57 protein-coding genes, 1 tRNA gene and 2 pseudogenes (1 of these 60 running past the window's edge) are annotated in these 55897 nt (G+C 61.7%); 14 read left to right on the top strand and 46 right to left on the bottom strand.

Annotated features, from left to right (window positions below):
• Positions 1-141 precede the first annotated feature (141 nt).
• Entirely contained in the window at positions 142-708 is a 567-nt protein-coding gene (locus KI242_RS09600; protein ID WP_077934990.1) for an acyl-homoserine-lactone synthase, read from the top strand.
• Positions 709-756: 48 nt separating this feature from the next.
• Here the strand turns inward: KI242_RS09600 and KI242_RS09595 are convergent, their stop codons facing one another.
• The 3 genes from KI242_RS09595 to KI242_RS09585 form a co-directional block, all read right to left on the bottom strand.
• Positions 757-1455, bottom strand: a complete 699-nt coding sequence (locus tag KI242_RS09595; protein WP_047336117.1) for an HAD-IA family hydrolase — start codon at positions 1453-1455, stop codon at positions 757-759.
• 421 nt (positions 1456-1876) lie between these two features.
• Complete coding sequence (locus KI242_RS09590; protein ID WP_015634733.1) at positions 1877-2242, bottom strand: glycine zipper domain-containing protein; 366 nt, start codon at positions 2240-2242, stop codon at positions 1877-1879.
• A gap of 399 nt (positions 2243-2641) precedes the next feature.
• Positions 2642-3082 (bottom strand): hypothetical protein, encoded by a 441-nt coding sequence (locus KI242_RS09585; protein ID WP_041752039.1) that lies wholly within the window; start codon positions 3080-3082, stop codon positions 2642-2644.
• A 921-nt stretch (positions 3083-4003) separates the two neighbouring features.
• Between KI242_RS09585 and KI242_RS09580 the strand changes: the two genes are divergently transcribed.
• Positions 4004-4273, top strand: coding sequence for a hypothetical protein (locus KI242_RS09580; RefSeq protein ID WP_077933625.1), 270 nt, complete (start codon positions 4004-4006; stop codon positions 4271-4273).
• Positions 4274-4455: 182 nt separating this feature from the next.
• Here KI242_RS09580 and KI242_RS09575 read toward each other — a convergent pair.
• Positions 4456-4545: transfer RNA gene (locus KI242_RS09575), tRNA-Ser, on the bottom strand.
• 318 nt (positions 4546-4863) lie between these two features.
• Here KI242_RS09575 and KI242_RS09570 point away from each other — a divergent pair.
• The 3 genes from KI242_RS09570 to KI242_RS09560 all read left to right on the top strand — a co-directional run bounded on the left by KI242_RS09570 (position 4864) and on the right by KI242_RS09560 (position 7611).
• Positions 4864-5553, top strand: a complete 690-nt coding sequence (locus KI242_RS09570; protein ID WP_011060161.1) for a crotonase/enoyl-CoA hydratase family protein — start codon at positions 4864-4866, stop codon at positions 5551-5553.
• A 218-nt stretch (positions 5554-5771) separates the two neighbouring features.
• Positions 5772-6494 (top strand): 1-acylglycerol-3-phosphate O-acyltransferase, encoded by a 723-nt coding sequence (locus KI242_RS09565; protein ID WP_212806067.1) that lies wholly within the window; start codon positions 5772-5774, stop codon positions 6492-6494.
• Between the two features lie 145 nt (positions 6495-6639).
• A complete protein-coding gene (locus tag KI242_RS09560) occupies positions 6640-7611 on the top strand; it encodes a magnesium and cobalt transport protein CorA (RefSeq protein WP_019093266.1) in 972 nt (323 codons plus the stop codon).
• 43 nt (positions 7612-7654) lie between these two features.
• On the opposite strand, the gene KI242_RS09555 is transcribed toward KI242_RS09560, so the two are convergent.
• The 3 genes and pseudogenes from KI242_RS09555 to KI242_RS09545 form a co-directional block, all read right to left on the bottom strand.
• A complete protein-coding gene (locus KI242_RS09555; protein ID WP_011060158.1) occupies positions 7655-8377 on the bottom strand; it encodes an amidotransferase in 723 nt (240 codons plus the stop codon).
• 105 nt (positions 8378-8482) lie between these two features.
• Positions 8483-10627, bottom strand: a complete 2145-nt coding sequence (locus tag KI242_RS09550) for a 3-hydroxyacyl-CoA dehydrogenase NAD-binding domain-containing protein (protein ID WP_053149894.1) — start codon at positions 10625-10627, stop codon at positions 8483-8485.
• Positions 10628-10652: 25 nt separating this feature from the next.
• A pseudogene (locus KI242_RS09545) lies at positions 10653-11857 on the bottom strand (acetyl-CoA C-acetyltransferase).
• A 609-nt stretch (positions 11858-12466) separates the two neighbouring features.
• On the opposite strand from KI242_RS09545, the gene KI242_RS09540 reads away from it, so the two are divergent.
• Together KI242_RS09540 and KI242_RS09535 are read left to right on the top strand one after the other, a co-directional pair.
• Positions 12467-12916 (top strand): rhodanese-like domain-containing protein, encoded by a 450-nt coding sequence (locus KI242_RS09540; protein WP_011060155.1) that lies wholly within the window; start codon positions 12467-12469, stop codon positions 12914-12916.
• A complete protein-coding gene (locus KI242_RS09535; RefSeq protein WP_065363428.1) occupies positions 12913-13719 on the top strand; it encodes a cytochrome c in 807 nt (268 codons plus the stop codon). Before KI242_RS09540 ends, KI242_RS09535 begins: the two co-directional genes overlap by 4 nt.
• A gap of 68 nt (positions 13720-13787) precedes the next feature.
• Here the strand turns inward: KI242_RS09535 and KI242_RS09530 are convergent, their stop codons facing one another.
• From KI242_RS09530 to KI242_RS09465, 14 genes are all read right to left on the bottom strand, one after another.
• Positions 13788-14561: a transglutaminase family protein gene (locus tag KI242_RS09530; protein WP_053149888.1), complete on the bottom strand. Its 774-nt coding sequence runs from the start codon at positions 14559-14561 to the stop codon at positions 13788-13790.
• Complete coding sequence (locus KI242_RS09525; RefSeq protein ID WP_011060152.1) at positions 14558-15508, bottom strand: alpha-E domain-containing protein; 951 nt, start codon at positions 15506-15508, stop codon at positions 14558-14560. The genes KI242_RS09530 and KI242_RS09525 overlap by 4 nt, the downstream gene beginning before the upstream one ends.
• A gap of 11 nt (positions 15509-15519) precedes the next feature.
• Complete coding sequence (locus tag KI242_RS09520) at positions 15520-16929, bottom strand: circularly permuted type 2 ATP-grasp protein (RefSeq protein ID WP_123473755.1); 1410 nt, start codon at positions 16927-16929, stop codon at positions 15520-15522.
• A 440-nt stretch (positions 16930-17369) separates the two neighbouring features.
• Positions 17370-17711, bottom strand: a complete 342-nt coding sequence (locus tag KI242_RS09515; RefSeq protein ID WP_011060150.1) for a ribonuclease E inhibitor RraB — start codon at positions 17709-17711, stop codon at positions 17370-17372.
• A gap of 212 nt (positions 17712-17923) precedes the next feature.
• On the bottom strand, positions 17924-18157 hold the full coding sequence (locus KI242_RS09510; RefSeq protein ID WP_015634724.1) for a hypothetical protein: 234 nt from the start codon (positions 18155-18157) through the stop codon (positions 17924-17926).
• 143 nt (positions 18158-18300) lie between these two features.
• Positions 18301-18909: an START domain-containing protein gene (locus KI242_RS09505; protein WP_011060148.1), complete on the bottom strand. Its 609-nt coding sequence runs from the start codon at positions 18907-18909 to the stop codon at positions 18301-18303.
• A gap of 43 nt (positions 18910-18952) precedes the next feature.
• Entirely contained in the window at positions 18953-19207 is a 255-nt protein-coding gene (locus KI242_RS09500) for a YkgJ family cysteine cluster protein (RefSeq protein WP_011060147.1), read from the bottom strand.
• 170 nt (positions 19208-19377) lie between these two features.
• Complete coding sequence (locus KI242_RS09495; RefSeq protein ID WP_053150162.1) at positions 19378-19878, bottom strand: hypothetical protein; 501 nt, start codon at positions 19876-19878, stop codon at positions 19378-19380.
• 77 nt (positions 19879-19955) lie between these two features.
• The gene (locus KI242_RS09490) at positions 19956-21395 is read right to left on the bottom strand and encodes a PLP-dependent aminotransferase family protein (protein WP_011060145.1); all 1440 of its coding nucleotides are present in this window, start codon (positions 21393-21395) and stop codon (positions 19956-19958) included.
• A 205-nt stretch (positions 21396-21600) separates the two neighbouring features.
• The gene (locus KI242_RS09485; protein ID WP_011060144.1) at positions 21601-22413 is read right to left on the bottom strand and encodes an OmpA family protein; all 813 of its coding nucleotides are present in this window, start codon (positions 22411-22413) and stop codon (positions 21601-21603) included.
• Positions 22410-22766 carry a DUF4398 domain-containing protein gene (locus KI242_RS09480; protein ID WP_011060143.1) on the bottom strand — a complete coding sequence of 119 codons (357 nt, stop codon included), beginning with the start codon at positions 22764-22766 and terminating at the stop codon, positions 22410-22412. The genes KI242_RS09485 and KI242_RS09480 overlap by 4 nt, the downstream gene beginning before the upstream one ends.
• Before the next feature lie 9 nt (positions 22767-22775).
• A complete protein-coding gene (locus KI242_RS09475; RefSeq protein ID WP_053157134.1) occupies positions 22776-23600 on the bottom strand; it encodes a transporter substrate-binding domain-containing protein in 825 nt (274 codons plus the stop codon).
• Positions 23601-23681: 81 nt separating this feature from the next.
• Positions 23682-24611, bottom strand: coding sequence for an FAD-binding protein (locus tag KI242_RS09470; protein ID WP_011060141.1), 930 nt, complete (start codon positions 24609-24611; stop codon positions 23682-23684).
• A gap of 2 nt (positions 24612-24613) precedes the next feature.
• Positions 24614-25363 (bottom strand): electron transfer flavoprotein subunit beta/FixA family protein, encoded by a 750-nt coding sequence (locus tag KI242_RS09465; protein ID WP_015634720.1) that lies wholly within the window; start codon positions 25361-25363, stop codon positions 24614-24616.
• A 549-nt stretch (positions 25364-25912) separates the two neighbouring features.
• Here KI242_RS09465 and KI242_RS09460 point away from each other — a divergent pair.
• The gene (locus KI242_RS09460; RefSeq protein WP_011060139.1) at positions 25913-27577 is read left to right on the top strand and encodes an electron transfer flavoprotein-ubiquinone oxidoreductase; all 1665 of its coding nucleotides are present in this window, start codon (positions 25913-25915) and stop codon (positions 27575-27577) included.
• Between the two features lie 169 nt (positions 27578-27746).
• Here the strand turns inward: KI242_RS09460 and KI242_RS09455 are convergent, their stop codons facing one another.
• Complete coding sequence (locus KI242_RS09455; RefSeq protein ID WP_011060138.1) at positions 27747-28637, bottom strand: AraC family transcriptional regulator; 891 nt, start codon at positions 28635-28637, stop codon at positions 27747-27749.
• A gap of 180 nt (positions 28638-28817) precedes the next feature.
• Between KI242_RS09455 and KI242_RS09450 the strand changes: the two genes are divergently transcribed.
• Positions 28818-29870, top strand: a complete 1053-nt coding sequence (locus KI242_RS09450) for an NAD(P)-dependent alcohol dehydrogenase (RefSeq protein ID WP_053157034.1) — start codon at positions 28818-28820, stop codon at positions 29868-29870.
• A gap of 92 nt (positions 29871-29962) precedes the next feature.
• On the opposite strand, the gene KI242_RS09445 is transcribed toward KI242_RS09450, so the two are convergent.
• Positions 29963-30442 carry a GNAT family N-acetyltransferase gene (locus KI242_RS09445; protein WP_053157030.1) on the bottom strand — a complete coding sequence of 160 codons (480 nt, stop codon included), beginning with the start codon at positions 30440-30442 and terminating at the stop codon, positions 29963-29965.
• Positions 30443-30653: 211 nt separating this feature from the next.
• Between KI242_RS09445 and KI242_RS09440 the strand changes: the two genes are divergently transcribed.
• The 3 genes from KI242_RS09440 to KI242_RS09430 all read left to right on the top strand — a co-directional run bounded on the left by KI242_RS09440 (position 30654) and on the right by KI242_RS09430 (position 32716).
• Positions 30654-31871, top strand: coding sequence for an MFS transporter (locus KI242_RS09440; protein ID WP_015634718.1), 1218 nt, complete (start codon positions 30654-30656; stop codon positions 31869-31871).
• 84 nt (positions 31872-31955) lie between these two features.
• The gene (locus tag KI242_RS09435; protein WP_011060134.1) at positions 31956-32282 is read left to right on the top strand and encodes a hypothetical protein; all 327 of its coding nucleotides are present in this window, start codon (positions 31956-31958) and stop codon (positions 32280-32282) included.
• A gap of 53 nt (positions 32283-32335) precedes the next feature.
• Positions 32336-32716, top strand: a complete 381-nt coding sequence (locus KI242_RS09430; protein ID WP_015634717.1) for a Rho termination factor N-terminal domain-containing protein — start codon at positions 32336-32338, stop codon at positions 32714-32716.
• Between the two features lie 26 nt (positions 32717-32742).
• Here KI242_RS09430 and KI242_RS09425 read toward each other — a convergent pair whose 3' ends face one another.
• The 20 genes and pseudogenes from KI242_RS09425 to KI242_RS09330 form a co-directional block, all read right to left on the bottom strand.
• Positions 32743-33663, bottom strand: a complete 921-nt coding sequence (locus KI242_RS09425; RefSeq protein WP_015634716.1) for a PfkB family carbohydrate kinase — start codon at positions 33661-33663, stop codon at positions 32743-32745.
• A pseudogene (locus tag KI242_RS09420) lies at positions 33656-35121 on the bottom strand (cytosine permease). The gene KI242_RS09425 and the pseudogene KI242_RS09420 overlap by 8 nt, the downstream one beginning before the upstream one ends.
• Before the next feature lie 141 nt (positions 35122-35262).
• Positions 35263-36261 (bottom strand): ADP-ribosylglycohydrolase family protein, encoded by a 999-nt coding sequence (locus tag KI242_RS09415; protein WP_212806066.1) that lies wholly within the window; start codon positions 36259-36261, stop codon positions 35263-35265.
• Entirely contained in the window at positions 36258-36971 is a 714-nt protein-coding gene (locus tag KI242_RS09410; RefSeq protein WP_041116805.1) for a GntR family transcriptional regulator, read from the bottom strand. The genes KI242_RS09415 and KI242_RS09410 overlap by 4 nt, the downstream gene beginning before the upstream one ends.
• Positions 36972-37041: 70 nt before the next feature.
• Positions 37042-37605 carry a DUF1285 domain-containing protein gene (locus KI242_RS09405; protein ID WP_041116803.1) on the bottom strand — a complete coding sequence of 188 codons (564 nt, stop codon included), beginning with the start codon at positions 37603-37605 and terminating at the stop codon, positions 37042-37044.
• Between the two features lie 22 nt (positions 37606-37627).
• Positions 37628-38230, bottom strand: coding sequence for a DUF4823 domain-containing protein (locus KI242_RS09400; protein ID WP_011060127.1), 603 nt, complete (start codon positions 38228-38230; stop codon positions 37628-37630).
• A gap of 100 nt (positions 38231-38330) precedes the next feature.
• Positions 38331-39299 carry a radical SAM protein gene (locus KI242_RS09395; RefSeq protein WP_011060126.1) on the bottom strand — a complete coding sequence of 323 codons (969 nt, stop codon included), beginning with the start codon at positions 39297-39299 and terminating at the stop codon, positions 38331-38333.
• A 139-nt stretch (positions 39300-39438) separates the two neighbouring features.
• A complete protein-coding gene (locus tag KI242_RS09390) occupies positions 39439-40077 on the bottom strand; it encodes a TetR/AcrR family transcriptional regulator (protein WP_011060125.1) in 639 nt (212 codons plus the stop codon).
• Between the two features lie 811 nt (positions 40078-40888).
• Entirely contained in the window at positions 40889-41674 is a 786-nt protein-coding gene (locus KI242_RS09385) for a TatD family hydrolase (protein WP_011060124.1), read from the bottom strand.
• An 84-nt stretch (positions 41675-41758) separates the two neighbouring features.
• Positions 41759-42745, bottom strand: coding sequence for a DNA polymerase III subunit delta' (locus tag KI242_RS09380; RefSeq protein WP_011060123.1), 987 nt, complete (start codon positions 42743-42745; stop codon positions 41759-41761).
• Entirely contained in the window at positions 42738-43370 is a 633-nt protein-coding gene (gene tmk / locus KI242_RS09375; protein ID WP_077933615.1) for a dTMP kinase, read from the bottom strand. The genes KI242_RS09380 and tmk overlap by 8 nt, the downstream gene beginning before the upstream one ends.
• A 19-nt stretch (positions 43371-43389) precedes the next feature.
• Positions 43390-44589 carry an endolytic transglycosylase MltG gene (gene mltG / locus KI242_RS09370; protein WP_212806065.1) on the bottom strand — a complete coding sequence of 400 codons (1200 nt, stop codon included), beginning with the start codon at positions 44587-44589 and terminating at the stop codon, positions 43390-43392.
• A gap of 3 nt (positions 44590-44592) precedes the next feature.
• Positions 44593-45408, bottom strand: coding sequence for an aminodeoxychorismate lyase (gene pabC / locus KI242_RS09365; protein ID WP_019092971.1), 816 nt, complete (start codon positions 45406-45408; stop codon positions 44593-44595).
• Complete coding sequence (gene fabF / locus KI242_RS09360; protein WP_011060119.1) at positions 45408-46652, bottom strand: beta-ketoacyl-ACP synthase II; 1245 nt, start codon at positions 46650-46652, stop codon at positions 45408-45410. Before fabF ends, pabC begins: the two co-directional genes overlap by 1 nt.
• Positions 46653-46762: 110 nt before the next feature.
• Positions 46763-46999 carry an acyl carrier protein gene (acpP, locus tag KI242_RS09355; RefSeq protein WP_003175607.1) on the bottom strand — a complete coding sequence of 79 codons (237 nt, stop codon included), beginning with the start codon at positions 46997-46999 and terminating at the stop codon, positions 46763-46765.
• 196 nt (positions 47000-47195) lie between these two features.
• Positions 47196-47936, bottom strand: coding sequence for a 3-oxoacyl-ACP reductase FabG (gene fabG / locus KI242_RS09350; protein WP_011060118.1), 741 nt, complete (start codon positions 47934-47936; stop codon positions 47196-47198).
• A 16-nt stretch (positions 47937-47952) separates the two neighbouring features.
• Positions 47953-48891 (bottom strand): ACP S-malonyltransferase, encoded by a 939-nt coding sequence (fabD, locus tag KI242_RS09345; protein ID WP_011060117.1) that lies wholly within the window; start codon positions 48889-48891, stop codon positions 47953-47955.
• 126 nt (positions 48892-49017) lie between these two features.
• Positions 49018-50028: a phosphate acyltransferase PlsX gene (gene plsX / locus KI242_RS09340; protein WP_072451636.1), complete on the bottom strand. Its 1011-nt coding sequence runs from the start codon at positions 50026-50028 to the stop codon at positions 49018-49020.
• Between the two features lie 3 nt (positions 50029-50031).
• Positions 50032-50214, bottom strand: coding sequence for a 50S ribosomal protein L32 (gene rpmF, locus KI242_RS09335; RefSeq protein ID WP_003179396.1), 183 nt, complete (start codon positions 50212-50214; stop codon positions 50032-50034).
• Positions 50215-50227: 13 nt separating this feature from the next.
• Entirely contained in the window at positions 50228-50755 is a 528-nt protein-coding gene (locus KI242_RS09330; protein WP_011060115.1) for a YceD family protein, read from the bottom strand.
• 105 nt (positions 50756-50860) lie between these two features.
• Between KI242_RS09330 and KI242_RS09325 the strand changes: the two genes are divergently transcribed.
• Positions 50861-51439: a nucleoside triphosphate pyrophosphatase gene (locus KI242_RS09325; protein WP_053157011.1), complete on the top strand. Its 579-nt coding sequence runs from the start codon at positions 50861-50863 to the stop codon at positions 51437-51439.
• A 53-nt stretch (positions 51440-51492) separates the two neighbouring features.
• Here KI242_RS09325 and sppA read toward each other — a convergent pair whose 3' ends face one another.
• Genes sppA through rluC form a run of 3 tightly spaced genes read right to left on the bottom strand, consistent with a single transcriptional unit; the run spans position 51493 to position 54112 of the window.
• The gene (gene sppA / locus KI242_RS09320) at positions 51493-52482 is read right to left on the bottom strand and encodes a signal peptide peptidase SppA (RefSeq protein ID WP_011060113.1); all 990 of its coding nucleotides are present in this window, start codon (positions 52480-52482) and stop codon (positions 51493-51495) included.
• A gap of 21 nt (positions 52483-52503) precedes the next feature.
• A complete protein-coding gene (locus KI242_RS09315) occupies positions 52504-53166 on the bottom strand; it encodes an HAD-IA family hydrolase (RefSeq protein ID WP_047284721.1) in 663 nt (220 codons plus the stop codon).
• Positions 53156-54112 (bottom strand): 23S rRNA pseudouridine(955/2504/2580) synthase RluC, encoded by a 957-nt coding sequence (rluC, locus tag KI242_RS09310; protein WP_011060111.1) that lies wholly within the window; start codon positions 54110-54112, stop codon positions 53156-53158. Before rluC ends, KI242_RS09315 begins: the two co-directional genes overlap by 11 nt.
• A gap of 714 nt (positions 54113-54826) precedes the next feature.
• On the opposite strand from rluC, the gene rne reads away from it, so the two are divergent.
• Positions 54827-55897, top strand: partial view of a ribonuclease E gene (rne, locus tag KI242_RS09305; RefSeq protein WP_053157008.1) — the start only. 2148 nt of this gene lie beyond the right edge of the window; the window shows 1071 of its 3219 coding nt (coding positions 1-1071); its start codon is at positions 54827-54829; its stop codon lies beyond the right edge, outside the window.

The raw sequence follows: 55897 nt of genomic DNA, 5'->3' as shown, positions 1-55897 counted from the left end.
ATACCTCCTGTCCGGCGACCAGCACTAATACCGCAAAGCCTTTGCCCGACAAAAAAAGCCACCTACCTACCAATAATGGTAGGTACCCGGCTTTACTGGCTAATTTACGATCACGCTCGACTTGAACGCCGAGGATCTATGATGCGTATTTTTTCCGGAAATGGTAAAGCATTAGGCTCGCAGCTGAAGCAGGACATTGCTTCTTATCGTTATAAGGTATTTGTCGAAAAGCTCGGCTGGCCATTGGATTGCCCCGACCAGTTGGAACTCGACGAGTTTGACCGGGATGACACACTTTACCTCGCGGCCAAAGATGAAACAGGTGCCATTGTGGGTACAGCACGCCTACTACCCACAACCCGCCCTTATCTATTATCGGAAGTATTTCCCGACCTGCTGGGTTCAGATCAGCCGCCCTCTCAAACTCATGTCTGGGAGTTGTCCAGGTTCGCCGCTGTATCGCTCGATAAAGAGACCGATGTTCTGAATGCCTACTCTTCCTCCCACTCAATGTCGCTGCTACTTGAAGCCTTCGAGTACGCCAAGTCTCTGGGGGCACGCAAACTACTGACGGTTTCGCCGAGTGCAATCGCACGCCTGCTGATCAAGAGAAAGTTCAATATTCGGCGCCTCGGCCCCTCCAGGCTCAGTGAGGGGCTGAGCATCATGGCCCTGGAAATCGACCTGTCTGCAGCACGCAGCCATTAAGGTAGAACGGCCCAGGAGCCCCAGCGCAGCGCCTGGGCAGGCACGGGTTTATGCTGGCCAATCCAGCCTGGGCAAGCCACACGCTGCGGGCTGAAAGGCCTTCAACGATCGCAGGATCGCATCTGCATGGGCAAACTTGCTATCGGCCATGGCCGGATCGGGCACTGCGATCACGCTCATGCCAGCGGCCCTGGCCGCGGTCACGCCAAACGGCGAATCCTCGAACACCAGACACTCGGCCGGGGCCACCCCCAGGCGGCGGGCAGCCGTGAGGAAGATATCCGGCGCCGGCTTGGCCGCCGTCACTTCCGGATCGTCGGCGGTGACGATGGTGTCGAACAGCGCGAACCAGTCGCCATGGCGGGTGGTTTTCTCGCCGAACGACATCTGCGACGAACTGGTGCCCACGGCAATGGGGATCCGGTGTTCCTTCAAGTGCCGCACCAACTCTTGGGCCCCGGGCATGGCCTGGGCGCGGGGAAAGCGCTCACGCATCAACGGTTCGCGCATCACCAGGAACTCTTCAGCGCTGATGGGCAGGTCCAGGGCCTGGACCACATAGCGCGCCAGGTCGCCGGCTCCCCGGCCGATGATGTTCTGCTTGATGGTCCAATCGTAGGTGCGGCCATAACGCTCGGCGATCAACTGGGTGATCTCGGTGTAGATGCCCTCGGTGTCCAGGAGCAAGCCGTCCATGTCGAAAATGACGGCCTTGATCGGCCCCAAATCATTCAACTGTGCATTCATCGCATCTGATCCGTTAGCAAAAGTACATTCCAGGGAGCGGCTCAGGTACGGCCAGTTCTTCTTGGCAATTCATCAATTAAAGGATTCAGCAGCATAGCGGCGGGCTTGGGTCGGGAGCAACCGAGGGGGCTGGACGGCGGTTGCTGCGGACCTTAGTCGGCTGCACCAGGCGGGCTCTTGTCGCCTTCCGGCGCCTCTTGCAGAGGTACGCGTGCATCGTCCTGCAATGAACCGGGGTCTTCATTCCCGGGGTCGTTGATCACCTCCGGCTCGTCGGAAGCGGGCTGTGCCTGGCCTGGCGTCTCGCGGGCATGATCGTCTCCTTGAACATCGGGACTCAGAGCCTTGAGTATGGCGAAGCCTGGGGCAAGCCACACAAAAAACCCGGCGCAGGGCCGGGTTTTCTTCAGGCAAGGCAGAATCAGTGACGCTTCTTGTGACCCATGCTGCTACCCAGGGCGCCACCGGCCGCGCCGCCGATACCGGCACCGACGGTCGAGCCGGTGCTACCGCCCAGGCGATTACCGATCAGCGAGCCACCGGCCGAACCCAGGCCACCACCGATGGCCGCCTTGGCCCGGCTGCCTTTGCGCGCCCCGGCCGCACTGCCTGCCGCACCGGCAACACCCGCGCCGATTGCCGCACCGGTACTGCCACCGAGCTTCTGCCCGACCACATTGCCCAACGCGCCGCCAAGCCCGCCACCAATGGCTGCAGTGCCATCGCCGGCCATAGCGCCTTGAGCCAGCAGAAGTCCCACAACCAGGGCAGGTAGAGTTAAACGCATGACTTGAACCTCAAAGAAAGACTGTCGGACTGACAAGAAAGCCCAGTGCCACGCTGGCCAATTCGAGCTATCGCGGCCACACCCGGGTTGCTCCCAAGTGCCTTGGACAGCTGATTTTAAAAGAGTTTTATCCCCGCGCAAAAAAAAGCCCGCTGGGGAACGGGCTAGGGATGCTGCTTTTAACGGATGGTTCGAGCCTACTCAGGCAGATGTGAAGATTATGTGAAAAGAGCCTGTCAGTGGGAGCAACACCAACAGACCTTGAGCTTCACCTATCCCGAGGCATCTTCAGCTCACCTTACCGAAAATGTTCAGACCGGGCCGCTGGCAGGCAACGCCTTGGAACGTTACCAGTGCAACGCCCCGATCTCCGCCACAGAGGCTCGAACGCAGTTGCACTCAACGAATGCTGCGGATGCTGCCTTTATTGCCTTTGACCGTGACCGAGACTTTCTTGAAGACGAAGTAGTTTTCTTCACTCACTTCATAACGCGGAGCAACGATCAGGTCGGCGCCCGAAGATTTGACTGCTTTGAAAGCCGCAGCGGACTTGACCGCACTGACCGGATCGAGGCCCAGGCCACCCAGTGCACCACCGCCGTCACCACCGTAAGCCACACCGTCGGCAAACTGGCTATCGCCACCGAACTTCAGGAAACCAAACAGGATGTTGACCGACGACTGACCGGAAATCGCTTCGCCCACTGCTACATCCGCCTTCAGGTCAGCCTTGACCTGACTGTCGATTGGCGAAGATGGCTGGCTGATGTTGTAGCTGGTGCAACCTGCGGCGGTGGCAACGAGAGTGGACAATGCGAGGAGTTTGAAAATGGCTTTCACGTTTATTTCCTTATCGCGTTTCATATAAAAGGCATCATCGCTGGATGCGCAGCCCCGTTTGAATCGGGATAAGGAACATATCGTCACTTATAACAAATTGAGATAAGAAAATTCCTAAACATATAGAAAAAAATCTTAATAAATAATCCATAAAGCTCCCCACCGAACAATGGGCCCCCGCCAACCTTTCCCCTGAAAAATCTCCAGGCAATAAAAAACCCCGCATAAAGCGGGGCCGCCTGCATCCTGCGTTACCTTCTCTTCGGCAACGCCCTGGGGAAAAACATCTTGTTGCTGGCTACAGGCACCGCCGCCGCCTTTCTCTTGCTGACAACTGTGCCAGAAGACTCAACCTCTGCTTCGAATGCAGCCTGACCGCAATGCACCAAGTTGTTGATTGGGAACTCATCCCCGTTGTCTTCAATATAAGCAAGACTCCTCATACCCAGCTCCCTCCAACAACCGACCAGTACCGGCAAGCTCCTGATTGCCTGGAAAATACTGCTCGTCACGGCATTTCAGACTAGACAGTCATTTGCCGACCCGCCGTTCAAAACAGACAGGCGCCGACGAGTGGCTGCACGCCATGGGCGACGATGGACCGCTCCACCTCCCAAACGCACGTAAAGGCTGAAAATGGGCCGGTTGTCGTCGGGTTACTACAGCTGGCGTTAAAGCTTTGAAGACCAGCCTGGAAGCATGTGCTCAAGCTCTTCATTACTTCACCAGCCGCCACCATCTGAAAAACCCAGTTTTTTATATCTTTGTCAATAGTGCCGTTGAGCGACTGTGCGGGAAATAACGCGGTGCTAGGCTTTCCTGGCGTCACACCATGCGCGCGCCCGATCTGTTCAGGCTATTGATAAAGGCAGGTCAGGCTCAGGTATAAGCCGCTTGTCAGATGACTGAAAGGATTCGCACATGAAAAAGTCCATAACTGCTCTGGCCGTATCCGCGACGATCGCTTTCACCGCCACTGTCGCGAACGCTTCCGTACATCCAACCCCGATCAAAGCTCCGCAGACCGTCAATCAGGTGACAGCTTCTACTGACACCCCTTTCGGAACCCAAAAAGCAGCGGGCGAAATCCAGATGGCCAGCCTGGCCAGAAGCTGCTCCGATAGCCGATATTCCTGGTGGGAATACAGCGGTTGGGAAATCGTCGGCTGTCTCGTAAGCGGCCAGTGGTAACTCTTCAGGCGTAGCTGGTGCGTGGTTTGCCGAATGAGCACGCACCAGAGCCTGCTACAGACTGCCTCGGGTCAACCCAACACAACTCCTCCTACCCGTTCCATCGGTACATTTTTCAGACGCCAAAAACCACAAACCCCCGACTTTCTTTAGGAAAGTCAGGGGTTTGTGTTTGTAGAATGTGGCGGTGAAGGAGAGATTCGAACTCTCGATACAGTTTCCTGTATACACACTTTCCAGGCGTGCTCCTTAAGCCACTCGGACACTTCACCGTATCTCTTCAAACCGATTCAGTCTGTCGAGGCGCGCTAATGTAGTCGATCGCTTTTCAGATGGCAAACTTTTTTTTCAGAATTTTCATGCGCTTAAGCTCGATCCCCGGCCAAGGGCAATGCAGCCCCCCATGCAATAAGGCAAACCGGCCATTCTTCAGCCTTGCCCACAACCCTATAGAAGAAACCATGCGTTACCCGCTGTGTGATGCAGGGCTCTTAGCGGCCTCGGGGCTGACTCACCAGTCAGTCATGGCGCTTTACCGCAGCTACCGTGGTGGGTAACTTCTGCAGCACTTCAATACAAGGAATTGCGTCATGAGTGAGTTGATTTCCTACCATCTCGAAGACGGTATCGCGACCCTGACCTTGAGCAATGGCAAGGTCAATGCCATCTCCCCGGACGTGATTGCGGCCTTTAATGCGGCGCTGGATCAGGCTACCGCCGATCGCGCGGTGGTGATCATCACCGGCCAGCCGGGGATTCTCTCTGGCGGCTACGACCTCAAGGTCATGACAGCCGGCCCCAAGGAGGCCGTGGCTCTGGTAACCCTGGGTTCGACCCTGGCCCGCCGCCTGCTTTCCCACCCCTACCCGGTGATCGTCGCTTGCCCAGGGCACGCGGTGGCCAAGGGCGCGTTCCTGCTGCTGTCGGCGGACTATCGCATCGGTGTCGAAGGCCCCTTCAGCATCGGCCTCAATGAAGTGCAGATCGGCATGACCATGCACCACGCGGGTATCGAGCTGGCCCGTGACCGCCTGCGTCGCTCGGCTTTGCATCGCTCGGTAATCAATGGCGAGATGTTCGACCCGCAAAGCGCGGTAGATGCCGGCTTCCTCGATAAGGTGGTAGCGCCCGATGAACTGCAAGGCGCCGCCCTGGCCGCTGCACGCCAGTTGAAGAAGATCAACATGGTGGCGCACAAGAACACCAAGCTGAAGGTGCGCAAGGCACTGCTGGATGCCCTGGACAACGCGATCATCCAAGACCAGGAGCACCTGGGCTGAAACCCGCGGATTTGCTACCTGAACCAGCCCGGCCTTCGCGCCGGGCTTTTTACTGCATGCCTTGCCAACAAGCCGCGACCGCTCTAGATCACCATCGCCAGCCATTGCTGGAAACATGTACTTAAACATCGCCCATCTCCCGGCTGAGAACGGCAATTGCCGAAAACAGTGCACATCCGTACACTGCGCCACCTTTTGTCCCCGGGTGGGCCGTTTAGATGCTGTATCTGCTTCGTATGTCGTTGATGGGCTTGCACTTTATCCTGGCAGGCAGCCTGGGCCTGCTGCTCGGCCTGTGCCGCCCATTCAACCCGGACAACAGCCGACTGTGCGCCCGTCTCTACGCCTGGCCGGCGATGTGCATCCTGCGCTTGCGGGTCAAGGCCGAGGTCGGCCCGCTGATGGACAAACCCCAGGGCTGCGTGATCATCGCCAACCACCAGTCCAACTACGACCTGTTCGTATTCGGCAACGTGGTGCCGCGAAGGACCGTGTGCATCGGCAAGAAGAGCCTGAAATGGGTGCCGCTGTTCGGCCAGCTGTTCTGGCTGGCAGGCAACGTGCTGATCGACCGTGGCAACCCGCACAAGGCCCGGCGCTCGATGCTCACCACCACCCACACCTTGCAGCACAAGGACACCTCGATCTGGGTCTTCCCGGAAGGCACCCGCAACCTCGGGGAAGAGCTGCTGCCCTTCAAGAAAGGTGCATTCCAGATGGCCATCGCCGCAGGCGTGCCCATAGTCCCGGTGTGCGTCAGCAGCTACATCAAGCACATGCGCCTGGATCGCTGGAACAGCGGCAAAATCCTGATCCGCTCACTGCCCGCCATCCCCACGGCCGGGCTGACCCTAGACGACATGCCCCAGCTGATCGCCCAGTGCCGCGAACAGATGCGCGAATGCATCGCCAGCATGGACCGCCAGCTGCAGGCCGCCTGACCCCGGCGCCACAAAAAGCCCGCCTTGCGCGGGCTTTTATTTGTCCGCGAACTCCCTCGCGGCCAATGACTCTGATGGAGCATTGCAGGCTAAGCTGCACCTGATCTGTCACCGCCCCCTTGATAAGAAGAAGTGAACCGGAACCATGGGTAGAGTTGTTGCTGCCGCCGTCTACAGCGGCGGAAAGAAAGTCACGGATATCAGCCTCGACGAAGGGGCCGCCTGGGCCGCCAAGCCCGGCCACTTCGTCTGGATCGGCCTGGAGGAACCCAACGCCCACGAGCTGGCCAACCTGCAGCGCCAGTTCAACCTGCATGAACTGGCCATCGAGGATGCCCTGGAAAAGCACAGCCGGCCGAAGCTGGAAACCTTCGGCGACGCGCTGTTCATCGTCACCTATTCGCCGGTGCGCGAGCAGGGCAAGCTGGAGTTCATCGAAACCCACATCTTTGCCGGCAACGGCTACATCATCACCGCGCGCAACGGCCACTCGGCCTCCTATGGCTACGTGCGCCAGCGCTGCGAGGCGCGCCCGCTGCTGCTGGAGCACGGTGAAGACTTCGTGCTCTATGCCCTGCTGGACTTCGTTACCGAGAACTACCAGCCGGTCAGCGAAGCCATCCACGCGGAAATCGACGAGCTGGAGCGCAACGTCCTCTGCGACTCGCTGAACGAACGGGACATCCAGCACCTGCACGGCCTGCGCCGCGACGTGCTGCGCCTGCGCCGGCATGTAGCGCCCATGGTGGAGATCAGCGAAGAGCTGCAGAAGCTCAGTTTTCCCTTTATCGACAAGAACATGCGGCCGTACTTCCGGGATGTGCAGATTCACGTCACCCGGCAGATGGAAGACCTCTCGACCCTGCGCGATATCGCCAGCCAGACCATCGAGATCGGCGTACTGCTGGAGGCTTCACGGCAAAGCATCGTGCAACGCAAGTTCGCCGCCTGGGCCGCGATCCTGGCGTTTCCGACGGCGGTGGCGGGAATCTACGGGATGAACTTCCAGAACATGCCGGAGCTGAGTTGGCACTACGGCTACTTTGGCGTCCTGGGTTTTATCAGCGTGGGTTGTGTCGGCCTCTGGGCCAGCTTCAAGCGTTCCGGCTGGCTCTGAAGGAGCGACGGCCCTGCGCCTTGCGGCAGGGCCATGGCCGGGTTCAGGCAGCCTCGGGCTTGTGAGCGACGAAACGCATCATCCACTCCGCCACAGTGGTGCCGTGATGGTCGTGCTCAAGGCTGGCCACGCCCTTCTGGTAGATCTGCTCGCCGAGAAACTCCTGGCGCAGGTCCAGTAAGGCGCGGGAATAGTCGTGGATGAACTCGGGGTGGCCCTGGAAACACAGCACCTGATCATTGATATGGTAGGCCGCGAACGGACAGAAATCGCTGGAGGCGATCACCGTGGCGTTCTCCGGCAAGGCGGTAACCTGGTCCTGATGGCTGATCAGCAGCGTCAGCTCCTCCACCACCGGGCTCATCCACGGCGCCTTGGCCGACAGCTTGTAGCTATGGGTACCGACACCCCAGCCCTGGCTCGCGCGCTCGCTCTTGCCCCCCAGCAGCAATGCCAGCAACTGATGGCCGAAGCAGATGCCCAACAGCTTGTCGCCACGCTCGTAGCGCCCCAGCAGGTAGGTCTTGAGGGTCTGGATCCAGGGATCGGTGCCGAACGAATCGGCCTTGCTGCCTGTCACCAGATAGGCGTCGAATTCCAGGTCATCGCTGGGGTACTCCCCCTGGACCACGTTGTAGACGCTGAATTGGGCAGCGATGGGCTGCTGGGAAAACAGGCGCTGGAACATCTGCCCGTAACCCTGATATTGATCGACCAGTTCGGGACGCAGGATATCGGTTTCAAGAATGCAGATGCGTAGCGACATAAAAAATTCCTGACAAGGCGATGGCAATAATGAACAGTCCAGAGCCTGCCTTGAAATACCACGGCAAGGCAAGCCCCGGATCAGCTCATTGAGCGCCTGTCGGCGTCAGAACAACTGGCCCAGGCGAGCCTTTTCCAGAAGCAGCGTCGGCGGCCGGAAACGTTCGCCATATTGCTCGGCCAGATACTGCGCACGGGCGACGAAATCCTGCACCCCGTACTGATTGATGAACTGCAGGGCGCCCCCGCTCCAGGCGGCAAAGCCGATGCCGAAGATCGAGCCGATGTTGGCGTCCGCCGTGGAGTGCAACACTCCCTCCTCCACACAACGCACGGTCTCGATGGCCTGGACGAACAGCAGGCGATCCCGCACATCCTGGGGCGAGATCTGCCCGTCGGCCTTGTAGAAGCGCGTGCGCAACTGCGGCCACAAATGCTTCTGGGCACCGGCCGGATAATCGTAGAAACCGCCAACGGCCGCCTTGCCCGGGCGCTTGTATTCGTTGAGCAGCAGGTCGATCACGGCAAATGCCGGATGTTCGATGGCCGGCTTGCCCTCGGCCTGCAGGTCCTTGGCGGTCTGCTGGCGGATATGGCTCATCAGGCTCAGGGAAACCTCGTCGGAAATCGCCAGCGGCCCCACCGGCATCCCGGCCTTGCGCGCTTCGGTCTCGATCATCGGCGCCGCGATGCCCTCGCCGAGCATGGCGATGCCTTCGTTGGTGAAAGTGCCGAACACCCGGGAGGTGAAGAAGCCACGGCTGTCATTGACCACGATCGGGGTCTTCTTGATCTGCAAGACAAAGTCGAAGCCGCGGGCCAAGGTTTCATCGCTGGTTTTCGCCCCCTTGATGATTTCCACCAAGGGCATTTTTTCCACCGGGCTGAAGAAATGCAGGCCGATGAACTTGTCCGGGTTCGGCACCGCCGTAGCCAGGCCCGTGATGGGCAGGGTCGAAGTGTTGGAGGCGATCACCGCGTCACCGCCGACCACCTGCTGCGCAGCCCGGGAGACCTTGGCCTTGAGCTCGCGATCCTCGAACACCGCCTCGATGATCAGGTCGCAACCGGCCAGGTCGGCATCCTCGGCGGTGGTGCGGATCCGCGCCAGGGTGGCGTCCCGCTGCTCGCGGCTCAACTGCCCGCGAGCCACCTTTTTCTCCAGCAGCGCCGCCGAGTGGGCCTTGCCCTTCTCGGCCGCCTCGGGGCTGATGTCCTTGAGCACCACCTCGATACCCGCCACCGCACTGACATAGGCAATGCCCGCGCCCATCATGCCGGCGCCAAGCACCCCGAGCTTTTTCGTGACCTGCGGCGGCACGCCCTGTGGCCGTGAGCTGCCGGCATTGATCTGGTTGAGCTGGAACCAGAAGGTGCCGATCATGTTCTTCGCCACCTGGCCTGTGGTCAGCTCGGTGAAGTAACGGGTCTCGATCAGTTGCGCGGTGTCGAAATCCACCTGGGCGCCTTCGACCGCAGCGCAGAGGATCTTTTCCGGCGCGGGGAAGCAACCCTGGGTCTTGGTCCGCAGAATCGATGGGGCGATGGCCAGCATCTGCGCAACCTTCGGGTTCGACGGCGAGCCACCAGGGATCTGGTAGCCGCGCACATCCCAGGGCTGCTGCGCGCCCGGGTTGGCGAGGATCCAGGCCCGAGCCTTGGCCAGCAGGTCGTCGCGGTCCGTCGCCAGGGCATCGATCAGGCCTGCTTGCAACGCCTGCTGCGGGCGCACTTTCTTGCCTTCCAGCAGATAGGGCAGAGCCTTTTCCAGGCCCAGCATGCGCACCATGCGCACTACCCCGCCGCCGCCGGGCAACAGGCCCAGGGTGACTTCCGGCAGGCCGACCTGTACCGATTTATCGTCCAGTGCAACGCGATGATGGCAGGCCAGGCAGATTTCCCAGCCGCCGCCCAGGGCCGCGCCATTGATTGCAGCGACCACCGGTTTGCCCAGGGTTTCCAGGGCTCGCAGCTGGCCCTTGAGGGCCAGCACCATGTCGTAGAAAGCCTTGGCCTCGGGCCTGCCGACCTTGATCAGCTCATTGAGGTCACCGCCGGCGAAGAAGGTCTTTTTCGCCGAGGTGATGATCACCCCGGCAATCGATTCCTGCTCGGCCTGCAAGCGCGCTACGGCACCGGCCATGGCGTCGCGGTACAGGGCATTCATGGTGTTGGCGCTCTGGCCCGGCATATCGATGGTCAGGACGACGATCTGGTCCTGGCCTTTTTCGTAACGGATGGCATCGGTCATGAAAAGGATTCCTTGAAGTCGGGGCTCAGAGGCGTTCGATGATGGTGGCGATACCCATGCCGCCGCCGACACAGAGGGTCGCCAGGCCATAGCGCTGGCGCCGGGTTTCCAGCTCATCGAGCAAGGTGCCGAGGATCGCGCAGCCGGTGGCCCCCAGCGGGTGGCCCATGGCGATGGAGCCGCCGTTGACATTGACCTTGGCCGGGTCGATGGCCATGTCCTTGATGAACTTGAGCACCACCGAGGCGAAGGCTTCATTGACTTCGAACAGGTCGATGTCCTCGACCCGCAGCCCGGCCTTGGCCAGGGCCTTGCGGGTGGCCGGCGCCGGGCCGGTGAGCATGATGGTGGGGTCGGTGCTGGTGACCGCCGTGGCCACGATCCGCGCCCGGGGCTTGAGCCCCAGCTCGCGGCCCTTGGCTTCGGAGCCGATCAGCATCAGCGCCGCGCCGTCGACGATGCCCGAGCTGTTGCCAGGGGTGTGCACATGGTCGATCCGCTCCACATGGCTGTAGACCCGTAGCGCCGTGGCATCGAAGCCCATCTGCCCCATCATCTCGAAACTCGGCTTGAGCTTGCCCAGGCCCTCCAGGGTCGAATCGGCGCGAATGAACTCGTCATGGTCCAGCAGCACGATGCCGTTCTGGTCCTGCACCGGCACCAGGGATTTGGCAAAGGCCCCGCCAGCCCGGGCGCGGGCGGCCTTCTGCTGGGAGTGCAGGGCAAAGCGGTCGACGTCCTCCCGGGAGAAGCCTTCCAGGGTCGCGATCAGGTCGGCGCCAATCCCCTGGGGGTGAAATGGCTGTGCAGGTTGGTCTCCGGGTCCAGCACCCAGGCCCCGCCGTCGCTGCCCATGGGCACCCGCGACATGGACTCGACGCCGCCAACCACCACCAGTTCCTCGAACCCGGAACGCACCTTCATCGCCCCCAGGTTGACTGCCTCCAACCCGGAAGCGCAGAAGCGATTGATCTGCACCCCGGCCACGCTTACATCCCAATCCGCAGCCTGGACCGCGGTCTTGGCGATATCGGCGCCCTGATCACCGATCGGCGTCACACAGCCCAGGACCACATCGTCCACCTGGCTGGTGTCCAGTTCGCAGCGCTGCTGCAGGGCGCGCAACAGGCCCGCGGCCAGGTTCACCGGTTTCACGCTGTGCAAGGCGCCATCGGCCTTGCCTTTGCCGCGGGGCGTGCGTAACGCATCGAATATCAAAGCTTGGGTCATGACGTCCTCGAACCGCTGTGCAGGGGAAAATGTCGAGCTCCCACCTTAGGCGCGGCAGCGTCGGATTCAATGACCGATGCGCTCAGCCGCCTTGACGCCGACGCTCAGACGAACGGTAGGCAGCTAAGGGCTCTGCCGATGAAGGGTCGCGAGCTGTCTAGCCAGAGGGCGGCCAAGGCACGCCCGGGCCGATATATAGCCTTTTAATAAATCAGAAATATAAATTCATACGAATTGGATCTAAGCCAGAGGATTCAAGGCCCCTAAGGTAGAAACTGTAGGAAGTTCCAGACGGATTCTGCACTGGGGCAAGTAAGAAAAAGGACACATAGCCGGTTCATAGTGACTCGTAATGGAGTTCACCCACCGGCATGCATTGACGCTCAGGAATAACAACAAAAGGCATTCAGCCATGTTCAAGCATTCGAAAGTACGTCAGGCGGGGCTCATTCTTTTCGCAACCACACTGCTGTTGATCTTGCCGAATCTCACCAAAGTGATCGGCTGATCTGTGGCTGCTCGATCAACAAGACGGAAAATTGTCCCCGGTTCCTACCGGGGCACGGACTTGTGTGCCAGTCTTCCTGAGGAACACCAAGGGGAAGACTCATGCGCCATTGGATTGCACTCGCCACACTCCTGAGCGCCTTTCACGCTCACGCCGGAATCATCGACGTCAACCGCGCGGTGGACGAAATCAATGATGGGGCGTTGATCCTCGATCTGCGCAACGAGAGCGACTTTGCCGCCGGCAATGTGCACAACTCGCTGCAGGTCAATCTCGAACTGGAGGACGGCACCGGCATCAGCGCCGAGGGCCTGGCCTACCAGTTGCGCAAAGTGGTGCTGGACCCCAACGCCACCGTGGTGATCTACAGCGACACCAACCAGCACGCCCTTGAAGCCGAAGACACGCTGGTCAAGCACGGCTATTTCGGTATCGTGAACGGCGGCAACTACGAAGAGCTCCGGGACGCCCTGTTCGACCATGTGTCGCGACCGGACGACGTGCTTCCCGGCGACGAACCCACTGACGACGACCCGACGGCCATCAATTGAAAGTATTCCTCCTTGGCGCTGCCCTGCTGCTGAGCAGCCCGCTGCACGCCGCGCAACTGCTGATCGACCTGGGCTCCGCCAGCCACACCTGGCAGACCGAAGAACTGCTAAGGCACCCCCAGGCCCAGACCATTACCATCAAGGACGATGTGTCCTACAAGCGCGACATGCAGTACCGCGCCGTGCCCATGGCGACCCTGCTCAAGGGCCTGAAGGCCGAAGACCATCTTCAAGCCGTGGCCCTGGACGGCTTTGCCGCGGAGCTCAGCGCCGCGCCGCTGCTTGAACGCCAGGGCGCCCAGGCCTGGCTGGCCGTGGAGGACCCGAGCCGGCCCTGGCCTGCGCTGGCTGCCGACAAACCCAGCGCCGGGCCTTTCTATCTGGTGTGGACCGACCCTGCCGCCGGGCATATCAGCCCGGAGCAATGGCCGTTCCAGGTGGCGCGCATCCAGCGCCTGGAGCCAGTGGCGCAGCGCTTCCCGACCCTGCTTCCGGATCCGCAGTTGGCGGCCACTGATCCGATCAACCAGGGCTTTGCCCTGTTCCAGAAAAACTGCCTGGCCTGCCACCGGCTCAACGGTGCCGGCGATTCACAGTTCGGTCCGGACCTGAATATCCCCTACAGCCCTACCGAGTATTTCAGCGGCGATTTCCTCAAGCGCTATATCCGCGATCCGCAAAGCATGAGGCGCTGGCCCCAGGCGAAGATGCCCGGGTTCAACAACAACGTGCTGCCGGATCAGGAGCTGGACCTGCTGCTGGGGTATCTCAGGCACATGGCGGGGCGCAAGCAGGTTCCCTGAGCCTTGCGACATCGCCTTTGCCACCTCTGGCGCCTTCGCCGGCAGCCGGCGCCTAGCGAAAACGCGTGTTACTGCTGGAGCACCCTGGCGTGCATCTGCTCACCGGCGGCGCCCCGGCGCATGCCGCGCACCGGGCAGGCATCCAGGTAGTCCAGGCCCACCGCCAGCTTGAGGTGGCGCTCGGGCCGCGCCAGTTGGTGGGTCACATCGAAGCTGTACCAGGCGCCTTCCAGCCAGGCTTCGGCCCAGGCGTGGCCAAGTAATTGCCCGCTGTCCTCGCGGTACAGATAACCGGAAACAAAACGTGACGGAACGCCCAGGCTACGGGCACAGGCAAGGAAGGCGTGGGTGTGGTCCTGGCAGACCCCGGCGCGCCCGGCGAAAGCCTGCGCCGCGCTGGTGGTCACGCCCGTTGCCCCAGGCGTGTAGGCCATGAGCTGGTGCAGCCCATGCATCAGGTCGATCAACCCTGTGCGATCACGCCGCCTTGCGCATTGCCGGCCGGCGAACTCGCGCAGTTGCGCATCCGCCTCGGTCAGGCTGGTGAAACGCAGGAACGGCAAGGGCGACTGGCATTCATGCTCGGCCTCGCGCAGCTCATCGATATCCACTTGGCCACGGGCGCCGATGATCACTGCTTCGTGGGGCTCGTCCAGGGTCAGTACGTGCAGGATGTTGCCGAAGGGGTCCCGCTGCGCACGCACCGGTCGTGGCAGATCCAGCTGCCAGCAGAGCACTTGCTGGCGCTCGCTGTCGTGGGGTGTCAGGCGCAGGTACTGGATGCTGGCGCCTACCGGATCGGCGTAGCGATAGGTGGTTTCATGGCTCACGGACAGTCTCATGCCGCCTCCAGATAAGAGCGGTGAATCGCGTTGCCCAACTGGCGCACCAGGGGGATGAAGTCGGTCAGCCAGGCGTGCAGGCCTTCGTCGAGAATCTGATCGATACCGATGTAGCGCAGGCGTGCATCCATCTGCGCAGCCAGACGCTGGGCCGGGCGCCCGTTGTCGCCGGGCAGGCTGGCGAGGATCTGGTCGATCTCCTCGGTACAGGCCCGCAGCGAGCGCGGCACGTCGGCGCGCAACAACAGCAGCTCGGCCACATGCCGGGCACCGGGCGCCTCGCGATAGACCTCGGTGTAGGCCTCGAAGGAAGACAAGGCCCGCAGCAACGCACTCCACTGGTAATAGGCATGGGCGGTGCCGTCGCACACCGCATCGGCCTGGTCGCCGGCCATCTCGTAGCGTGCGTCCAGCAGGCGCAGGGTGTTGTCGGCGCGCTCGATGAAGGTTCCCAGGCGGATAAAGCGAAAGGCGTCGTTGCGCATGATGGTGCCGTAGGAGGCGCCACGAAACAGATGGGAGCGCTCCTTGATCCATTCGCAGAAGCGGTTCATGCCATAGGCACTGAGGCCCTGGCTGGCGATCTGGTGGATGTCCAGCCAGGTGGCATTGACGTTTTCCCACATGTCGGCGGTGATCCGCCCGCGCACGGCATGGGCACAGGCCCGGGCCGATCCCAGGCAACTGTAGATACTGGCGGGGTTGGCCGGGTCCAGGGCGAAGAACTGCAATAGCTGCTCGGCGTGCAAGGCCTGGTGGCGGGCGTGGTAATCCTCCAGGGTGCCGGTGATCAGCAGTGGCATGGCCAGCTCGTGCAGGCCATCGCCGCGCCCGTCCTGGGGCATCAGCGACAGGGAATAGCTGACATCGAGCATCCGCGCCAGGTTTTCCGCGCGCTCCAGGTAGCGTGACATCCAGTACAGGTCCGAAGCGGTTCGACTCAACATGGCAGGCTTCCTTAATCCTCGACCACCCAAGTGTCCTTGGTCCCGCCGCCCTGTGAGGAATTCACCACCAACGAACCTTCACGCAGGGCCACACGGGTAAGACCACCGGGCACCACACGGGTTTCACCACCAGAAAGGACAAAGGGCCGCAGATCGATATGCCGCGGGGCGACGCCGCTTTCGACAAAGGTCGGGCAGGTGGACAGCGCCAGGGTCGGTTGGGCGATGTACGCCTCGGGCCGGGCCTTGATCCGTACGCGGAACTCCTCGATCTGCGCCGCCGTGGCCGCCGGCCCCACCAGCATGCCGTAGCCGCCGGAACCCTGGGTTTCCTTGACCACCAGTTGCGCCAGGTTGGCCAGCACATGGGACAGCTCGGCGGGCCGGCGGCACTGCCAGGTCGGCACGTTCTGCAGAATCGGCTCTTCGTCCAGGTAGAAACGGATCATCTCGGTGACATAGGGGTACACCGACTTGTCATCGGCCACCCCGGTGCCGATGGCGTTGGCCAGTACCACAGTGCCCGAGCGGTAGGCTGCCAACAGGCCGGGCACGCCGAGCAGGGAATCGGGGTTGAACGCCAGGGGGTCGAGGAAGGCATCGTCGAGGCGACGGTAGATCACATCCACCGCCTGCGGGCCGGCGGTGGTGCGCATGAACACCCGGTCGTCACGCACGAACAGGTCGGCACCTTCCACCAGCTCCACTCCCATCTCCCGCGCCAGGAACGCATGCTCGAAAAATGCGCTGTTGAAGCGCCCCGGGGTCAGTACCACCACCGTCGGATTGTCCAGGGGGCTGGAGCTTTTCAGGGTATCGAGCAACAGGTTCGGATAATGGTCGATGGGCGCGATGCGCTGGGCGGCGAACAGCTCGGGAAACAGGCGCATCATCATCTTGCGGTCTTCGAGCATGTAGCTGACGCCGCTGGGGGTGCGCAGGTTGTCCTCGAGCACGCAGTAGCGGCCGTCGCCGTCGCGTACCAGATCAACTCCGCAGACATGGGCATAGACATCACCGTGCAGGTCCAGGCCCTGCATGGCCAGCTGGTACTGCTGATTGGCCAGGACCTGCTCGGCGGGAATGATCCCGGCGCGGATGATTCGTTGCTGGTGGTAGAGATCGGCCAGAAACAGGTTCAGCGCCCGTACCCGCTGGATGCACCCTTGTTCGATGATCCGCCATTCCCGTGCCGGGATGATGCGGGGAATGGTGTCGAAGGGAATCAGCCGCTCGGTGCCCTGCTCGTCGCCATACAGGGTGAAGGTGATGCCGGCACGGTGGAACAGCAGGTCGGCCTCGCGACGGCGGCGGGCCAGGAGTTCGTCGGGGGTATTGGCCAGCCAGCGGGCGAACTCGCGGTAATGCTCGCGAACCTGGCCGTCGGCCCCATGCATTTCATCAACAGCGCTGTGGTTCATGCCGTACTCCCTGTCACCTGCACACCCGGGCTTCGCCAGCCCTGTGCCTTCGGCACAAGCGCCCCAAAATCAGTCCGTTGCAGCCCAAGGCCGATGCCCGCATAACCGATGCATGCGGACCGCCCCTGCCCCGGCCATGGCTGGCATCGGTCTTGGCTATCACCAGCATAGTCAGAGTTGATTTCACTGCCCGCTGGCCGCTGGGGATAATCGCGTCCATCGAGCAAACACTTCGCCAAGCCTGATGAAGTCGCTGCTGCAACCTTGATGACGCCGATGACAACCGGGTCCGGGCTCTCCCGACCGGTTCCCTCTCCTGACCGGTCTTCCCTTTTAGCCACCCTCTCGGGTGGCTTTTTTTTATCTTGTGCGGGCCCCGAAAACACAATTGGCCGGCCCAGGGGCCAGCCAATTGTCTGTCTCGGTATATCTAGCGCAGGCTATACCAGCCGTCCACGGATCTCCTGTTTCACTCCCCAGCCCTCAATGATGCCGCCCAGGGGCTCGACCACCGCCTCGAAGTCCTGTTCAAAATCCCCGATGCCGCCATAGGTGGCGTACATCACCTTGCTCAGTTCCAGGTACCAGGCGCCGTCGTCACGCACGCTGACCTGGGCATTCAAGGATTCACCGCGAAAATGTCCTGCCGCCCTGCGTGCCCGCTCCTCATCCGGAAAAATGGCGTAGAACTCGATGGGATGGAATCGTGAAAAGTCGAAACCGCCTTCTTTCATGCGGCGCAGCACACTGCTGCTGATGTCTTCTTGAACGGCTGTGCTCATGAAACGTCCTCCTCAAACCGATGGATAGACTTTCCGTGTTTCCCGAACCGCAGGCCAAAGGGACCAGCATCACGACCCGGGGCGGGTCGTCAGGAAACAAGCATGGAGCTGACAAGATCAGAGCCTAGCGAAGAATTCGCTGATCTCGTTTGCAGATTAGCGCCTTGCTCTGGACGTCGCCAGAAATTGCTGCGAAGCGCGCTCTACCCTCTCTAGATCGGCGTGATACTGAGAATCTGAATGCTGTTCTGCTCTTTCAGGCTCTTGAGGGTGGGATCCTCGGTGCGCCCGTCCAGATCGTTCAGGTCCAGTTCGGCACTCACTGGCAACAACTTGGCCCGCACCAGTTGGGCGGCGCGTTCCATCGTCGGTTGCTGGTCGCAGTCGAAATGCTCGACGGACTGGACACCATGATCGTCAACGAAAGTGACTTGCCACTTTTGCATCAGTGCCTCCTCGATAGCCCCATGAGTGGGCTGACAACATCTCGACCCTGAGCAACGGGCAATCGTTCCACCGCGCTGCCGGAACACATCAATGACAAGGCCGCCCGAAGGCGGCCCTGGTAATGCTGGCAAAACTCAGCCGATCAAGGCTTTTCGGCGCGAGCCTTGAGTGCCTTCAGGGTGTTGAACGGCGCATCCACCACGAACTTGTTGGCCAGCCAGGACGGCACGCTACCACCCGGCTCGGTGTGCACCTGGTAAGTCACTTCCACCTGGTCGGCGCCTTTGGGTACGAACTTCCAGTAGCCCTCGACCTGGGCCACCCGCACGAAGCCTTTCTCTTCAGGGATGTAGGTGGGCACGCCCTCCAGTTTGCGGGTCAGGCTGCCGTCGGCCGCTTCGCTGGTAGTGATGTGCAATACCGAGTCACGGGCAGTGACTGGCCACGGGGTGTTGAACTGGGTGTAGGTCCAGCTTTGATCGCCCTCGTGCTTGAGCAGTTTCTGGGTCTTGCACTCGTGGATCCAGGAGCAGGCGCCCGCCACGTCTTCCTGCAGCGCGCGGAGCTTGGCGATGGAGGTCTTCATGGTGGTCACACCACGGTAGGCCTTGTATTTGGAGCCGGCCACTTCACTCAAGGAGACCTTGATGCCGTCTTCATCCTTGGCGGTTTGCCAGTCTTCGGCGTGGGCCGTTGCCGACAACAGCACGGTTAAACCACAGAGCACAGCCATTCGTTGCAGCGAACCCATTGTCTTATTCCTTATTGTTGAAGTTCCGTTCATTGAGAACACTCTATGCCGCGGTCACTTGTTCCCACCAGCCAATCAGGCGGATGGCTTCTTCGCGGCTTTCGCCACACACCTCGGGATCCGCCAGGAACGCCCCACACACCGCCGGCCGCTCCGGCAGGCCGAACAGCCCGCACAGGTGTTCGACAGAAAGATGCAGGCAACGTTCTCCCGCCGGTTTGCCCTGGGGCATTCCGGGAATCGGGGTGCTGATGGAAGGGGCGATGCAGCAGGCGCCACAACCTTCACGGCAGTTCATGAGGAAAAGCTCCTTGCGACAAGCAGAGTGTTGAATGACGCCCGCCAAGAGTAACCGCTAAAACAGCCGTTTAAAATTACTCAAAGAACGGATTTGACGCACAACCGTGCGTGACTGATCAGTCTCCGACAAAGTGTCGAGCCAACCCGTCACAGAAGAGGATGAAGAATTTACTGCTTGAACTCGAAATCCAGGGCCGCGCCTTCGATATCCCGACGTTCCTCGTTGCGCAGCTGCAATTGCATTTCATTGCTGAGCAAGCGGCCGTTGAGCTGGAACGGGCTGCTTTCCTTGGGCTTCTCGCCAAACATCTGCGGCAGCAGCGGCTCGCGCTTGGGTAGCGGCACACTGCCCACCGGCTGCAGGTGCTTGACCATTTCCGGCGGCAGGCTCAAGTCCACCTTGGCACTGGGCAACGGCGTCTTGATGTCCTGATAGGCCCATTTGGACTTGGGTTTGGCGGGCGCCTTCTTGGCCGCGGACTTGCTCTTGCTGGCACTGGCCGAAGGCTTGGCCTTGCTGGCCGGAGCCTTCTTGGCAGGGGCCGCCTTAGTGGCGTGGGCCGCCCCCGCAGCCGGCTTGTCCTGGGAGGAAGCCGCCTGGACAGGAGCCATGAAGGCGGTTCCCAACAGACAGACACTTAACCAGAGGGCAGGTAGAAAGGCTTTCATGAAAGACAGGTAGATCGACAAAAGGTCCTCTATGCTCGCTTGTTGCAGGCCCCATGACAAGCACAGGGCCACACTGATTAAAATCCGCCCGCCGCCTCCTGGCACAACTGGCTGGCAAGCATTCCCAAAGTCATCAGGGCCCGCTCGGCCTCGCGATTCCAGGGCGTACCGCAGTTGAGCCGCACACAGTGGTTGAACTGCTCGGTGTTGCTGAAGATCAGCCCCGGGGCGATGCTGATGCCCTGCTGCAAGGCTCGCACATGAAGCTCCTGGGTGTTGACCCGCCCCGGCAGGCTGACCCAGAGAATGAAGCCCCCGTTGGGCCGGGTGATCTGCGTGCCCTCAGGGAAGTACTGCTGCACCGCCAGCTGAAAGGCGCTGAGATTCTTCCGGTATTCCTGGCGGATGTACCGTAAATGCCGGTCATAACCGCCGTTTTCCAGGTAGGCCGCAACCCCCATCTGGGTCACGCTGCACGCAGAATGGGTGCTGAAGGTCTGCAGGCGCTGGATCTCCTGCTGGTACTTGCCGGCAATCATCCAGCCGATGCGCACGCCGGGAGACAGGGTCTTGGAGAAGCTCGAACAGTAGATCACCCGATCCAGGCGGTCATAGGCCTTGAGGGCCTTGGTACGCCCCACCTCGAACATCAACTCGCCATAGATATCGTCCTCGACCACCTGGATATCGAAATCCGATGCCAGGCGCAGCAACTGCTTCTGCCGCTCCTCGGGCATGGTGCCGCCCAGGGGATTGCTCAGGCGTGTGGTCAGCACCAGGGCCTTGATCGACCATTGGTTGGCCGCCAGTTGCAGGGCTTCCAGGCTCATGCCGGTGGACGGATCACTGGGAATCTCGATGACCTTGAGCCCCAGCAAGTCCGCCAGTTGCAGCAGGCCGTAGTAGGTCGGCGACTCCGCAGCAATCAGGTCCCCGGGCCGGGTCAGTACCCGCAATGACATCTGCAGGGCATCGACGCAGCCGTGGGTGATCACCACTTCCGACGGGTCGACCACCACCCCGGCATCGCGCATGCGAATGGCCACCTGACGCCGCAGTGGCTCGAAGCCCGGGCTGAACATGTAACTGAATGCCCGGGGGCTGTGGAACCGGGTGACCTTGGCCAACTGCTGGTGCAGCGCCCGCACTGGCAGATAGTCAACGCTGGGCACTGCGGCCCCCAACGGAAACACACCTTCGCGACGGGACTCCACCAGCACCTGCTGAATGATGCTGCTGCGGGTCACCAGCCCAGGGCGCTCGACCCGGGCGATATCCGGCGTGGGCGCGGTCAGCGCCGGCGTCTGGTGCACGTAGTAGCCCGACTGCGGGCGCGCGCGAATCAGCCCCTGGTCTTCGAGGTTGGCGTAGGCCTGGAGTACCGTGGCGTGGCTGACATTGAGCTGCGAGCTCATCTTGCGTACCGACGGTACGCGCTCCCCCGGCTGGTAGACACCACGGCGAATATCCTCAGCCAGTTGCTGAGCGATACGTTGATAGAGCAAGAGATTGGTCATGGCGCAGCACTCGATTTCACGGTGTTTTATTCTTGTGTGAAACAATACCGGCACAGTTTAGAAGTGTACTGGGACAGTTTCTACAATAGTCGAGGACACAGGGCAGTGAAAAGCATAACTGTAGGGTTTTTGTGAACCTCTTGGCAGGCATAAAAAAACCCGACGCGGGCAAGGCGTCGGGTTTTTCCGTGGCACTGGCGCAGCTTCAGCGAGAAGCGCCCAACTGGCCTTTTTCGTCGGAGAACACGATCTCTACCCGACGGTTCTGCGCCCTTCCCCGCTCGGAAGCATTGGCCTCCACCGGGTAGTCGTCGCCATAGCCTTCGACCTGGATGCGTTTTTCATCGATACCCAGGTCCACCAGCACATCCGCCACGGCTTGGGCGCGGTCCTTGGACAGCTGCAGATTGCTCTGGCGCTCGCCGGTGTTGTCGGTGTAACCCTCGATGCGCACCACGCGCTTGGGGTTCAACTGGAGGAACTGCACCACCTTGAGCACAGTGCGGTTCGCCGAGTTCTTCAGTTCCGCTTCGCCGGTATCGAACAGCACATCCCCCAGAGTCATCACCAGACCGCGATCGGTCTGGGTGGTGGCCAGGCTGATGATCTGTTCTTCCAGCCATTTGCCCTGCTGCTGCACGCTGAGCAACTTGGCTTCGCGCAGGGCCAGTTGCAGGCGCTGGCGCTCCAGCTCGAGCTTGGCCGCACGCTCGTTGTTGAGTGCCTGTTCGGTATGCTCACGGGCGATTTCGCTGTAGCGCCGACTCAGGTAGGCGTAATGCTCCACATCGCCACCGCTGCCCCAATAGGTGGAGAGGCGATCGGCACGTGCAAGGGACTCCCCGGCACGGATCACGTCCTTGGGCGCGATACGCAGCACGTTGGAGTCTTCCTTGACCTTCTGGAAGTCGTTACTGGCCTGCTGCAGGGCTTCTTCGCTGTGCTGGCCAGCGCAGCCATAGAGTCCGGCGCATGCCAGGAGCACTGCACTGCCGATGATCCGGGTAGACAGATTCATTGGGCATCTCCCAGTTGCTTGCGCAGGCGAGTGATGCGGGTATTGAGTGCATTCACCTGTTCCTGGCTCTTGCGGGTCAGGACCTTGGCTTCGGCCAGGCGCGCATCCAGTTCGGCCTGTTCTGCGCGCATCCGCGCTTTCTTGTAGGACTCATCCTGCATGTTGCCCTGTGCCCGGGAGAACTTGTCTTCGGCCAGTTTCAACTCGGGCATGTCCTCGGCAGAAGCCCCCACGGCCTTGGCCTGCTCCAGCGTCTGCGCGGTGAGGCGCATCTGCTCGATGGGCGCCGGATCGGTTGCACAACCCGCCAGGGCGAGAACAGCCATGGCGGCGAAAAGAGGTCGAATAGTCACACAAGATTCCTACTGTTTTGGGCTGCTGACGGGTTGCTGCAACTGGGCCTTCCAGCGCTCCAGATTGCGCTGCAGCAAGGTCTCCGTCAGACCGGACGCGGGCAATTCTGTCATCTTTTTGGCCAACTGTCCGCGCAACCATGGGTCATTGCAGGCGGAGTTATGGGACAGCGCAAGGAACAGCCCCGGTTTGTCGATGGGCTGGGGAAACGCCGCCAGATCCGCCGTCATGCCCAGGGTCTGGGCCATGGCCATGCCTGCGTAGCGAGGCGCCAGCACATAGTCCACCTCCCCCAGGAGCAAGGTCTGGAAGACCTGGGTCAGATTCGGCAGGCGCTTGAGTTGCAGATGCTCCTTGGCCATGGCGACAAAGGGCTGAGTCAGCCGGGCCTTTTCCGACACGGCGCCGGGATGGCCTGCCAGGTCTCCCGGCTGGGTGTAGCTGAGGGTCGAATCCTTGCGGGTCCAGACCAGATAGTCGTTCTGCACCAGCGCCGGGTGGATGTAGTCCAGCGATTCCAGCTCATTGAAGGTCAGCGGTGCATCGGCGAGCAGGTCCATGCGCCCGGTGCGTACCTCGTCCAGCGCCTCGGAGCGCTTGCCGGCATACAGCACCTCGACCTTCAGCCCCAGCTCCCCGGCCACCTGCTGCAGCAGGTCGGCGCTGGCACCCATCAGGTGCTTGGGGTCCTGAGGGTCACGCCACAGGTAAGGCGGTGCATCGGGGCTGCCAGTGACCACCAGACGCTCGCACTTGCCCGCCGCCATCGACAACGATGGCAACAACGTCAGGCCCAACAGCACTGGCCAGCCACTCATGCGGCGCAGATCCATGGCGAAACCCTCCCCCGACAAAAAACACACATAAAAAAACCCGGCCAAAAGGCCGGGCTCTTTATAAGTGAAGACGCCGGATTAGACCAGCTTCTCCAACTCAGGTACGGCTTCGAACAAGTCCGCTACCAGGCCGTAGTCGGCTACCTGGAAGATTGGCGCTTCTTCGTCCTTGTTGATCGCGACGATCACTTTGGAGTCCTTCATGCCCGCCAGGTGCTGGATCGCGCCGGAGATACCGACGGCGATGTACAGCTGTGGCGCAACGATCTTGCCGGTCTGGCCGACCTGCATGTCGTTGGGCACAAAACCTGCGTCCACCGCAGCGCGGGACGCGCCGACAGCAGCGCCCAGCTTGTCGGCCAGGGCATACAGGTGCTTGAAGTTGTCGCCGTTCTGCATGCCGCGGCCGCCGGAAACGACGATCTTGGCTGCGGTCAGTTCAGGGCGATCGGACTTGGCCAGCTCTTCGCCAACGAAGCTCGACTTGCCGGCATCGTGAGCGGCGCCGACGGTTTCGACTGCAGCCGAACCACCTTCAGCGGCAACGGCGTCGAAGCCGGTGGCACGCACGGTGATGACTTTTACGGCAGCCGAGGACTGCACGGTAGCGATGGCGTTACCGGCATAGATCGGACGCTTGAAGGTATCAGCGCTTTCTACCGAGATGATTTCGGAGATCTGGTCTACGTCCAGCTGAGCGGCAACCCGCGGCAGGATGTTTTTGCCGTTGGAAGTAGCGGCTGCCAGGATGTGGCTGTAGCCAGCGCCCAGTTCGGCCACCAGCGGCGCAACGTTTTCCGGCAGTTGGTGAGCGTAGGCGGCGTTGTCGGCCACCAGCACTTTGGCCACGCCAGCGATCTTGGCCGCGGCTTCAGCCACGGCGCCAACGCCCTGGCCGGCTACCAGTACATGCACGTCACCACCGATTTTGGCGGCGGCGGCAACGGTGTTCAGGGTGGCCGGAGCCAGCGCCTTGTTATCGTGTTCGGCGATTACCAAGATAGTCATGATCAGATTACCTTCGCTTCGTTTTTCAGTTTCTCGACCAGTTCAGCCACCGACTTGACCTTGATGCCCGCGCTGCGTGCAGCCGGCGCTTCGACTTTCAGGGTCTTGTTGGTGGAGGCGGTGGAAACGCCCAAAGCATCAGGAGTCAGCGTTTCAAGCGGCTTCTTCTTGGCTTTCATGATGTTTGGCAGAGACGCGTAGCGCGGCTCGTTCAAACGCAGGTCGGTGGTGACGATGGCTGGCAGGTTCAGCGCAACGGTCTGCAGGCCGCCGTCGATTTCACGGGTGACGTTGACCTTGTCGCCGGACACTTCGACCTTGGAGGCGAAGGTGCCTTGAGCGTAGCCGCTCAGGGCTGCCAGCATCTGGCCGGTCTGGTTGTTGTCGCTATCGATGGCCTGTTTGCCGAGGATCACCAGCTGTGGCTGTTCCTTGTCGACCACGGCCTTGAGCAGCTTGGCCACGGCCAGGGAGTTCAACTCTTCAGCGGACTCGACGAGGATCGCGCGATCGGCACCCAGTGCCAGGGCGGTACGCAGTTGCTCTTGAGCAGTAGCAGGACCGATGGAGACGACGACGATTTCAGTCGCTACACCTTTCTCTTTCAGGCGTACGGCTTCTTCCACTGCGATTTCGCAGAAAGGGTTCATCGACATCTTGACGTTGGCGAGGTCGACGCCGGAGTTGTCCGCTTTGACGCGAACCTTGACGTTATAGTCGACCACTCGTTTGACAGCTACAAGAACCTTCATGGATTCCTCGTTACTCTCCGGTGAAAAGAAAGTCGCCTAGGCGAGAACCTGGCGGTTGATGCTCATCGGCACAAGGGCACCTCCAAAAACGCTGGCGCACAAAAAGGTTGACCTTGCTCACGGGGTGATGACCGTTCGTCAGTGGTGACCGACGAGTCATTCATTATCGCGGCGTGTAGACTGCGCACTTTCAAGCTGCGCGCGCGTCACCTTTACTGCCTTTGCCCTGTCTTTAGAGGTGCTCTTGAAACCAACAGTCAGCCTACGGCGAGCGCAAAACCGACCGTATCTTGACCGGAACGCCTTTTCCGGTCAATACGGCAAAATAGCCGTTTATAAGCCGCGCTTCTTTGATTTATCTGGGCTGCGGCAAATTCAAACAAACGTTTGTATTGGACGCTGAGAGTGGTGTAGATATAATGCGCCGCCCAGAGAGAAAGGTCGGCCGTCCTCCCCTTCTCCCCCCCATGCGCGATGGGAGAAAGCGGGGATGCAACGCCAAACCTCCAATTAGAAAAAACCGTTGAGCCTTGAGTAGGAGATAGCCTAGTGGAACGCGAATACATGGAATTCGACGTGGTCATCGTCGGTGCCGGCCCCGCAGGCTTGTCCGCCGCTTGCCGCCTTAAGCAGAAGGCCGCTGAAGCCGGGAAGGAAATCAGCGTCTGCGTGGTTGAAAAAGGCTCCGAAGTCGGTGCTCACATCCTTTCCGGTGCCGTGTTCGAACCACGGGCCCTGAATGAATTGTTCCCGGACTGGAAGGAACTGGGCGCCCCGCTCAATACCCCGGTCACCCGCGACGACATCTATGTCCTGCGCAGCGGCGAAACCTCCACCAAGGTTCCAGACTTCTTTGTGCCCAAGACCATGCACAACGAAGGCAACTACATCATTTCCCTGGGCAATCTGTGCCGCTGGCTGGCCCAGCAGGCCGAGAACCTGGGCGTGGAAATCTACCCGGGCTTTGCCGCCCAGGAAGCCCTGATCGACGAAAACGGCGTAGTCCGCGGGATTCTTACCGGCGACATGGGTGTCGACCGTGAAGGCCAGCCGAAAGAGGGCATGTACACCCCCGGCATGGAACTGCGCGGCAAATACACCCTGTTCGCCGAAGGCTGCCGTGGCCATATCGGCAAGCAACTGATCAAGCAGTTCAACCTGGACAGCGACGCCGACGCCCAGCACTACGGCATCGGCCTCAAGGAAATCTGGGAAATCGACCCGGCCAAGCACCAGCCTGGCCTGGTGGTGCACACCGCCGGCTGGCCGCTGGATATCATGAGCAACGAGAACACTGGCGGCTCCTTCCTCTATCACCTGGAAAACAACCAGGTAGTAGTGGGCCTGATCGTCGACCTGTCCTACGCCAACACTTACCTGTCGCCGTTCGACGAGTTCCAGCGCCTCAAGCATCACCCGGTGCTCAAGCAGTACCTGGAAGGCGGCAAGCGCGTCAGCTACGGCGCTCGCGCCATCTGCAAGGGCGGCCTGAACTCGCTGCCGAAGATGGTGTTCAAGGGTGGCGCGCTGATCGGCTGCGACCTGGGCACCCTGAACTTCGCCAAGATCAAGGGCAGCCACACCGCCATGAAGTCCGGCATGCTGGCCGCCGATGCGGTAGCCGACTCGCTGTTCGCCGGCTCCGAAGGAGCCGACGAACTCAAGAGCTACGTCGATTCGTTCAAGGCCAGCTGGCTGTATGAAGAGCTGTTCGCCAGCCGCAACTTCGGCCCGGCCATGCACAAGTTCGGCCCGATCATCGGCGCGGGCTTCAACTGGATGGACCAGAATATCTTCGGCGGCAAACTGCCGTTCACCCTGCACGACACCAAGCCGGACTACGCCTGCCTGAAGCTGGCCAAGGACTGCGTGAAGATCGACTATCCGAAACCCGACGGCAAACTCAGCTTCGACAAGTTGAGCTCGGTGTTCATCTCCGGCACCAACCATGAAGAAGAACAGCCTTGCCACCTGAAGCTGACCGACCCGAGCATCCCGCTGAGCCGCAACCTGCCGCTGTACGACGAACCTGCCCAGCGTTACTGCCCGGCCGGCGTGTATGAGGTGATCACCCAGGAAGATGGCGAGAAGCGCTTCCAGATCAACGCGCAGAACTGCGTGCACTGCAAGACTTGCGACATCAAGGACCCGGCCCAGAACATTACCTGGGTCACTCCGGAAGGCGCCGGCGGCCCGACTTACCCGAACATGTAAGCCGGTGCGATAAAAGAAGGCCCCCTTTATGGGGGCCTTTTTCATGCCAGGGATTCTCTGGCACAGCACCCTGCAGGAGCCGGCTTGCCGGCGAAGAGCTCCCCAAGCCTTGCTCCGGCCCAAGGGCGCATTCGCTGGCAAGCCAGCTCCTACAAGGGGGGCGATGTTTTCAGGCGGCGCGTTCTTCGCCCGGGTTGCGTTCGAAGTAGCGCTTGTACTCGCGGCTGAACTGCGAAGTGCTCTGGTAGCCCACACGATGCGCCACCTGGGCCACGCCCAGCCCCTCTCCCAGCAGCAACTGCTGGGCCTTGAGCAGGCGCAGGCGCTTGAGGTACTGCACCGGCGACAGCAGGGTGCTGCGCTTGAAATGCTCGTGGAAGGTCGAGGTGCTCATGTTGGCGCAGCGGGCCAGGGTCTCGACGTTCAACGGCTCGGTGTAGTGCTCGTGCAGGTGATTGAGCGAAGCCGCAACCCGGGCGAACTGCCCCTGCTGCTCCACCAGCGCCCGCAGCGCATCGGCCTGGGGCCCGCGCAAAGCGGCAAAGAGCAACTCACGCACCCGTGAAGGGCCCATGACCTTGCACTCCAGAGGATCGTGCAGGCAGCGCAACAAGCGTTCCACGCAACCACGCATGGCGTCGTCGAGCACAGCCGAGGTCATCGACTCCAGGGTCTGCGCCGAAGCCGCCCGGCCTTCGGTGACGCCCATGGCCAGCACCAGCTCGCTCAATACCGCCCGGTCGATGGCGATGGAAACCCCCAGCAGCGGCGCATCGGGCAAGGCGAAGGTTTCGCACTCGAAGGGCACCGACAGGGCCTGGATCAGGTAATGCCCGGCACCGTATTCCAGGGTTCGCGTGCCCAGGTAGGCCAGCTTGCTACCCTGGGCAATGATCATCAGGCTCGGCTCATAGATCTGTGGGCCCCGCGCCACGTCGCAACTGGCCCGCAGCACCTGGACCCCGGGCAAGGCGGTGGCAACGAAACCGTCACGGCTGGCAAGGGGCTGGATCAGCGAGACCAGGGTGGCGTTGGCGTCCAGATGGCGGGTCAGCAGCATGGGGAAAACTTCACGGAAAAAGGGACGAAAACATCATCGCAGGTCTGTACGCCAATGCCGCGTGAAAACCGCCAATGCCGGAGGAATAGGCATGACATGCCGAGGAATCGCCATGGTTGGCCCAGGGCCCGACGCCGAGAATGCCACGCCTCAATTGTCAATGCTTTTGCGAGGTCCACCATGTACACCGCCATCGGTTATGCCGCCCAATCGGCCACCACTCCCCTCGCCCCCATGAGCTTCGAGCGCCGCAGTCCGCGTGCGGACGACGTCGCCATCGAGATCCTCTACTGCGGCGTCTGCCACTCCGACATCCATCAGGCCCGCAACGAATGGGGCATCGCCGTGTACCCGCTGATGCCGGGCCACGAGATCGTCGGCAAGGTCACAGCCGTCGGCGCCAACGTCAGCAAGCACAAGGTCGGCGACCTGGTGGGCGTCGGTTGCATGGTGGATTCCTGCCGCCACTGCGAGGCCTGCGCCGCCGACCTGGAGCAATACTGCCTGCAAGGCCCGACCATGACCTACGCCACCCCGGACCGGGTCGATGGCAGCAACACCATGGGCGGCTACTCCGACAGCATCGTGGTCAGCGAGCACTTTGTGGTGCGCATTCCGGAGAAACTCGACTTGGCCAGCGCCGCGCCAATCCTCTGCGCCGGCATTACCACCTACTCGCCACTCAAGCATTACGGGGTCAAGCCCGGTGACAAGGTAGGGATTCTCGGCATGGGCGGCCTGGGCCACATGGGCATCAAGTTCGCCAAGGCCCTGGGCGCCGAAGTGACCCTGTTCACCCGCTCCGCGAGCAAGGCCGAAGAAGCCCGCCGCCAGGGTGCCGACCATGTGATCGTATCCACCGACGCGGCGCAGATGCAGTCGGTGGCCGGGCACTTCGACTTTCTCCTGGACACCATCCCGGTGCCCCACGACCTCAACCCCTACCTCGACACCCTGCGCTTCGATGGCGTGCATATCCTGGTGGGCCTGATCGAACCGGTGGACCCGGCGCTGCACGCCGGCAAGCTGGTGATGAGCCGCCGGGTGCTGGCCGGCTCGCTGATCGGCGGCATTGCCGAGACCCAGGAAGTGCTGGACTTCTGCGCCGAGCACGGCATCACCTGCGATATCGAAATGCTCGACATCCGCCAGATCAATCAAGCCTACGAGCGCATGATCAAGGGTGATGTGAAGTACCGCTTCGTGATCGACATGGCGACCTTGAAAGGCTGATTCTCGACACCGTCAAAGCATGGCTTGTCGCCGGGGGCGCCGATGGCGTGCGCCTTCGCCGGCACGCCGGCTCCTCCACGAGCCAGCGGAGGTCAGCCGCGAGCAAAGGCGCGCAGCACTTCGCCATCCATGCGGTACTTGACCCATTCCTCCTGAGGCTGGGCGCCCAGGGACTTGTAGAACTGGATCGCCGGCTCGTTCCACTCCAGCACGCTCCATTCGAAGCGCCCGCAATCATTGTCACAGGCGATCTGCGCCAGATGCCGCAGCAGTTGCTTGCCCGCCCCGCCGCCCCGTTGTTCCGGAGTGATGTAAAGGTCCTCCAGGTACAGGCAGTTGCTGCCCAGCCAAGTGGAATAACTGAAGAAGAACACCGCAAAGCCGATCGGCACGCCTTCGCGCAGGCAGATCAGGCCATGGGCCGTGGCCCCCTCGCTGAACAGGCTGCGTTCGATATCGGCGACGCCGGCGATCACTTCATGGCGGGCCCGCTCGTAATCGGCAAGTTCGGTGATGAACGCAAGAATCTGCGGGGCATCGCTGGGCAGTGCAGGACGGATTTCTACGGTCATCGACGGCTCTCTTGTTGGAATCAGGCGGCCATATTAGAACGGCAGCAGAAATACATGCACGACCATTTATGCCAAGCCCCCCGGCCCAGCTCCTTGCGCACGGCACTTACTCCGCTGCCGACTAACCCTGAGGCCTGCAGGAACACAACAAACACCAGGAGGCGCCATGTTAGAAAGCCCGACATGACTTCAAGCATAAAGAGGCACTTTCATGTCGGCGTGCACCCCGCAGCAGTCCCGGGTCTCGGCCCCGTTATTCGGCCTGTTCTGCCTGGGCAGCTACCTGCTGTCGCTGTCCTACGGCTCGACCTTTCTCCTGTCGCTGCTGATCGGCAGCCGTGGCGGCAATGAACACGATGCCGGCACGGTGATTTCCACAGCCATGCTCAGCACCTTTGTTGCGGTGATCGGCTCCGGGCACCTCTCGGACCGCCTCGGCGCCGCGCGCTCGGTGGCAGTGTTCGGCTGCCTACTGGCGGTGGCCAGCCTGGGCTTTGCCCTGACCCCGGGGGTCGGCCCCGGCCTGCTGTTCTTCGGCCTGACCCTGGGCCTGGGCTGGGGGGTGTTCTATACCCTGGGGCCGATCATCGTGGCGATGCTGGTGGAGCCTGCGCAACGGGCCCGCTACTTCGCATTGCTGTCGGGCAGCATGATGACCGGCATCGGCTCCGGCCCCTTGCTGGGGCGCCTGGCCAGTGCCCTGGGCTACCCACTGACCAGCGCCTTTCTGATCGCCGCCGGTGCCAGCCTGCTGGGTGTGCTGATCTTCTGGCGGCTGGGCGGCCGGCTGCGCCAGCAGGCCAACCACCTGGGCACCGCGGCGGCTAGCATCACCTGGGCTGGCACCGCGCAGGTGCTGTCCTCCCGCGCCGTCTGGCCGATTCTCATGGTGGGCCTGGGAGGTTGCGTATTCGGCGGCCTGTCGAGCTTCCAGACCAGCTACGGCCCCTCCCGCGGCGTCGACTACTCGCTGTTCTTCCTCGGCTTCATGAGCGCCGCCATCGCCAGCCGCCTGCTGATCGCCGGGATCGTGGTCAAGCGCGATCCCTATCGTGCTGCCTGCCTCCTCTCGGGGCTGATGCTGGTGTCGATCCTGCTCTTTTTATTTGCTGTCGACAGCAGCGCCAGCTACCTGCTGGCTGCCGTGACCCTGGGGGTGGGCTATGGCCTGACCTACTCGGTGATCAATGGCCTGGCGGCCAACGAAGCACCAGCCGGCTGCACCTCCCAGGCGTTGCTGCTGTTCAGCCTGTCGTACTTCATCGGAGTCTTCGGTTTTCCCTGGCTGGCCGGGCGGATCATCGTCGAAGCCGGCATCCAGGCGCTGCTGTTCACGGTGCTCGGCGTGGCGTTGCTGAACTGGCTGATCAGCCTTGGCCGCCTGGGCTGGCGGCGCCTGGGCCACTGGCGTATGGCAGCCGGTGCATAACACCGTTCGTCGATCATCAGGCACCAACCGGCCCCGGCAGCGGACCAATATCAGGTAACGACTCTAACGAATGGAGGCGACACCATGATCAAGGTCCAACTCTGCGCCCTGGCCCTGGCCGGACTGCTGTCCACTGCTGCCCTGGCCGGCGCCACCGGCCCGACCAACCCGGTTGAAGGCCCGAAATCCCCGGCCACCCAGGGCACGCCGAAGATCAACATCAACCCACCGGCCATGGACGAAGGCTCATTGCCACCGGCGACCGGGACCGACCCGCGCATTCAGGGCAACGACAACGGCCGCCAGGGCGGTGTCGGCACCATGGACTCCAGCACACCCGACAGTGGCAAGACCGGTACCGGCTCGAAAACCACCACCGGCGGCTCAGGTTCTGAAGGCAGCAGCCAGTAACCGCCGGTTCAATCCAGCAGGCCCTGTGCGCCAGGGCCTTGAGGAGAGATGTCATGACTCGAGGAAGCAAAGCCAAATACACCCTGGCCCAGCGCCGCAAGGCCGCGGCCATCGAAGCCAGCTACGAAGAACGCGGGCTCTCGCCGGAGCAGGCCGAAGCACGGGCCTGGGCCACGGTGAACAAGCAGTCCGGCGGCGGTGAACGGGCGGGCGGCTCCGGTCGGGACAAAAGCCCGGCAGACAAGGCCCGGGCCCGCAGCGAGTCGGCCCGACGCGCGGTGGCTACGCGCCACGGGCATGCCCGCAACAGCGCGGCGTCCCTGGGCACCCAGAGCAAGGTCAGCCTGATGCGCGAAGCTCGGGCGAAGAAGATTCCGGGACGCTCGCGCATGCGCAAGCAGGAGCTGATCGAAGCCTTGAGCAAGGCCGGCTGACCGGCGGCCAGTTGCTCGCCGCTGACTCAGCCGCGCGCCAGCAAGGCATCCACTTCGGCACTGCCCGGAGCGGTGGCCGGGCCACGCCGGGTGACGGCAATCGCCGCCGCGGCGTTGGCCCTACGAGCCGCCATCAGCGGCTCAAGGCCCGCTGCGAGCCCGGCGACCAAGACCCCGGCGTGGGCATCACCGGCACCGTTGCTGTCCACCGCCTCCACCTTGAACCCCGGCACCTGCACCGCCTGCCCCTGGCGGCTGACCCAACAGCCGCGGGGGCCATCACGCAGCACCAGCAACGCCGCAGGTGACAACCAGCTTTCGAGCTGCGCCAGCGCCTGGGCAATCTGCGAAGTACCGGTCAATTGCAATGCCTCGGCGCGGTTGCTGCTCCAGATGTCGATCCGCGGCAACAGCGCCGCCATCAAGGGTGAATCTGCCGAACCGGCCAACGGCCCCGGGTCGAACATCAATGGGATCGAACGAGGCAGCGCCAGCAACCAGTCCAACAGGGCCCGTGCCTTGCACTCCTGCAACAGGCTGTAGCCGCTGACATAGAGGTAATCCCCCGCCTCCACCCGGACCCGGGCCAGATCCTCGGCCGACAATTCGCCCTCGGCGCCGATATGGGAAATGAAGGTGCGTTCAGCAGAGGCTTCGGTCAGGGCCACGCACAGACCGGTATCAGCCCCCCTGCCGGGCTCCAGGCTCATCTGTATGCCTTCGCCCTGCATCGCCGCCCGCGCCAGGTCGCCAAAGCGCCCCTGCCCGTGGCGCCCGAGGTAGACCACCGGCAACCCGTTGCGCGCCGCGGCGGCCATCACGTTGAAGCCGCCACCGGCCTCGAAGCCCGCAGATTGCGCGAGCACATCGCCTCCGGAGGCCGGCAGGCGCTCTACCGCCATCACCAGGTCGACTATCACCTGGCCGGTGTGCAGCAACCTAGGCATTGGCGTTCTCGACAAAGGCCGCGCGCCGGTCCCGGGCACCGCCCAGTAGAGCGTAACCGCCGCCGGCCACCAGGAAGGTAACGATCCAGCCCAGGCCGTTATGCCCCAGCCAGGAATCGGCCAGGGGCCCGGTGAACCAGACGTCTTCGGCAGTGGTGCCGATGGTGGTGAAACAGAAGCCCAGCACAATCGCCAGCACCCAGGCGCCAAACGCTCGCCATTCGATGCCGCCCGGTACCAGTAGGCGCTGCTCGGGCCGACGTTGAGCAGATCATCGGCGCTGTAGTGATGACGATGGATCAGGTCCACCACGAAGATCCCCACCCAGGCGGTGATCGGCACCGCCAGCAGGGAGATGAAGCTGATGAAAGGGCCATAGAAGCTGTCGGCAATCAGCATGAAATAGATCGAGCCGAGGAAGATCGCCACGATATCCACCAGCACCGCATAGACCCGCTTGACCTTGAGGCCCAGGGTCAGCGCGGTGAGGCCGGCGGAATACACAGAGAGGTTGTTGGACAGCAGCAGGCCGCCAAAGGCCGCGACCAGGTAGGGCACCGCCATCCAGGTCGGCAGCATGTCGCGGATCGCGATGATCGGGTCCACTGCCGAGGCCAGGTGATCGTTGCCCACCGACAGCAACCCGCCCAGGGTAATCAGCAACACCAGCGGAATGCCGGCGCCAAACGCCGCCGAAGCCACCAGGCGCCCGGCCGTTACCGAACGGTGCTGATAACGCGACATATCGGCCCCGGAACTGGCCCAGCCAATCCCGGTCCCGGCGGCCATGGTGCCGACGCCGATGATCATCGCGCTCATGGGGGCCGGCGCGGCATTGAAGACCGCCGCCCAGTCGATGGTGGCGCAGAGGAAACCGCCCACCAGCACGTTCAGGGCACCAAAGCCGTAGGTGGCCCACTTCTGGATGACCAGCAAGGTAGCGTGGCCCAGGCCGGAGACGCTCAGGGTCATCAGCACGAAGATGCCGATGAACAGCAGGGTCAGCAGCGGCGCATCCTTGGCCGAGGCCGGGGTCTGGAACAGGATCGAGCTCAGGGACAGCAGGACAAAGGCCGCTGTGGTGGTATTGACCGTCTCCCAGCCAACCCGTGAAAGCATCGACACCAGGGTCGGGCCGATATTGCCCCGCACCCCGAAGATTGCCCGGGACAGGGTCAGGCTCGGCGCCCGCCCGCGCCGGCCGGCTACCGAGATCAAGCCGACCACGGCGAACGACCCCACCGACCCCAGGATGGCCACCAGCAGCACCTGCCAGATCGACAAACCGCGAAACGCCACCAGAGTCGCCCCCAGGGGCAGGCCGAGAATACTGATGTTGGCCGCGAACCAGACCCAGAACAGCTGCAGCGGGTGCCCGTCGCACTCTGCCTCGGGAACCGGCTCGATACCGCGGGTTTCCAGTTGCCCGGCGCCTGATCCGGCCGTGGATGAACTCATGATAAAACTCCTGTTGCCGTTGTTAGGGGTATTGGGCAATTTCGGAAGTCACAGAACATCCCGGCATTCCTGGCCGTGTCATAGCTTTCCATAGCGATCGGCAACATGGCCGCACACCGCGGCCTGTACCTTAAAGGCGGCTCAACGCAGCGCCAGCAGCTGTTCCACCAGAGGCTGCAGGTCCAGCTCATTGACCTTTCGCACCTGCCCGATCAGTTCGCCAGGCCAGATCTCCATCCCCAGGCAAGCGCCGAGCATGGCACCGAGAATCGCCGCGATAGTATCGGTGTCGCCCCCAAGGCCCGCGGCCATGCACAGTGCCTCGAAGGCCGGCAATTGCCCCAGGGCCACTTGTCGGGCCAGGGCGAAACTCACCACCACCGACTCCTGGGAAGCCACCGAGGTGCCGATCAGCTCGTAGAGCATCCGCGCAAAGCCTTCCCGGTCGCCGTCGACACGCAGGGTGCCGGTCCAGTCCAAGCGAGCACCGATGGTGGCACCCGCTACCCAGTGCCCCTGGGCCTGGGCCTGCCAGGCGACCTGCACACCAAGTGCCAAGGCTTCGGCCAGAGGCTGGCCGTTGATTCCGGCGGACACCACCGCCGCCACCGCCGCCGCGCTGGCAATGCCCAGGCTGGTGTTGTGCGTCACCTGGCAGGCCTCGACCACCGCCTGCAGAAAGGTCTCGGGCCGAGCCACATCGGCGGCGATGCCCACCGGCGTGATGCGCATGGCGGCGCCATTGGTGGTGCCATAGCGGCCCGCCTCCTCCACGGACTCCCCGGCGAGGATCATTTCAATGGCGCGTTTGGTGGAAGGTCCCAGCAGATCCTGGGAACCCTTGGCCTGCATCTGCGCCTCCCACTCGATCAGGCTCTGGGCCAGGGCCGCCGGAGCGATCCGGCCTTGCCCCCGGACCAACAGGCGAGCCACCAGGATCGCCTGCTCAGTATCGTCGGTAATGGAGCCCCGGGGCATGTTCGCGGCAATCGGCTGGTCCGGGCCGGCGTCCTCCAGGGTGCGGATGACGCCGAAGCGCTGCTGGATCTGTTCCCGACTCAAGGATTGGGTCGGCATGCCCAGCGCATCGCCCAGGGCTAGCCCGTAGAAGGCGCCCAGGGCGCGCTGCAATGCATTCACCGCGGCTCTCCGAACTGCAGGTGCATGCGAAAATGCTGCGGGTCCAGCAGGCTTTCGACCTGCTCCATAAAGCGCCCCTGGCGGTCGTAGGTGGTACGCAGGGCCTTGAGGAAGACTTCGCCCGGAGCACGTCCGAGCAATTGGGCATCTTCAGCATTCAAGGGCTCGGCGCCGATCCACTGATCGCCGCGCTCACCGATATAGCCGTAGGCGGCCAGGGTAATGGTCAGGGAATCATCGATCAGGCCGACCCGAGGCAGGCCTTCCAGCTCGCCGGAAGCCGGGATCAGAGAGCGCTCCAGGGACAGCACCCGGCCATCGGTGCTGCGGCGCCGGCGATCGAGGGCGATGAACTGGTCGGTGCCCAGGCGATGCTTGAGGTCCGGGCGCTGGATCGCTTCCAGGCGCAGCACCTCGGTGTTGACCAGCGCACCGCTGTCGGCCAGGGCCTGGGCCCAGCCATGATGCTGATCCAGGGCAACACCGTCGAAGGTGACGATGGAGCCTACGCCGCTTTGCGTGGCGATGTAGTTGCGTCGCTTGAGCTCGGCCAGGGCCTCGCGCAAGGTGCCGCGGCTGACACCGAATTCTTCGGCCAACTGATGCTCGCCCGGCAGCTGAAAGCCGTCCTCCAACAGACCGCTTTCAATACGCCGGATCAACTCGTCGACCACCCTTGTTTTCTTATCGAATCGGACACGTTTGATCATGTCCGGCTTGATACATGAAAGGCCCGAGCCAGAGCAAGAAATATCTTCTTACAGCCGTCTGAAACGCCCGTCAGGGTTCAAGACCAATGGGAAAGAACACCCCGCAACTCCACACCCCCAGCCAATTCTGGCCGTCGATCTGGCGGGTCTGCGCCAGCTCCACCAGTTGGTAGAAGACGTTGCGATGGATCAGCGCTTCAAGATTGTGTCGAACCAGGATGTAAGGCGCCGGTTCCTGGGTCAGGGTGTCGATCACCACCCGCAGCGGGTGCTCGTCATTGGCGAGCACCTGCTCCTCGACGTTGGTAGAAAAGCGCAGCACCTGAGCCTCGCCCTGCCCTTCGACCTCCAGGGTCACGGCGACGAAGGGTGCATCGTCGACCTTGATGCCGACCTTCTCCACCGGAGTGATGAGGAAATAGTCATCGCCATCGCGGCGAATGATGGTGGAGAACAGCTTGACCATGGGTTTGCGGCCGATCGGCGTACCCAGGTAATACCAGGTGCCGTCGCGGGCGATGCGCATGTCGATATCGCCGCAGAAGTCGGGGTTCCACAGGTGGACCGGCGGCAGGCCTTTTTCAGCCTTGGGAATCTGCGCCAACAGGTCGTTGGCCTTGCCTGGACCACTCATACCGCTCTCCTCCCTCAATCAATCAGTCGCTCAGGCCCAGCAGGCCGCGCGCGTATTGCTGCAACGGCGGACCAAGCAGATCCTGTGGCTTGTTGTCGTGGAACGTCAGTAAACCGCCACGGCTGCGAATCCGCGCGGAATCGATCAGGTACTGGGTACTGGTTTCGATCAACATGATCTGGATGGTACTGGTATCCACCCCTAGGCGGTCCACGGCTTCCTGATCCAGCCACTCGTCAGAGTTACCGATACGGTCATCGGCCTTGGCGAAACGGGCGTAGAGCAGATAGTGCGCCCCCGCTTCCCGGGCTTCGGCCATGGCTTCATTCAGGCCCTCGGGCGCCTTGGCCCGACGCACCATGGGGAAATACTCGACAAAGCCGTTGAAGGCTTCCTCGGCTACCACGTTGGGCCGCGGATAAGCGCCACCCGGCGGTACGAAATGCCCCTGGGCAATGAAAATGAACGAATCCGGCTGAATGCGGAACGAGCTGGTGCGGCGTGTATCACTGTGATCGAGCACCCCCGCATCACTCAGGTGATAGCGCACCCCTTCGCCCATATCACTGACATTCATGCAGCCGCCGAGTGCCAAAAAGGCCAGCAGCAAAACCAGGCTACGCATCCTACCCTCCAAAATCCGGTGACGGAAAACCGGCGAATGGCCACGGGATGCAGCTTCCGCGCCAGCTCCGCCAAGGAAGGGAATTCGTCGGCAAAGCACCTCAGCCGCCAATGATCTTCATCACCGTGGCTCCACCGGAAAAGGCCAGCTCCTGCTTGTCCCCCAAGGCCTTGACCAGCAGCCGCTGCAAGGCCGGCAGAGCCTGATGGCGCGGCTTGTCCAGCAGGTCGCCGACATAGTGACGATTGCTCGAAGAAAGGCAGCCGTGCAGCCAGCCCGTGGAGGACAGCCGCAAACGCGAGCAGGTGCGGCAGAACGGCACGCTTTCGTTGGCGATCACGCCGAAATGACCGTGCCCGGGAATGGCGTAGCGCACCGCGGTAGCATCCACCGGCGCATCGGCCTGAAGGTATTCGTAGCGCTGGCCGATCAGGTCCAGCAACTGTTGCAGGCTGACAAACTGCTGCAGGAAAGCGTTGCCATCATTGGCCAGGTGGCCCATGCGCATCAGCTCGATGAAACGCAGCTCGTAACCCCGTTCCAGGCAGTAATCCAGCAACGGCATCACCTGATCCAGGTTCTGCCCGCGCAACGGCACCATGTTGACCTTGATCTTCAAACCGGCACTGCGGGCTTGCTGCATGCCATCGAGCACCGTGGCCAGGTCGCCGCCACGGGCAATGCTGCGAAAGGCCGTCGCATCCAGGGTATCGAGGGAAACGTTGATCCGGCGGATACCGGCCTCCACCAGCAACGGCAGCTTGCGCGCAAGCAATTGGCCATTGGTGGTCAGGCTGATGTCGTCCAGCCCCATGCGCCCCACCGCGCCCATGAAGGCTTCCAGCTTGGGACTGACCAGGGGTTCGCCACCGGTGATGCGCAAGCGCTCGATGCCCGCCGCTTCCATCAGGTACGCCACGCCGCGAGCCATTGCCTCGGCCGACAACTCATCCTGGGCAGCCACCAGCCGCTTGCCGTTGGGCACGCAGTAGGTACAGGCGTAGTTGCAGGCAGACGTCAGACTGATCCGCAAGTTGCGAAAGCGCCTGCCTTGACGATCAACGATCATGGATGACTCCGGCGTAGGAAGGGAGAACCGGGCAAAACCTGACCCAAAAATCAGGTTTTGGCAAGTCCCATGCCTGAGTATATTCCTCGGACACTGCGCCATACAGTTTGTCGATGGCGCAATACAGCGGCTGAATGCCTTAGCTGTTCGAGGTGTCGGGGTCGCGCTTGCGCTTGTTGCCCATGCGCACACCGATGTCCATCAGGAACTGGAAGAAGCCTTCCTGATCTTCCAGCACATTGCTCCAGAACGGCGAGTGGTACAGCGCAACCGCACCATGCACCAGCGCCCACGAGGCACAGTAGTGGAAGTATGGCGGCACGTCTTCAAGCTTGCCTTCACTGATGCGACCCTTGATCAGCAGGGTCAGGCGCTCGAAGTTGGACGCGCGGATCTTGTGCAGTTCCTCGACCATCTCCGGCACCTGGTTGCCCTTGACCACCTTCTCTTCCAGGCGGTCGAACAACCGATAGCGCTGCGGGTCACGCATGCGGAATTCGAAGTAGGCCCGGGACAGGGCTTCCTTGTCCTTGTCGACGTCGGCCGAGTGCAGCAGCTCGTTCAGGTCGCGCTCGTAGTCGAGCATCAGGCGCAGGTAGATCTCCGCCTTGGACTTGAAATGCTTATAGATGGTCCCTTTGCCGATACCCACGGCATCCGCAATCATCTCGACGGTGACACTGTCTTCACCTTGTTCGAGGAACAGCTTGAGCGCGGTATCGAGAATTTCTTGCTCGCGGCGACGAAACTCACGGACCTTACGAGGTTCTTTCTGCATAAGAAAAGGTCTGTTCGGGGTCAAAATCGAAGCCGCGTATTATGCCTAACTTGCGCCAAAATGCACGGATCATCCATCGTTGCTGGTGTTTCTGGCGCAAAAGCCGCCCCGTCAGAACCTTCCAGACAGGCGCCAAAAGCCAGGGAAATCCCGTGAATACGGGGCCGGGCCAGGGTTCAAATAGCAAACTTCCACAGCCGCCAAGCTCCGGATCAGACCGCGAAGTCTGGTTTTTCCCGCACCCAGCACCCTGGATTGCCCCACGCCCTGCGTGCGACGCAAAGGCCTCGATAAGTCGCAATTCCATCATTGCCCGGCTGATTCGTCGCTCAGTGGGGGCCAATGCAACTGCCGTCCCACAGCATCAGAGAAGCCCTAGAAGAGCGGAAGAATAATCCGAAAGTATCGATGGCGTTGATAACTGCCAGCCGGGCAGGTACAGCAAACTGCAACAGATTATGTAGGCAACTTTCAGGAAAATTCGGCTATTTTTAGTCTTATCAGCTAAAAATCAGGTGATATTCAGCGATCGCGTCGAAAACTGCGATACAGGCAACCCAAATGAGAACTCAAGCGAAGCGCGCGTATTCCAAATTTGTTTAAAAAACGAGCAGGGGCAACTGGACTGAATGCAATAGTGATCAATACTTCAACTGTCGGCGGGACATCTCCCCCAAGTGAAACGCCGATCAAGGTACCGAAGGACCGCGTGCCTTAGTTTTACTCCTAATGGTCTTAACCCGGATTCACCCCCCAGAACCCGGGTTTTTTTTGCCCGCCATTCAGCGCCAGTGCACCGTGCGACCCAGGCTCAGCCCTTGACCCGCGCCAAGGGGAACAGACGCTTGAAGTTGGCCGTGGTCTGCTGGGCAAAGGCTTCATAGCTTTCGCCCCGCAGCATCGCCAGGAACTCCGCCACCTCGCGCACGTACTGCGGCAGGTTGGGCTTGCCACGATAGGGGATCGGCGCCAGGTAAGGCGAATCGGTCTCCACCAGCAGGCGGTCGGCCGGCACCTGTCGGGCCACGTCCCGCAGGGCATCGGCATTGCGGAAGGTGACAATCCCCGAGAGGGAAATATAGAAACCCAGGTCCAGGGCCGCCTTGGCCATTTCCCAGTCTTCGGTGAAGCAATGCAGCACACCGGCATTGGGCAATGCCGCCTCGCGCAGCAGTGCCAGGGTGTCGGCGCGGGCGCCACGGGTGTGCACCACCACCGGTTTGCCGGTCTGCTGGGCGGCCTGTAGATGCAGGCGGAAGGATTCCTGCTGCAGCTCGGCGGCTTCCGGCTCGTAGTGATAGTCCAGGCCAGTCTCGCCAATGGCCACTACCCGGGGGTGATTCAGTTCATCCAGCAGCCAGTCCAGGGCCGGCGCTGCGCCGGGCTGCACATCCAGCGGATGCACGCCCACCGAGCAGTCGACATCGTCATAACGATCGGCCAGGGCCTTGACGTCCGCCGCGTTGTCGGCGCTGACACCGATGCACAGGAAGTGCCCTACCCCCCGCTGGCGGGCAGCAGCCAGCGCGGCATCCAGGGAGCCGTCATGAGCGGCGAGATCGAGGCGGTCAAGGTGGCAATGGGAATCTACGAGCATAGGAGGCTACAACTACATCCGATCAATGAAAGGCCCGGGTTGTGGCGCCCGGGCGGAAACAACGCTGAGTCTAGGCGCTGCGGGTCAATTCTGGGTAGGCAGGGCCGCCCACTGCACCAGCAAGGCTTCCAGCAACAGCACGCGGTTGAGGTTGGCCTTGCTCAGGACCTTCTGGCGCTGGGCCAGGATCCAGTCCTGGATGTTCAGCACCTTGGCCTGGGCGGACTTCTGCGCCAGGTATTGCAGCACCTTGCGCATGTCTTGCAGACCCAGTCCCTGCTCATCCTGGGTCAGTTGATAACGCAGGACCAGGTTCGACCAGTCGCAGAACCAGTCGAACAGCAGCAACAAGGGAATGGCACTCCAGGATTCGGCCAGTTGCGTGGGCGACTGCTGCTGTTTCAGCAGCTTCTTCACCCCTTCCACCACTTGCGCCCGCTGCTCGCGAACACCCTGGGCCTGCAGGCTGACCGCTGCCAGCGGCGAACCGGCAGCCAGGGTCAAGAGCTCCACCCGCTCCTCCTCGGAGCAATCAGGCAGGGCCTGGGCCAGCCACTCAAGGCTCATGGCCTCGCTGGGCAGCGGGCAGGCCTGCTGCACGCAACGGCTCTTGATCGTGGGCAACAACCGGCTGGGCTGGTGGCTTACCAGCAACAGCACAGTGTTGCCGGAAGGCTCCTCGAGACTCTTGAGCAGGGCGTTGGCGGCGTTGATATTCATCGACTCCACCGGCTCGATCAGCACCACCTTGCGCCCCCCCAACTGGGCGGTCTGGACCACGAAGCTCACCAGTTCGCGGACCTGGTCGACCTTGATCGCCTTGTCCGCTTCCTCCGGCTCCAGCACGTAGTTGTCCGGGTGGCTGCCGGCCAGCAGCAACAGGCAGGACTTGCATTGGCCACAGGCGTCCAGGCCTTCCGGGCGCTGGCACAGCAAGCGCGCCATCAGCCGCTCGGCCAGGGCCCGCTTGCCGATACCCGCTGGGCCATGCAACAGGTAGGCATGGGCATGCTGGGTACGCCCCGCCAATTGCTGCCAGAGGCTGTCCTGCCAGGGGAAGACTTCAGCCACGGGCGCGCTCCAGCAACTGCGGCAACAAGCTGTCCAGGGACTGCTGGACCTGGGCCAGGGGCTGCGCCGCATCCACCAGCACATAACGCTGCGGCGCCGCTGCGGCGCGGGCCAGGAAGGCTTCGCGAACCGTCTCGAAGAAGGCCTGGCCTTCCTGCTCGAAGCGATCCAGCCGGCCACGAGCACTGGCTCGCGCCAGGCCGACATCCACCGGCAGGTCGAAGACCAGGGTCAGGTCGGGGCGCAACTCGCCCTGGACGAAATCCTCCAGCGCAGCAATGCGCGCAAGGCTCAGGCCGCGGCCCGCGCCCTGGTAGGCGTAAGTGGAGTCGGTGAAGCGGTCGCACAGCACCACCGCACCGCGCTCCAGGGCCGGACGAATCACCGTTGCCAGGTGCTGGGCACGCGCGGCGAACACCAGCAACAGCTCGGTATCGGCATTCATGACCTCTTCCAACGGGGTCAGCAGCACATCGCGAATCCGCTCGGCCAGCGGCGTGCCGCCGGGTTCACGGGTCAACAGCACCTCGATCCCCGCAGCGCGCAGGCGCTCGGCGAGGTACTCGCGATTGGTGCTTTTGCCCGCGCCTTCCGGGCCTTCCAGGGTAATAAACAAGCCAGTCACGGGCAGTCCTTAATCAATGTCATTGCGGGCTTTTCGCCGCGGGCTCGGGCACAGGCTCGGCAGGAGCCGGAGTCGCAGCCGGCTCGGGCGCAGCTTGCGGGGCGCTTGCCGGAGCCGTCTCCGGGCCAGGGGCTGCAGGCGTCTGCGGCGCCGGACCTACCGCTTCGGGGACCGCTGGCGTGGCGGCTGGAGCCGGGCTGGAACGGTAGTCGGCGCGACGCTTGAGCTGAAACTCGCGCACCGCGCTGTTGTGGGCATCCAGGTCATCGGAGAACACATGGCTGCCGTCGCCCCGCGCGACAAAATACAGGCTCTTGCCGGGCACCGGGTTGAGGGCGGCGTGGATCGCCTCGCGTCCGACCATGGCGATCGGCGTCGGCGGCAGGCCGGCAATCACGTAGGTGTTATAGGGTGTGGCTTCCTTGAGATGAGCCCGGGTCAACTTGCCGGTGTAACGCTCACCGAGGCCGTAGATCACCGTAGGATCGGTCTGCAGCAGCATGCCAATCTGCATGCGACGCACGAACACGCCTGCGATCTGCCCACGTTCCTGGGGTACACCGGTTTCCTTCTCCACCAGCGAGGCCATGATCAGCGCCTGATAAGGGTCGCTGTAAGGCGCATCGTCGGCACGCTTGCTCCACTCCTTGGCCAGCACATCGTCCAGGCGGTCGTAGGCTTTTTCCAGGAGTTCGGCGTCGGTCATGCCCCGAACGAAACGATAGGTGTCAGGGAAGAAACGCCCTTCAGGGAAAACCCCGGGATGCCCGAGCTTTTCCATCACCTGGCTATCGCTGAGCCCCGTCAGGGTCTGCTGCAATTTTTCGCTCTTGGCCAGGGCGCTGCGTACCTGGCGGAAATTCCAGCCTTCCACCAGGGTCAGGCTGTACTGCACCACCTCACCGCGCTGCCAGAGGCCGATCAGGCCTTCGGCGGTCATGCCTGGGGTCATGCGGTACTCGCCGCTGTGCAGAGGCTGGCCCGCCATATTGAAGCGCCAGTACAGGCGCAGCCAGAAGGCATCATCGAGCACACCCTCGGCTTGCAGACGATTGAAGGTGCCGGTGGGCGTCGAGCCGGCGGGAACATCGAGCAACTGTTCCTGGCTCAGGTTAAGCGGTTGTTCCAGGGCCGAGTACAGTTTCCAGGCACTCGCACCCAACAGCAGTCCTGCCAGGACCAGTCCGGTTTCCAGCAGGAGCAGTAATTTACGTCTCACGAATCAAGCATCCAGTAGTGCGCGGGTAATGCCCTGCAGTTTACGGGTGAGCGCACCCGCCGACCAGCTCATCCCGGCACAGCCAAGCACTGGCCAGACGCCATAGACACTGTTGCAGACAAAGACTTCATCAGCCTGTTGCAGTTGATCGAGACTGATATCCCCGACTTGCGCGGGGATGCCCAATGACTCGGCCTGAAACAATATTTCAGCGCGCATCACCCCGGCCACGCCGCAGCGCCCCAGGTCAGCCGTCAGCAGCCGCCCCTGGCTGACCAGGAACAGGTTGCTGAACACGCCTTCGATAACTCGCCCAGAGGTATCTCGCATCAAGCCTTCGGCATGCTCGGCATCACGCCACTCGGCACGAGCCAGAACCTGCTCCAGACGATTGAGGTGCTTGAGACCGGCCAGCAGCGGCTGCTCGGCCAGGCGCGTGGTACAGGGAAACAGACGAATGCCTTGCTCGGCATGGGCCAGGGGATACACCGGCAATGCGGAGCCCTGGAGAATCCGCCGTGCAGCGGTTGCAGGATCGGCGGCATAGCCGCGCTGGCTGTCGCCCCGGGTCAGGATCAGCTTGAGCACACCCTCCCCCAAAGCCGCCGCATAAGCCTGCAGCTCACTGCGGATCAGGGCTTGATCCGCCGTCAGCGCCAGGCGCCGGCATCCTTCGGCCAGACGCTGCAGATGCCGCTCCAGCAGCTGCGGGCGCCCGGATTTGACGGCAATGGTCTCGAACAGACCATCACCGTAAGCCAGGCCGCGGTCCTTGAGCGACAGTGCGTCAGCCGGCTGACCGTCGACCCAGCTGTGCATCACTCGGAGAACCGGCGGAACACCAGGGAGCCGTTGGTGCCACCAAAACCGAAGGAGTTGGACAGCACTACGTCGATGTCCATGCTGCGCGCGGTGTGCGGCACGAAATCGAGGTCGCAGCCTTCATCCGGCTCATCCAGGTTGATGGTGGGCGGCGCGGCCTGGCTGTTGATTGCCAGCACACTGAAGATCGCCTCGATCGCCCCCGCGGCACCCAGCAGGTGACCCGTCATGGACTTGGTGGAACTGACCGCCAGCTTGTAGGCGTGATCGCCGAACACGCTCTTGATCGCTTCGGCCTCGGCCAGGTCGCCGGCCGGAGTCGAAGTGCCATGGGCGTTGATGTACTGCACCTGGTCCACGTTGAGCTTGGCGTCGCGCAGGGCATTGGCGATGCAGCGCGCAGCACCGGCACCATCGGCGGGAGGCGACGTCATGTGATAGGCGTCACCGCTCATGCCGAAGCCGATCAGCTCCGCATAGATGGTGGCCCCACGAGCCTTGGCGTGCTCCAGCTCTTCCAGAACCAGGGCGCCGGCGCCGTCGGACAGGACGAAGCCATCACGTCCCTTGTCCCAGGGACGGCTGGCGCGGGTCGGCTCGTCGTTGCGGGTCGACAGTGCACGGGACGCGCCGAAGCCGCCCATGCCCAGGCCACAGGCAGCCATTTCAGCACCGCCCGCGATCATCACGTCGGCTTCGCCGTAGGCGATGTTGCGCGCAGCCATGCCGATGCAGTGGGTACCGGTGGTGCATGCAGTGGAAATGGCGTAGTTCGGCCCCTGGGCACCCAAGTGGATGGACAGGAAACCGGAAATCATGTTGATGATCGAGCCAGGCACGAAGAACGGAGAAATCCGTCGTGGGCCGGAATCGTGCAGGATGCGGCTGGTTTCCTCGATATTGGTCAAACCGCCAATACCCGAGCCCATGGCCACGCCGATGCGTTCACGGTTGGCATCGGTGACTTCCAGACCGGCGTTGCGTACCGCCTGGAAACCGGCTGCCAGGCCGTATTGAATGAACAGGTCGAGTTTGCGGGCCTCTTTGACCGACAGGTATTCCTCGACATTGAAGCCCTTTACCGAGCCGCCAAAACGGGTGGAATAGGCAGAAAGGTCGGTGTGTTCGATCAGACCGATGCCACTTTGGCCAGCCAGAATGCCCTGCCAGCTGCTTGGCACATCCGTACCCAGTGGCGACAACATACCCATACCGGTGACTACGACGCGTCTACGCGACACAGCACTCTCCTTTTTCTAATGACGACACTTTGTATCAGGCCTAAAGAAAAAACCGCACGCCGTAACGGCAGTGCGGTTTTTCCATGACAGCAAAAGACGACTACAAACGATTAAGCCTGGTGGCTGGTAACGTAGTCGATAGCTGCTTGAACGGTAGTGATCTTTTCAGCTTCTTCGTCAGGGATTTCGGTCTCGAATTCCTCTTCCAGAGCCATCACCAGCTCAACGGTGTCAAGGGAGTCGGCACCCAGGTCTTCAACGAAGGAAGCGGTGTTAACAACTTCTTCTTCTTTAACGCCCAGTTGCTCAGCAACGATTTTCTTGACGCGCTCTTCGATGGTGCTCATACCTTGTTTTCACTCCTAATGGACAAATTCAGGCAGCTGGCCAGTGGGTAAGTGTATAGAAAGGCTTTTCAGCTTTTCAACTGAAAGCTTTGTCCCTCAAACCCTTTGGCCATCTGCCTATAAATTGATTGCAGCTTTATAACGGATTTTAGACAGCTCGTATGACATTTTTTTGAAGCAATCCGTCACATTTGACTCACATATACATCCCGCCGTTGACCGGGATTGTAGCCCCAGTAACGTATGCCGCACCGTCGGATGCCAGAAAAGCGACCACTTGCGCGATCTCTTGAGCCTGGCCCAGACGACCCAGCGGAATTTGCGTCAGCAGCGCTTCACGCTGCGCTTCCGGCAGTTCGCGGGTCATATCGGTGTCGATAAAACCTGGAGCAACCGAGTTCACCGTGATCGACCGCGAACCCACTTCACGGGCCAGGGCACGGCTGAAACCTTCGAGACCGGCCTTGGCGGCCGCGTAGTTTACTTGGCCTGCGTTGCCCATGGCACCCACAACCGAGCCAATACTGATAATTCGACCCCAACGAGCCTTGGTCATGCCACGCAGAACGCCCTTGGACAGGCGATACAGGCTGTTCAGGTTGGTATCGACCACGTCGTACCATTCGTCATCTTTCATGCGCATCATCAGGTTGTCGCGAGTGATGCCGGCGTTGTTCACCAGGATCGCCGGCGCACCGAACTGCTCGGTGATGCTGGCCAGGACTGCAGCCACGGACTCGTCACTGGTAACGTTCAGCTCAAGGCCGGTGCCCTGGATGCCATTTTCCTTGAGGGTGGCAGCAATGCGCTCGGCACCCGAAGCGGACGTGGCGGTACCCACCACGGTGGCGCCCATACGCCCCAGCTCAAGCGCGATGGCCTGGCCGATACCACGGCTGGCGCCGGTCACCAGTGCAACTTTACCTTGCAGACTCATGCAAGCTTCTCCTAGTTCAGGCCAACGCTGCACGGGCGGCAGCGAAAGCATCTGGGGTGTTCAGGTTAGAGGTCGACACGCCTTCGGCGCAGCGCTTGTTGAGGCCGGCCAGGACCTTGCCCGGGCCGCACTCGACCAGCTCGGTGGCGCCATTGGCTGCCAGAGTCTGGACCGACTCGACCCAACGCACCGGCTTGTACAACTGCTCCAGCAGGTCGCGCTTGAGGGTGTCCAGGTCGGCGGCCACAGCGGCACTGACGTTCTGTACCAATGGAATCTGCGGCGCCTGCCAGTTGATCGCAGCGATCGACTCGGCAAAGCGCTCGGCGGCCGGGCGCATCAGCTCACAGTGGGAAGGCACGCTGACCGGCAGCGGCATGGCGCGCTTGGCGCCCCGCGCCTTGCAGCCCTCGATGGCGCGATCCACAGCCGCCTTGGCTCCGGCGATCACCACCTGGCCAGGGGAGTTGTAGTTCACGGCGCTGACCACCTCGCCCTGCGCGGCTTCAGCACAGGCGGCGACCACATCGGCATCTTCCAGGCCGAGAATTGCAGCCATGCCGCCCTGCCCTGCCGGCACGGCTTCCTGCATCAACTGGCCACGACGCTCGACCAGCTTGGCCGCTTCACCCAGGGTCAGGCTGCCAGCGGCGACCAGAGCACTGTATTCACCCAGGCTGTGACCGGCGACGAAAGCCGGGCGCGCGCCACCTTCGGCCAGCCATACACGCCACAGGGCGATGGACGCGGTGAGGATGGCCGGCTGGGTCTTGTCGGTTTGATTGAGCAGCTCTGCAGGACCTTCCTGGGTCAGAGCCCAGAGGTCGTAGCCCAGAGCATCGGAGGCTTCTTTGAACGTATCGAGGATCAGTGGGTACTGCGCGCCCAGCTCGGCCAACATGCCGAGGGACTGCGAGCCCTGTCCTGGAAAGACGAATGCGAGGGATGCAGACATGTAACAAGCCCCTAATGATCTTGTCGTCGGAGAATTGACGTCACACCGTGGTGGACGCAAGAAACTGACAGTTGGATGGCCAATTGAACTGAGCGGTCACATTTAAGCACTCCACAGGGAAAACGCCTAAAGCAACAAGTCTTCAAGACGCCCATGCAAGCGGCGCGGCAGGTCTTCCTGGATCTCGATCAACGCCCGCTGAATGGCACTCTGGAAACCTTGAACGCCTGCAGAACCATGGCTCTTCACCACGATCCCCTGCAAGCCGAGGAAACTCGCACCGTTGTGCCGCGCCGGCGCCAGATCCGCCTGCAACCTGCGCATCAGCGGCAAGGCTAGTGCCCCAACAGCCCGGGACAGCAGATTCTGCCTGAACAAGGCTTCTATACGAGCGGCGATCATGGTCGCCAGCCCCTCGCTGGACTTGAGCAGGATGTTGCCGACAAAACCGTCGCACACCACCACGTCCGCCTCGCCCCGATACAACCCATCGCCCTCGACGAAACCGATGTAGTTGAGGCCGCGGGCCTGCTGCAGCAAGCTCGCCGCCAGCTTGACCTGCTGGTTGCCCTTGATGTCCTCGGTGCCGATATTCAGCAAGGCCACCCGCGGCCGCACGATGCCCAGGGTTTCCGCCGCAACCGAGCCCATGATGGCGAACTGCAACAGGTGCTCGGCACTGCAATCGACGTTGGCTCCCAGATCCAGCAATTGGCAATAGCCACGCTGAGTCGGGATGGCAGCCACCATCGCCGGCCGATCGATTCCGGGCAGGGTTTTCAGCACATAACGCGACAGCGCCATCAGCGCACCGGTATTACCGGCACTGACGCAGGCCTGGACCTTCTCATCGCGCAACAGCTCAAGGGCCACCCGCATCGAAGAGTCCGGCTTGCCCCGCAGGGCCTGGGAAGGCTTTTCGTCCATGGTGATCACCTCGCTTGCGGGGGTAATCGTCAGGCGCGCGCGATCCACAGCCGTTTGACCGGAAATCAGTTCTTCAAGAAGGGAGGGTTGACCAACCAGGGTCAGGTGCAGCGAGGGGGTAGCAGACAGACAAGCAATACTCGCCTGAACAATGCTGCGGGGACCGAAGTCCCCGCCCATTGCGTCAATCGCGATGACTTGAGCAGACAAGGATTACTCGTCAGCGCCCTTGTCGATCACTTTACGACCACGGTATACGCCTTCTGGCGATACGTGGTGACGCAGGTGAACTTCACCGGTGGTCTTTTCTACGGACAGGGTGCTAGCCTCGAGAGCATCGTGGGAACGACGCATGTCACGGGCAGAGCGGGATTTTTTGTTCTGCTGAACAGCCATAATTGATTAACTCCTAAACGTTTGGGTCACGCTTTAACTGCGCCAATACACTGAACGGGTTGGACCGCGTTACCTCGTCCTCGCTCGGTTCGGGCTCATCGAGCCCCGCCGGCTGCTGGCATTCTTCCGGATGATGAGCAGGCACGATTGGCAAGGCAAGCAAAAGCTCTTCCTCGACCAACGCCTGCAGATCCAAAGGATCTTCGCCCAGTTCCAGCACGTCATAACCTTTCGGCAACGACTGGGTATTCGCACCCTCCTTCACCACAGCGTAACTGCACTCACTGTGGATCGGCAGGGTGACCAGCTCAAGACAACGCTGGCAAACCATTTTGACTTCGACGTCGATGGAGCTGTGGATAACTACAGCTTTACGCTCGTCACGCTCGAAAACGAATTTAGCCTGCACCGTACCGACATTGTCGGAAAGCGGGTCGCAGAGTCTCTCCAAATCGGCCAGCAGCAGTTCACCTTGAAGGGTGGTGCCACGGTCAGCCAATTTGCGCGGGTCAACGTGAGGTGGAATCGGGTCATTCAACATAGGCGCAGCATTATAGGGATGCCCCAGGCCATGTCAAAGGAAATTCAGCCCTGTCCGTCACTTGCAAGCCTCGCTAGAATTCCCGGCCTGCCTCAGGAGACGCACATGCTGCCTTTATTACTCGCCTCAAGCTCGGCCTACCGCCGGGAATTGCTGTCCCGCCTGCGCCTGCCCTTCACCTGCAGCTCTCCTGACATCGACGAAAGCCATCGTCCCGGAGAGCCTGCCACGGCCCTGGTGAAACGCCTGGCCGAGGAAAAGGCCCGCGCCCTGGCAAGCAGCCATCCAGCACACCTGATCATCGGTTCCGACCAGGTCGCGGTGCTCGGCGAGCGCATCATCGGCAAACCCCATACCTTCGAAAAAGCCCGCCAGCAACTGCTGGACGCCAGCGGCGCCAGTGTGACCTTCCTCACCGGCCTGGCCCTGCTCAACAGCCAGACCGGCCACTGCCAGGTCGACTGCGTCCCGTTCACGGTCAACATGCGCACCCTGGACAGCACCCGCATCGAACGCTACCTGCACGCCGAACAGCCCTATGATTGCGCCGGCAGCTTCAAGGCCGAAGGCCTGGGGGTCAGCCTGTTCCAGAGCACCGCCGGCAGCGACGCCACCAGCCTTATAGGCCTGCCACTGATCCGCCTCGTGGACATGCTGCTGACCGAGGGCGTAGAGACACCCTGAGCCGCCATAAAAAAGCCGGCACTCAAGCCGGCTTTTTATTGAGCAACACCCGATCAGCGCAAGGTTGGGCCCTGAAAGCCCATCCACATGGCGATCTGCTCTGCCACGCTGGCACCGAGCTTCTTCGAGAAGCGATCAAATGGCGATTCCTGGACGGTAAAGTCCACCACCTCTTTCTCGCCAATCACATCCCGCGCCACCGAACTGGTATTGCCCAGGCCATCGATCAACCCCAATTGCAGCGCCTGCTCGCCCGACCACACCAGGCCGGAGAACAGCTCCGGATGCTCCTTGTCCTTCAGGCGATCGCCACGGCCCTGCTTGACGCTGGCAATGAACTGGCGATGAGTGGTGTCCAGCACGCCCTGCCAGAACTGGGTCTCTTCAGGCTTTTGCGGCTGGAACGGATCCAGGAACGACTTGTGCTCGCCCGAGGTATAGGTGCGACGCTCAACCCCCAGCTTCTCCATGGTACCGACAAAGCCGTAGCCGGCCGCCGTCACACCAATGGAACCCACCAGGCTCGCCTTGTCGGCATAAATCTCGTCAGCAGCGCTGGCGATGTAGTAAGCACCCGACGCCCCGAGATCCGAGATCACCGCGTAGACCTTGGTGTCCTTGTGCAAAGCCCGCAGACGACGGATCTCGTCATAGACGTAGCCGGACTGCACCGGGCTGCCGCCAGGGCTGTTGATACGCAGCACAATGCCCTTGACCTTGGGATCATCGAACGCAGTACGCAGGCTGCCGACAATATTGTCAGCACTGGCCGATTCCTTGTCGGCAATCACCCCCGTGACATCGATCACCGCGGTGTAGCTACCGCCACGAGTGGCATTCTTTTCCATGGTCATCAGCGGCGTGAACAACGCCAGCGCCGCGAACAGGTAAACAAAGGTCAACAGCTTGAAGAAAATGCCCCAGCGCCGCGAGCGACGCTGTTCCTGGACACTGGCCAACAGCGTCTTCTCCAGCAGTTTCCAGCTTTTATCATCACCACCTTCAGCGCCCGCCTTGCTCGGCGCCTTCCATTCGTCGGTCATGCCTGCTACCCCAGCAAAAACTTAATCGGCACCCTGGCTCAGCCAGGCGTGCAATTGAGGAAAACGGTCGATGGACAAGCGCGGCTCGAATGCCTGCAAGGCCTCGATGGACTGAGCACCGTAGCTCACGGCCACCGAATCCATTCCGGCATTGCGCGCCATCAACAGATCAAAGGACGAATCGCCAACCATCAAAGCCTGCCGCGGCCCAACCCCGCAATGAGCAAGGATTTCCTCCAGCATCAACGGATGAGGCTTGCTGGCGGTTTCGTCGGCCGCCCGGGTGATATCGAAATACCCTTCCCAACCATGGGCCTTCAACACTCGATCCAGCCCTCGCCGGGCCTTGCCGGTGGCGACAGCCAGCTGATATCCCTCATCCCGAAAGGCGTCGAGAGACTGCACCACACCAGCAAACAGAGGCGAAGGCTCGGCCTCGAGGGCAATGTAGTGATCCGCATAATGCTGACGAAAGGCTACCAACTGCCCATCATCTATTTCCGGATACAGTGTGCGAATCGCCTCTGGCAACCCCAGACCGATAATGCCCTTGACGGCGTAGTCATCGCGGCGAGGAAAGCCGGAACGATCAGCAGATGCGTGCATCGACTCGACAATCCGACCAATGGAATCGGCCAGAGTGCCGTCCCAGTCGAAGATCAGCAGTTTGTAATCAGGGTGCACTCAGGCGCTCCACGGTCTTGGCCCACATCTCATCCACCGGAGCCTGCAATTTCAGCTCGCCGCCATCGGGCAGCGGCACTGTCAACATATAGGCATGGAGAAACAGGCGCTTGCCGCCCAGCTCACGGATCTCGCGAGTGAAATCGTCATCGCCGTACTTGCTGTCACCGGCAATGCAGTGCCCGGCATGCAGGGTGTGCACACGAATCTGGTGAGTACGCCCGGTCACCGGCTTGGCCTCGACCATGGTGGCGAAATCACCGAAGCGGCGCAGCACCTTGAACACGGTCAAGGCCTCCTTGCCCTCTTCGTTGACCTCCACCATGCGCTCGCCGGAGCGCAGGTTGCTCTTGAGCAGCGGCGCACGCACCTGCTTCACCGCCGTGGCCCAATGGCCACGGACCAGCGCCATGTAGCGCTTGTCCACGCCATCGCCCCGCAGCGCGGCATGCAGATGACGCAGCATGCTGCGTTTTTTCGCGATCATCAGCAGGCCGGAGGTGTCCCGATCGAGGCGATGCACCAGCTCCAGCTCCTTGGCGTCCGGGCGCAACTGACGAAAGGCTTCGATCACCCCGAAATTCAAGCCGCTGCCGCCATGCACGGCAATCCCGGCAGGCTTGTTGATCACAATCAGGGCCTTGTCTTCGAAGACGATCGAGGCTTCCAGGCGCTGCAGCAACCCTTGAGCCAGCGGCACCGGCTCGTCGCGCTCGGGCACCCGCACGGGAGGCACGCGCACCACATCACCCGCTTGCAGCTTGTACTCGGGCTTGATCCGCCCCTTGTTCACTCGCACTTCGCCTTTACGCAAAATACGGTAAATCAAGGTCTTGGGCACGCCTTTGAGCCGGGCGAGAAGGAAGTTATCAATACGTTGGCCGGCATATTCCGGCGAGACCTCAAGCAATTGAACGCCTGGAGTCGAGGGGGCAGTAGTCGTCATGGCGCGAATGATAACAATTTTTTATGGATTTGAAGCACTTAATGATTGCTGCTATAGTCGCGAACGCCGCCAAAAGCGGCTGGGCAGAGGAACAGCGGCAAACAGCCGGCCCTGACCAACGCAATTCATAAGGACGCAAGGCCGTCCTACGCAGTTTTCACTATCTAACGGAAGAGTTCGGCGTTGTAACAAGCGCAGGTGACATGAGGCCTGAAACCCGTAGAAAGCAGAGTGACTACTCGCCTTTTACGCAGCGATTAACGGCCAGTTCACAAAGTGCAGTCAGCGACAAACGATCCCGAGCGAAAGTTGCGGAAACAACGCCTTTAGCCATGATGCGTGACCTCCCCTTTCGGAGTTCACGGTAAATGCCAACCCGCTGCGGATTCTGCGCGCGGCAGCACCCGAATTATCAGGGATACGTGTAGGGTGGAGATGCACAACCGTCGGACTGTGTAGCATTAGGCTTTATCAAGACGCTTCATCTCGTCCACAGTCGCCGGTTGATTCCTCCTCCTGACAGACTTTTGCTTAAGCGGTGCCTTAGTCACCACAGCAAGCAGGACGCGTAAGTCGCGACTTCGTTCTTAGTTACCCGGACGAACCTCGCTAGACACTCGAGTGGTCAACCACTCCTGACGCACCTGACACCGACCGTGAGAAGTCGTGTGTGCCGAACGCCGTTTCCGGCAGCCCGGAAACCGACGGTACTACATGAAAAGAATGCTGATTAACGCAACTCAACCCGAAGAGTTGCGTGTTGCTCTGGTAGACGGCCAGCGCCTCTACGACCTGGACATCGAGTCCGGAGCCCGCGAGCAGAAAAAGGCCAACATCTATAAAGGCCGCATCACTCGCATCGAACCAAGCCTCGAGGCTGCCTTTGTCGATTTCGGCTCTGAGCGCCACGGCTTCCTGCCCCTCAAAGAAATCTCCCGCGAATACTTCAAGAAAGCCCCCGAAGGCCGCGTCAACATCAAGGACGTCCTGAGCGAAGGCCAGGAAGTCATCGTCCAGGTCGAGAAAGAAGAGCGTGGCAACAAGGGCGCCGCCCTGACCACCTTCATCAGCCTCGCCGGCCGTTATCTGGTACTGATGCCGAACAACCCGCGTGCCGGCGGTATCTCCCGCCGCATCGAAGGCGAAGAGCGCAACGAACTGCGTGAAGCGCTGAACGGCCTGGTGGCACCCGCCGACATGGGCCTGATCGTGCGCACTGCCGGCCTGGGCCGCAGCAGCGAAGAGATGCAGTGGGACCTCGACTACCTGCTGCAACTCTGGACCGCCATCAAGGAAGCGTCCCTGGATCGTTCCGCGCCATTCCTGATCTACCAGGAAAGCAACGTGATCATCCGTGCGATCCGCGACTACCTGCGCCAGGACATCGGCGAAGTGCTGATCGACAGCGTTGAAGCCCAGGACGAAGCCCTGACCTTCATCCGCCAAGTGATGCCGCAGTACGCCAGCAAGATCAAGCTGTACGAAGACAGCGTGCCGCTGTTCAACCGTTTCCAGATCGAAAGCCAGATCGAGACCGCTTTCCAGCGCGTGGTCGAACTGCCTTCCGGCGGCTCCATCGTCATCGATCCGACCGAAGCCCTGGTGTCCATCGACATCAACTCGGCCCGCGCCACCAAAGGCAGCGACATCGAAGAAACCGCCCTGCAGACCAACCTGGAAGCAGCGGAAGAAATCGCTCGCCAACTGCGCCTGCGTGACATCGGCGGCCTGATCGTCATCGACTTCATCGACATGACCCCGGCCAAGAACCAGCGCGCCGTGGAA

Origin of the sequence: Pseudomonas sp. Eqa60, from assembly GCF_018326405.1 — a bacterium.
GTDB classification, from domain to species: Bacteria; Pseudomonadota; Gammaproteobacteria; order Pseudomonadales; family Pseudomonadaceae; genus Aquipseudomonas; species Aquipseudomonas protegens.
Note: the sequence above shows the minus strand (reverse complement) of the source record. Positions and strands in the feature narration are given on the sequence as shown.

What these genes read in the sequence shown, in the direction of transcription:
- KI242_RS09590 (WP_015634733.1), bottom strand. Translation starts at nt 2,242, where the DNA reads ATGCGTTTAACTCTACCTGCCCTGGTTGTGGGACTTCTGCTGGCTCAA.
- KI242_RS09515 (WP_011060150.1), bottom strand. Translation starts at nt 17,711, where the DNA reads ATGAGCACAGCCGTTCAAGAAGACATCAGCAGCAGTGTGCTGCGCCGC.
- KI242_RS09425 (WP_015634716.1), bottom strand. Translation starts at nt 33,663, where the DNA reads ATGCCTAGGTTGCTGCACACCGGCCAGGTGATAGTCGACCTGGTGATG.
- KI242_RS09490 (WP_011060145.1), bottom strand. Translation starts at nt 21,395, where the DNA reads ATGACCAATCTCTTGCTCTATCAACGTATCGCTCAGCAACTGGCTGAG.
- KI242_RS09390 (WP_011060125.1), bottom strand. Translation starts at nt 40,077, where the DNA reads ATGCAGAAAGAACCTCGTAAGGTCCGTGAGTTTCGTCGCCGCGAGCAA.
- KI242_RS09485 (WP_011060144.1), bottom strand. Translation starts at nt 22,413, where the DNA reads ATGAATCTGTCTACCCGGATCATCGGCAGTGCAGTGCTCCTGGCATGC.
- KI242_RS09385 (WP_011060124.1), bottom strand. Translation starts at nt 41,674, where the DNA reads ATGCTCGTAGATTCCCATTGCCACCTTGACCGCCTCGATCTCGCCGCT.
- sppA (WP_011060113.1), bottom strand. Translation starts at nt 52,482, where the DNA reads ATGACCGACGAATGGAAGGCGCCGAGCAAGGCGGGCGCTGAAGGTGGT.
- KI242_RS09330 (WP_011060115.1), bottom strand. Translation starts at nt 50,755, where the DNA reads ATGTTGAATGACCCGATTCCACCTCACGTTGACCCGCGCAAATTGGCT.
- rluC (WP_011060111.1), bottom strand. Translation starts at nt 54,112, where the DNA reads ATGACGACTACTGCCCCCTCGACTCCAGGCGTTCAATTGCTTGAGGTC.
- KI242_RS09565 (WP_212806067.1), top strand. Translation starts at nt 5,772, where the DNA reads ATGCTGTATCTGCTTCGTATGTCGTTGATGGGCTTGCACTTTATCCTG.
- acpP (WP_003175607.1), bottom strand. Translation starts at nt 46,999, where the DNA reads ATGAGCACCATCGAAGAGCGCGTCAAGAAAATCGTTGCTGAGCAACTG.
- KI242_RS09495 (WP_053150162.1), bottom strand. Translation starts at nt 19,878, where the DNA reads ATGAAAGCCTTTCTACCTGCCCTCTGGTTAAGTGTCTGTCTGTTGGGA.
- KI242_RS09325 (WP_053157011.1), top strand. Translation starts at nt 50,861, where the DNA reads ATGCTGCCTTTATTACTCGCCTCAAGCTCGGCCTACCGCCGGGAATTG.
- KI242_RS09405 (WP_041116803.1), bottom strand. Translation starts at nt 37,605, where the DNA reads ATGAGTGGTCCAGGCAAGGCCAACGACCTGTTGGCGCAGATTCCCAAG.
- KI242_RS09410 (WP_041116805.1), bottom strand. Translation starts at nt 36,971, where the DNA reads ATGATCAAACGTGTCCGATTCGATAAGAAAACAAGGGTGGTCGACGAG.
- KI242_RS09540 (WP_011060155.1), top strand. Translation starts at nt 12,467, where the DNA reads ATGCGCCATTGGATTGCACTCGCCACACTCCTGAGCGCCTTTCACGCT.
- KI242_RS09430 (WP_015634717.1), top strand. Translation starts at nt 32,336, where the DNA reads ATGACTCGAGGAAGCAAAGCCAAATACACCCTGGCCCAGCGCCGCAAG.
- KI242_RS09400 (WP_011060127.1), bottom strand. Translation starts at nt 38,230, where the DNA reads ATGCGTAGCCTGGTTTTGCTGCTGGCCTTTTTGGCACTCGGCGGCTGC.
- KI242_RS09450 (WP_053157034.1), top strand. Translation starts at nt 28,818, where the DNA reads ATGTACACCGCCATCGGTTATGCCGCCCAATCGGCCACCACTCCCCTC.
- fabD (WP_011060117.1), bottom strand. Translation starts at nt 48,891, where the DNA reads ATGTCTGCATCCCTCGCATTCGTCTTTCCAGGACAGGGCTCGCAGTCC.
- fabG (WP_011060118.1), bottom strand. Translation starts at nt 47,936, where the DNA reads ATGAGTCTGCAAGGTAAAGTTGCACTGGTGACCGGCGCCAGCCGTGGT.
- KI242_RS09555 (WP_011060158.1), bottom strand. Translation starts at nt 8,377, where the DNA reads ATGTCGCTACGCATCTGCATTCTTGAAACCGATATCCTGCGTCCCGAA.
- KI242_RS09595 (WP_047336117.1), bottom strand. Translation starts at nt 1,455, where the DNA reads ATGAATGCACAGTTGAATGATTTGGGGCCGATCAAGGCCGTCATTTTC.
- KI242_RS09500 (WP_011060147.1), bottom strand. Translation starts at nt 19,207, where the DNA reads ATGAACTGCCGTGAAGGTTGTGGCGCCTGCTGCATCGCCCCTTCCATC.
- KI242_RS09510 (WP_015634724.1), bottom strand. Translation starts at nt 18,157, where the DNA reads ATGCAAAAGTGGCAAGTCACTTTCGTTGACGATCATGGTGTCCAGTCC.
- KI242_RS09600 (WP_077934990.1), top strand. Translation starts at nt 142, where the DNA reads ATGCGTATTTTTTCCGGAAATGGTAAAGCATTAGGCTCGCAGCTGAAG.
- KI242_RS09465 (WP_015634720.1), bottom strand. Translation starts at nt 25,363, where the DNA reads ATGAAGGTTCTTGTAGCTGTCAAACGAGTGGTCGACTATAACGTCAAG.
- KI242_RS09395 (WP_011060126.1), bottom strand. Translation starts at nt 39,299, where the DNA reads ATGATCGTTGATCGTCAAGGCAGGCGCTTTCGCAACTTGCGGATCAGT.
- KI242_RS09440 (WP_015634718.1), top strand. Translation starts at nt 30,654, where the DNA reads ATGTCGGCGTGCACCCCGCAGCAGTCCCGGGTCTCGGCCCCGTTATTC.
- pabC (WP_019092971.1), bottom strand. Translation starts at nt 45,408, where the DNA reads ATGCACAGCTGGGTCGACGGTCAGCCGGCTGACGCACTGTCGCTCAAG.
- KI242_RS09525 (WP_011060152.1), bottom strand. Translation starts at nt 15,508, where the DNA reads ATGTTGAGTCGAACCGCTTCGGACCTGTACTGGATGTCACGCTACCTG.
- KI242_RS09530 (WP_053149888.1), bottom strand. Translation starts at nt 14,561, where the DNA reads ATGAGACTGTCCGTGAGCCATGAAACCACCTATCGCTACGCCGATCCG.
- KI242_RS09570 (WP_011060161.1), top strand. Translation starts at nt 4,864, where the DNA reads ATGAGTGAGTTGATTTCCTACCATCTCGAAGACGGTATCGCGACCCTG.
- KI242_RS09445 (WP_053157030.1), bottom strand. Translation starts at nt 30,442, where the DNA reads ATGACCGTAGAAATCCGTCCTGCACTGCCCAGCGATGCCCCGCAGATT.
- KI242_RS09455 (WP_011060138.1), bottom strand. Translation starts at nt 28,637, where the DNA reads ATGCTGCTGACCCGCCATCTGGACGCCAACGCCACCCTGGTCTCGCTG.
- KI242_RS09505 (WP_011060148.1), bottom strand. Translation starts at nt 18,909, where the DNA reads ATGGGTTCGCTGCAACGAATGGCTGTGCTCTGTGGTTTAACCGTGCTG.
- KI242_RS09470 (WP_011060141.1), bottom strand. Translation starts at nt 24,611, where the DNA reads ATGACTATCTTGGTAATCGCCGAACACGATAACAAGGCGCTGGCTCCG.
- KI242_RS09435 (WP_011060134.1), top strand. Translation starts at nt 31,956, where the DNA reads ATGATCAAGGTCCAACTCTGCGCCCTGGCCCTGGCCGGACTGCTGTCC.
- KI242_RS09475 (WP_053157134.1), bottom strand. Translation starts at nt 23,600, where the DNA reads ATGGATCTGCGCCGCATGAGTGGCTGGCCAGTGCTGTTGGGCCTGACG.
- KI242_RS09520 (WP_123473755.1), bottom strand. Translation starts at nt 16,929, where the DNA reads ATGAACCACAGCGCTGTTGATGAAATGCATGGGGCCGACGGCCAGGTT.
- rpmF (WP_003179396.1), bottom strand. Translation starts at nt 50,214, where the DNA reads ATGGCTGTTCAGCAGAACAAAAAATCCCGCTCTGCCCGTGACATGCGT.
- KI242_RS09580 (WP_077933625.1), top strand. Translation starts at nt 4,004, where the DNA reads ATGAAAAAGTCCATAACTGCTCTGGCCGTATCCGCGACGATCGCTTTC.
- KI242_RS09560 (WP_019093266.1), top strand. Translation starts at nt 6,640, where the DNA reads ATGGGTAGAGTTGTTGCTGCCGCCGTCTACAGCGGCGGAAAGAAAGTC.
- KI242_RS09550 (WP_053149894.1), bottom strand. Translation starts at nt 10,627, where the DNA reads ATGACCGATGCCATCCGTTACGAAAAAGGCCAGGACCAGATCGTCGTC.